Genomic DNA, 57,368 nt, shown 5'->3' with positions numbered 1-57,368 from the left:
CTGGTTCACCCCCGACCCGTCCGCCCTCGAACCGCCCTCGCGTCCGACGCCCGTCCCCGGCCCGGTCTGGGACCGGCCACCCCGCGGTGACGGACGGACGCCCCCCGACCCCCGGAGCGATGAACGATGAGCGACGACCTGACCGTCGACGGTGCGACGACCGACGGCCCACTGGCGGGCGGCCTCGAGCCCGGGGCCCGGTTCCGCTGCGACCAGTGTGGCAACGTGACGCGCTTCGACGTGATCGCGTCGGAGCGGACGCGGCGCTACCTGCACTTCGACCTCGGCGGCAGCTCGGCCGTGGACGAGGAGGAGGTCCTCGAGCGCACCGTCGAGTCGGTCACCTGCCGGTGGTGCGGGCGCGACGATGCGGTGCGGGTCGAGCCGGCACCGGCCGGAGCGGACCCGGTCGCCCCGGCGTGAACGATCGGCAGGGGCCGGATCCGGTTCCCGGTCAGCCGGCGCCGATCCCGCCACCTCGTCCCGCGGTCCTCGCGGCGCTGCCGAGCGACGCCTGGGCGTGGCTGCTCCCGCACGTCAGGGCCGCGCTCCACGACCTCGCCGACGCCGAGGTGACCGGCGCCGTCCGCCGTCTGCGCGCGGCACCGACCAGCCGGCTCGCCGGCGGCCGGGTGCGCCACGAGCTCGACGCGATGCTCACCGAGGGCGGATCGCTGTGGCAGCACGTCGTGGAGCGGGTGCGGGCCGCCGACCGGCCACCGGCTGCGGTGGCGGCGTTGCTCGACCCTCGCACGCTGAGCCCCGCACCGGTCACGGCCGCCGAAGCGACGTCCCCGGCCGATGGTCGTGACCAGCGGGAGGAGCGGTCGGCCGCACGGGCTCGCGAACGATCGCGTGCTCTGCGAACCGAGCGTGACGAGCTCCGCCGCCAGCTCGACGGCGCGACCGCCCGAGCATCCGCGGCGGAGAAGGAGCGTGGCTCGCTCGAGCGGGAGCTCGCCGTGGTGCGGGAGGAGCTCGCCCAGCTGCGCGCCGAGCTCGAGGACGCCGTCGCCGAACGCGACCGTGCGGTCGAGCGGGAGGGACGCAGACGCGAGTCCGAGCTGCGCGAGCTGACCGCGACCGTGTCGCAGCTGCGGCGAGACGAGGCCGAGCGGCTGGCCGCACGGCGGCGCCGGGAGGAAGCGGAGCAGCAGCAGGCTGAACGGGCCCGGCTCGCCGCGACCCGGGAGGTCGCCGAGCACCGCAGCAGCGGCACGACGCGGTTGGAGCCAGGTCGTCCCAGCCGCCTGCCGCAGGACGTCGCTCCCGGCACGACCGAAGCCGCCGAGCTGCTGCTCCACGCCGGCCGGCTGGTGCTGGTCGACGGGTACAACGTGACCAAGCAGCACCGTTCCGAGCTCGATCTCGAGGGGCAGCGCACGTGGTTGGTGCGGACGCTCGCGACCCTGGCTGCGCGACGTCGCGTGCGTCCGGTGGTCGTCTTCGACGGACAGCAGGCGGGCGCATCGCGCCCGCCGTCCGGGTCGCGCGAGGTGCGCGTGGTGTTCACCCCCGCGGGCGTCACGGCCGACGACGAGCTGGTCCTGGCCGTCGAAGCCACCGACGAGCCGGTCGTGGTCGTCACCGACGACCGTGAGCTGAGCGAGCGGCTCCGGACCAGCGGCGCGGACGTGGTCGGGACCCGCTCCTTCCTCGGGGTGACCCGGACCGCGTGAGCGCTGTCGGTCGCTGGCGTTGCTAGCGTGCGTCCGGGCCCGGGAGGGGAGCGCCCCTGGTCCCCAGCGTGGCGCGCTGACCGCGTCCTCCGGCAGGAACCGCCGTGATCGAGCTGCACCTCATCGGCTACACCGCGGACGGCGAGCGGCTGGTCCTCGATCTCGACCCCGACGGCGAGGGTCGGTACGCGGTGCCGATCGACCCCGATCTGCTGGCGACCATCGAGCAGCTCCGCGACGTCCGGGTGCACGAGGGGTTGCCCGTGGACCCGCGTCCCGAAGCCCGACCGAGCGACCCGGCGACGCCCCCCGAGCCCGAGCCTGGACCCGAGCCGGCCGCGGGCGATCCGCCGCCGGCCGCGGGCGATCCGCCGCCGGCATCGGTCGATCTGCCGCCGGCGGCATCGGTCGACCTGCCGCCGGCACCGGCTGAGCCGCCGCCGGCACCGGCTGAGCCGCCGCCGGTCCCACGCTGGTCGCAGCCGCCGCAGGTCAACGGTGATCGGCCCGCGGGCGGTCCCCGACCGGTCCCGGCGCCGCGACGTGTCTCGTCGTCCCGCCCGTCCGGCCGCCCGACGGCACGTGCCGGCCGAACGACGTCGTCCGGGCGTTCCGGAGCGCTCGACGACACCGGCGAGATCGAGCCGATCGTCGTGCCGGACGGACCGTCGCAGACCCCGGACGGACGTCACGAGCACCGCCCATCGTCCTCGGCCGTACCGCACGCGCAGCTCAGCCCCGCCGAGATCCAGGCCCAGCTGCGGTCGGGCCGATCGGTCCGCGCGGTGGCGACCGAGGCCGGCACGGACCGTGCGTGGATCGAGCGCTGGTTGCCACCGATCGTCGCCGAGCGCGAACGCATGCTGGCCGAGGCCCGCAGGCGCCGTCTCGACGTCCCGCGCGCCCGCGCCCTCGGTGGGGCCGTCGACCGCTCGCTGTCCGAGCGCGGGGTGACACCCGAGGAGGCCACGTGGTCGGCCTCGCGACGCGCTGACGGGCGTTGGCGGATCAGCGTCCGGTTCGACGACCGTGGTCGGGCGCGGACGGCGACGTGGGTGATGGACCCCGCCGAGGATCGGCTGCAGGCCGCATCCCCGCTGGCCGAGGAGCTCGCAGGACCGGGTCGGCGACCGGCGCAGCGGCGCCGGTGACCGCCGACGGAGGTGGTGCGCCAGCCAGCGCGGGTGTCGACGGTGTGCTGTCACCGCGCGAGGACACCGAACCGCCCGCGCAGGTCCGGATCTGGGCGGCGGTCGCGGTCGGCCTGGCGTTGGTCGGCGTGGCGGCGACGATCTGGCGGCCGGTCGCCCCGCGGCTGCCGTCGGAGCTGCCACCACAGGCGAGCTTCGACGCCGCGCTCCTGGCCACCATCGACCGCTACCGGACCCCCCGGGTGTGGCTGGCACCGGTCGTGACCGCGCTCGCGGTCCTGGTCCCGGCCGCCATCGCATCGTCGTCCGGCGCCGCGAGGTTGGCGACGTTCCTGACCGGCGACCGCACGCGTGCCGCATGGCGCGGCGGCGTCGTCGCCGCCTGCATCGCCGCCGTGACGTGGCTGGTCGCGTTGCCGATCGTCGCCTGGGTCGGCCTGGTGCACGAGGGGCGCTGGGGCTTCCGCACGAGCACCTCGCTCGGGTGGTTCCGCGATCAGGTCCTCGTCGCGGGCGGCCGGTGGCTGGCGGTCGGGATCGGCGTCGTGGCGCTGCTCGCGGCGCGGGACCGGTGGCCGCGGAGCTGGCCCTACCGCCTCACCCTGGCGGCGACCGTCGCCGCGCTGGTGCTGGTCGTGGTCCACCCGATCGTGCTACAGCCGCTGCTCCTGCGCACCGAGCCGCTGCCCGCAGGTCCGGCCCGGGACGCCATCGAGGACATCCTCGCGGGAGCTGGCCACGCAGCGACCCCGGTCCTCGTCGCCGACGCCAGCCGCCGCACGACGCGGGTCAACGCGATGGTCACCGGGCTCGGACCGACCGAGCGGGTCATCGTGTACGACACGCTGCTCGAGCTCCCCGCCGCGCAGGTCGCTGCGGTCGTGGCGCACGAGCTGGCCCACCGCGAGCACGCCGATGTCCTGCGGGGCACCGCCCTCACCGCCGTCGCGGCGCTCGTCGGGCTGCTGGCGCTCCGTGCGGTCGTCGACGCCCCCGCGTCACGGCGTCGCACGCGGGCCCGCTCCGCGGGCGACCCACGCCTCGTCCCGCTCATCGTCGCGGTGGCGGCGGTGCTCGAGCTCGTGGGTACGCCGGTCGGTGCGGCGGTGTCCCGCCGGGTCGAGGCCGCCGCCGACCACCGTGCCCTCGAGCTCGGCACCGACCCGGCTGAGCTGGTGCGGACCGTGCGGACCTTCGTGGTGCGTGACCTGGCCATCCCCGAGCCGGAGCGCCCGATCCAGCTGCTGTACGGCACCCACCCGTCGCCGTCACAGCGGCTGCGTGCCGCCGCCGCAGCTGCGGAAGCCCGGGGCACCTCGCTGCCGAGCATCGAGGACCTCCAGCGTGAGGAACGCACGCTCCGCCACCCGCTCGCCCCGATCCCGGACACCGGCACGGGAGGAGACCGATGAGGGTGCTGTGGGTGACCAACGATCTGCCGCCGCGCGCCGGCGGCATCGAGCAGTTCGTCGGCAACCTGCTCGACCGGGTCCACCCGAGCTCGACGCTCGTGATCGGCCCAGCTGGAGCGGGCGACGACGAGCAGCGCGCACACGATGCCGCCCAGCCCTACCGGACGGTCCGAGCACCCGGTGCCGTGCAGCCCACGCCCGCCATCCGCCGCCTCGTCCTGGACGCCGCCCGCGAGCACCGGGCCCAGGTCGTCGTGCTCGGCGCCTCCTGGCCGCTCGGTGAGCTCGCGCCGCGGATCGAGCGGGAGCTCCGGATCCCGGTGGTCGCCATCTCCCACGGGCTCGAAGCCGGGCTCGCGAGCGTCGGCCTCGGTCACCTCGTGCGCCGAGCGACGCGTGGTCTGGCGGCCCTGACCACCATCTCCGACTGGGCCGAGGATCGGCTGCTCCCGCACGTGCGCGCCGACCGGGTGGTGCGGATCCCCCCCGGCGTGGACGTCGACCGGTTCCGACCGGACGTCGACGGGACCGCTCTGCGTCGTGCGTGGGGGGTCCCGGACGACGCCCCGCTCGTCGGCTGTGTCAGCCGGCTCGTGCCCCGCAAGGGTCAGGATCGGTTGCTCGCGGTGTGGCCGGAGGTCCGCGCGCGCCACCCGATGGCGCACCTGGCGCTGGTCGGCGAGGGGCCGCTCGCCGACGACCTCGCTGGAGCGGCTGCAGCGCTCGGATCCGACGCCGGCGTCGTGCTCCCGGGGCGCGTCGCGTGGGACGACCTCCCGGCGGCGCACGCCGCGGCGGACGTGTTCGCGATGCCCTGCCGTACGCGGCTGCTCGGCACCGACGTGGAGGGGCTCGGCATCGTCTACCTCGAAGCACAGGCGGTCGGACGCCCCGCCATCGCGGGCCGCTCCGGCGGCGCGCCTGAGGCGGTGCAGGACGGTGTCACGGGCACGGTGGTCGACGGCCGCGACGACGGTGCGCTGGTCGCTGCGCTCGACCGGTGGCTCGCCGATCCGGACGGCCGAGCTCGTGCCGGTGCCGCCGGTCGGGCGTGGGTCGAGCAGGCGTGGGCGTGGGCGGCCATCGCCGACCGTTTCGCGACCTTGCTCGACGAGGTCGTCGCCGAGCACGCCGGCCGCCGCGTCAGCCCGCCGCGTCCGGGAGGGTGACGGTGACCGCCACCGGTAGGTGATCCGACGCCGTGGAGGTCCCGATGTACGGGTCGGTCGTCGTCAGATCCGATGTGACGAGGATGTGGTCGATCCGTCGCTCCGGCGCGTCGGCCGGGTACGTCGGGGCGCCTCCGGGGACGGCGTCCTCGAGGAAGCGCAGCGGTTCGAGGTCGGGTGTGTCGAACGCGGCGTTGAGGTCACCGAGCAGCGCGACCGGCCACCCGCGGCTGCGGAGACGGGCAACCTCGGCGGCGAGCGAGCGCGCCTGGAGCGCCCGGACCGTCCCGTCCGCTGCCACGTGGTGGAGGTGGGTCCCGACGAGGGCGAGCTCCCCGGCACCGGTGTCCGCCACGGCGCTCACGTAGGAGCGTTGCATCGCGGCACCCCCGCTCGGGAGCGCGACGGTCCGTACGTCCCGTAGCGGGAGCCGGCTGAGGATCGCGTTGCCCCAGACGTCGTCGGCTGCCGGCGCGAACGTGGCCTCCATCCCCGTCGCTTCCCGCAACAGACGGAGCAGGTCCTGGCCGCCCTCGAGCAGCCACCCGCGATCGACCTCGTTGAGGACGACCATGTCAGCGTCGGTGGCGGCGATCGTCTCGGCGAGGGCCACCACGTCGAACCGGCCACCGATGCTGTAGCCCATGTGGACGTTGTAGATCGCGAGCCGGACCGTGGCGTCGCTCGTGGTGGCGCGCGGCGGGGGAGGCGACGGGGGGCTGGTCGCCGCACCGATGGCGCCGACGAGGACGAGCGCCCCCGCAGCGGCGACCAGCCCCCGCAGCGGGACGTGACGGACGCGGTGCAGGGTGCGCCCGTCCCGGGCAGCCGCGATCGCGATGGAGCCGAGACCCACCGCGGCGGCGATCAGGAGCACCTGGTTGTCGAACGGGAGGGGCAGCTCGTACGCGGCGTAGTAGCCGAAACCGAGCAGCAGGAAGAGCAGGAGCGAGCCCGCCGCGGCCGATCCGCGCCGCCGTGGACCGGAATCGCCGGGGGTGGTGCCGGGGGCGCCGAGCACGAGCCCGATCGCGACCGGGAGCCCGAGCTGGGCGAGCGCCGACCCGAGTCCGATGGGCCGCACCGCGCCGACGGTGCACAGGACGACCAGGATGGCGCCGAGGGAGCCAGCGATCGGCGCTCCGAGCACCGGACCCACCGCCGCGGCGACGACGGCGCCAGCGGCAGCGAGCGCGAGCAGCAGCGTCGCCCCCCTGGGGCCGACACCGGCGGCGAGCTCGAGGCGGGAGGGGACGGCGACCAGGACCCCCGTGAGGACGATGGCTGGTCCGACCGCGAGCCACGGCCACGCCGCGCCGCGGGTCCAGACGGGGGACACCTCGCCGTCGGCATCGACCGGGCTCGGCCACCACAACGGGACCCGACGTGCCCGCTCGGCGACGAGGATGGTGCCGGCCGCGACGATCACGACGGCGAGCGCCGCGACGATCCCGTCCCGCCACAGCAGGTGGACGGTGCCGAAGCCGGTGTGCAGCACGGTCTCGATCCCGAAGCCGAGGATCACCCCGACCCGTGCGAGGTGGCCGCTCGGTCCGCCAGCCGCGAGCGCGACGAGGGCCACGCTGGCGCCGACGAAGCAGAGGCTGGCGAGGTAGAGCTGTGGCTGGCCGCCGTCGGTGAACTGCAGGGCCACCCGCGCGACCATCGCGACCACGACGCCACCGCGCCACAGGTCCCGGGTGTCGAGGTGTCGGGCGGTCAACGCGACGGCCATCGGGACCAGGAACCACGCGAACGCGAACAGACCGAGCTGCGTCGCCGGCGTCGAGCCGGCGTCGCCGTACACGTGCATGACCGAGGGCAACCACACCCGCAGGACGCTGACCAGGGCCACCGTGACCAGGGCGGCGCCGGCTACGAGCCAGCCGCGGTGCGCCCAACGAGCGGGACGACCGTCGTCCTGGCGGGTCTCTGGGCGCGAGCCGGTTGCGACGGACACGGGCGACCTCCGGGGCCGCGGACGGCCCGCGGCTGACCCCGTCCGTCCGGACGGTGTCCGCGGCGATGCTACGCGCCGCAGGCGTCACGGGGGGCAGTTCGCGCCGGCTAGGTTCCGCGGGAGGATCGACGAGACGGGAGAGGGCCGTGGCGGACGCGCTGGTCACCATCGAGGGAGCGGAGCCGTGGTCGGCGACCGGCTCGGGTGAGCACGCCCGGACCGGGGTGGTGGTGCTGCACGGGTTCACCGGCAACCCGAACTCCACCCGACCGCTCGGACAGCGTCTCGGTGCCGAGGGCTACCAGGTCGAGGTGCCCCGGCTGCCGGGGCACGGCACCGACGTCCGCGACCTCGGGCGCACCCGGTACGCCGACTGGGCGGCCGCCGCCGAGGAGGTCGTCGAACAGGTCGCGAGCAGGTCCGACCGGCTCGTGCTGATCGGGCTGTCGATGGGGGGCACGCTGACCCTCGACATCGCCAGCCGGCGCCAGGACCTGGTCGACGCGGCGGTCGTCATCAACCCCCAGATCCTCACACCCGAGCAGCTGCTGGCCAAGCTCGCGCCCCTGCTCCAGCACGTGCTGCCGTACGTGCCACGCGACGCGGCCGGGTTGCCGTCGGACGACATCGCTCGCCCGTCGGCGGATGAGCGGGCCTACGCGAAGGTGTCGGCCAAGGCGGCGCAGTCGTTGATCCGTGAGCTGCCGCGCGTGCGGTCGCAGCTGCCGCAGCTCACCCAGCCGCTGCTGGTCGCCTACTCGCCCCAGGACCACTCCGTGCCGCCGAAGAACGCCAAGGCCCTGCGTGAGCTGATCGGTTCCGAGGGGCAGGTCACCGAGCTCGAGCTGACCCGCTCCTACCACGTGGCCACCCTGGACTACGACGCGCCGCTCCTCGAGGCCGAGATCCTGCGCTTCATCGGTGAGGTGGCGGCGGGCGCGACGTCGTGAGCGTCGGCGTCGCGATCCACGTCGACGACGACGGGTTCGTCAGGGCGCCGGCACCGCTGGTCTACCGTCGGTTGACGCACGTGCTGGCCTGGCCGCAGTGGTGGCCCGGGGTGCGCGTCGAGCAGCGTCCCCCGGAGCTCGCCCCGGGGGCTCCCGCAGGCGCTGAGCCCGACGAGGTGGTGGCCCTCGAGCTCGCGGGCGCGCCGGGCCGGCGCGTCCGCCTGACCGCGCGGCTGCACGACTGGCGGCTCGACGCGGGGTTCGCGCTCGACCTGCGTGGTGACCTCGAGGGCCGCGCGGAGTTCTGGCTCGAACCCGGGTACGGCGGCACGGTGATCCACCACCTGGTCATCGCGACCAGCGCCCACCCGCGACCGCTCGAGGTGCACACCGACCACCGCCGTGCCCTCCGGCGCGGTCTGTGGGCGCTCAAGGACCTGCTCGAACTCGAGGTGCGCACCGGCGCTGGGCTGCTGCCGTGACGCTGCGGTGAGGTGTCCGACCTGCGGTGCGCGCAACGCCACCACGGCGGCGTGGTGCACCCAGTGCTACGCCGACCTGCGCCCACCTCCGCCCCCGTCGCCGCCACGGTCACCGGGCGAGGCGGCTCCGGGTGGATCCGCTCCGGCCGTCGACACGCCCGAGGCTGCGGCGCCGGGTGACGTCGGTGCGGACGACGACGTGGCGGGGGACGACGCCCCTGACGACGTCGCGACCGAGGGACCATCGACCGTCGAGGTCGAGGGGCTCGACGTCCGCACGGTGGACGGCGAGGTGGAGTGGCGCTGCCACACCTGCGAGGGCTGGTCCCCGCTGACCACGGACCGGTGCCTGATCTGCAGCAGCCCCCGCACGGGCTTCGGGGACCCGCCGCCCCGCCCCGATGTCGCTCCCGGCGATCGCGCGCGGTTGCTCGTCGCCAGCGTGCTGTTGCCGGGTCTCGGTCACCTGTTCGCACGGCGGTCCGGGACGGGTGTCGCGCGTGCGGTGCTGTACCTGAGCTGGCTCGCCGGTGGGGCCGCGCTCGGTCGAGCGGCCAGCGGCAGCGGTGCCAGCGTGCTGCCAGCCGTCCCACTGCTGCTCGGTGCCGGGGTGCTCTGGGCCGGCACGCTGGCGGACGCCACGACCCTCGGGTCGGGACGGGAGGTGCTCGGTCCTCGCGTGTTGGCCATCCTCACCGCGAGCGTGATCGGCGCGCTCGTCCTGGCCCTCGCGGCCACGGCGTCGACGTCGGCTCCGGCGGCGTAGCGGCTAGCCTCCGACGGTCCGGCCGCTGCCACCGGCACCCCGTCCACGGAGCCCCCTGCTGTCCCGCCACGCCGCTCCCCGCGTCCTCTTGTTCACCGGCAAGGGTGGCGTCGGCAAGACCTCCGTGGCTGCGGCGACGGCCATCCGCGCTGCGGCGCGTGGGGATCGCGTCCTCGTGACGTCGACCGACCCCGCGCACTCGCTCGCCGACGCGCTCGACCAACCGGTCGGCGACCACCCCACCCGGGTTCCCCTGCCGGACGGCGGCGACCTCGATGCGCAGCAGATCGACGCGCAGCAGCGTCTGGAGCGTCACTGGCGCGAGGTCCGCGACTACCTGGTCAGCTTGCTCGCCTGGGGCGGCGTCGGTGACGTCGAGGCCGAGGAGTTGGTCCTCCTGCCCGGGCTCGACGAGCTGTTCGCGCTGGTCGATCTTCGCGGTCAGGTCGACGGCGGACGCTACGACCTGATCGTCGTCGACTGCGCTCCGACGGCCGAGACGCTCCGTCTGCTGAGCTTGCCGGACGCCTTGCGGTGGTACGTCGATCGCGTCCTCGGTCCCGGCCGCCGTGTCGCCCGGGCGGTCCGGCCGCTCCAACGTGCACGTGGCGCCGCTGGCCTGCCCGTCCCCGAGGACGACGTCTTCGGCGCCGTCGAACGCGTCCACGCCGACCTCGCTGCGGTCCACGAGATGCTCCAGGACCCGGCCCGATCCTCGATCCGGCTGGTGGCCAACCCCGAGCGGCTGATCGTCGCCGAGACGCAGCGGACCGCCACCTCCCTGTCGCTGTTCGGCTACGCGGTCGACGCGCTGGTCGTCAACCGCATGCTCCCCGACGAGGTGACCGATCCCTACCTCGCCCGGTGGAAGCAGCGGCAGGCCGAACACCTGACGACGATCCGCGACGCGTTCGCGCCCACCCCGGTGCTGACCGCGCCGCTGTTCGAGGACGAGCTCGACGGCGTCGCCGGCCTCGCTGGCCTCGCTGACGCCCTGTACGGCGACATCGACGAGCGGGCCGTGCTCGGCGACGGTCGTCCCGTCACCGTGGTGGCCGACGGCGATGACCGCGTGCTGCGCCTCGCGCTGCCCTTCGCTGCTCGCGACGAGGTCGACCTGCACCGGCGCGGCACCGATCTGCACCTGTCGGTCGCGGGCGTCCGTCGGACGGTGGCGCTCCCGGCGGCGTTGCAGCGACGTGAGGTCGGCGCGGCTCGGTTCGTCGACGGGTACCTCGAGATCCGGTTCGTCACGGTCGACGACCGGCCCCTGGCGACCTCGGCAGGCACGACGTGAGCGCCGCCGAACGTCCCTGGTGGGCGAGCGAGGGCGACGCACCGGTCGACGACGTGGACCCGGTCGAGGCGCACCGTCGTGCCCGACGGCCGTCGTCCGAGCCGCCCGGGCCGGACGACGACGGCAGCTGGTGGGTACCGGCGTCCGAAGCCGTCACGCGGCTGGTACGGGATCTGACCGCGTCGGCGACCGCATCGCCCCCGCGCGGCCTGGCTGACGACCTCTTCGGAGGTGACGACCGCACGACCACGGACGATCCGGAACGTCCGCGCACGAGCGGTGGCGGTGGCGGCGACGGCCCCGACGGGCACACCGTCGACGCCTGCGGGATCTGTCCGATCTGCGTCGGCCTCCGAGCGCTCGGGGACGCCCGACCCGATCTCGTGGTGCACCTCGCCGAAGCCGCCCGACAGCTCGCGCTCGCCGTCCGCACGGTCGTCGACGCCGCCGCCGATGGGGACGAGGCTACGGCGGACCGATCGGGAGCCGCGTCCGGCCGCCGATCGCGTCGCGACGGGTTGCAGCACATCGACCTCGACGAGGACTGACGCGGGCCGGCGTGCCCTCGCCGGTCGCGCCCCCGTCCGCCCCCGTCCGACCCCGTCCGACCACGACGCGAGGAGCTCCCGTGACCGCCGCCGCGCTCGGTATCGACGTCGGAGGCACGAAGCTCGTCGCGGCGACGGTCGACGCCGACGGCCGGATCCTCGACCGGCGCCGGCAGGTGACGCCCGCCCGCGACGCGGACCAGCTCGTCGCCCGTCTGCAGGAGCTCATCGCCGAGCTCGCCGGAGGCGGGCTGCCGGTCGGGGTCGGAGTCGCCGGCATGGTCGACCCGCAGGGTCGCGTGCGGTACGGGCCGAACATCGGCGTGCGCGACCTTCCCCTCGCCGAGCTCCTCGCCGACGCCGCCGGTGGTGTCGTGGCCGTGGTCAACGACGCCAACGCCGCCACCCTCGGTGAGCAGCGTGCCGGTGCGGCGCGGGGACGCGACGAGGTCGTGATGTTCACCCTCGGGACGGGTGTCGGGGGAGGGGTCGTCTCGGGTGGGCAGCTGCGCCAGGGGGCGCACGGGTTCGGGGGTGAGCTCGGTCACGTCATCGTCGAGGAGGGCGGGCGACCGTGTCCGTGCGGGAACCGGGGCTGCATCGAGGCGTACGCGTCCGGTACGGCGATCGCGCTGGCGGCCCGCGATCGCCTCGTGGACCCCGATCGGCCCTCGACGCTGCGGGATGCCACGGACCTGACCGGCCGCGCGGTGACCGAGGCGGCGCAGGTCGGGGACGCGCTCGCGCAGAGCGTGCTCGTCGACGTCGGACGCTGGCTCGGCGTCGCCGCGGCCAGCGTCGTCAACGCCCTCGACCCGGAGGTGATCCTGATCGGCGGCGGCGCGGCGGAAGCGACCGCACCCTGGGTGCTGCCGGCCGCGGAACGGGCCCTCGGTGAGCGTGTGCTCGGCAGGAACCTGCGACCGCTGCCGCCGTTCGAGCTGGCCACGCTCGGCGACGATGCCGGGATGGTCGGGGCGGCGATGCTCGCCCTCGGCCGTGCCGACGACCCGACCGAGGAGTCCCGGTGAGCTTCCCGCGCCAGCACGCTCGCACCCGTCGGTTCACCCTCGGTGTGCCGCGGAGCTTCGTCATCGCGCCGGGTGGCGAACGGGTGCTGTTCCTGCGGGCCGCGGGACCGGAGGACCCGATCACCTCGCTGTGGGAGCTCGACCTCGGGACCGGCAGCGAACGTCGTGTGCTCGACGCGGCCGAGCTCGGTGCCGACGACGCGGACCTGTCCGCCGAGGAGCGAGCTCGCCGGGAACGGGCACGCGAGCTCGCCGGCGGCATCACCGCCTACGCGACGGACCGTGACGTCCAGCTCGTGGCCACCAGCGTCGGTGGTCGGCTCCACACCGTCGACCTGCGGACGGGTGCGGTCGTCGCCCACCCGACCGCGGGCCCGGCGTTCGATCCCCGGCTGTCCCCGGACGGCCGCCGCATCACCTACGTCAGCGACGACGCGCTGCACCTCGTCGAGCTGGTCGCGGGTCCGGGTTCGCCCGGTGTGACCCGCCCGCTCGTGGTCGAGAGCGGTGTCGCGTGGGGCCGGGCGGAGTTCATCGCTGCCGAGGAGATGGGCCGCGGTCGCGGCCACTGGTGGGGCGCGGACGGCGACCACATCGCCGTCTGCCGCGTCGATGAGTTCGACGTGGCCGCCTGGCACCTCGGCGACCCCGGCACGCCAGGCACCCCGCCACCGACCATCCGCTACCCGGCAGCCGGCACCGCTGACGCCGACGTCCGGCTCGCCGTGCTGTCGACCGAGGGCGGACGGCGCATCGACGTCGACTGGGACCGCGACCGGTTCCCCTACCTCGCACGGGTGTCGTGGGGCGACGGCCCGTTCACCCTCCAGGTGCAGTCCCGCGACCAGCGTTCGGCACGCGTGCTCACCGTCGATCCGGCCACGGGCCGCACGACCTGCGTCCGCGAGCTCGACGACGAGGCGTGGATCGAGCTGGTCCCTGGCAGCCCGACGTGGGCGGGCTCGCGGCTCGTGACCGTCGAGGACGTCGCGACGCACGGGGTCGACGGATCGCGCGCCCTGCTGCTGGACGGTGACGTGGTCAGCCCGCCGGGCCTCCAGGTCCGTTCGGTGGTCCACGCCGACGAGACCTCCGTGACGGTGACCGCGTCGGACGTCGATCCGACCCAGGTGCACGTGTGGCGCTGGACGTCCGACGGCACGTGGGACCCGGTCACCGAGCACGATCCGGGGGTGCACGCCGCCACCGCGTCGGCGTCGGTCCAGGTCACCAGCAGCGCGGGCTTGGACCGCCCCACGCTGCACGTGACGGTGTCGTGGTCCGTCGACGGCGGAGCGACGCAGCAGCACGAGCTCGCGTCGCTCGCGGCCGTCCCGTCCCTCACCCCGCGTGTCGAGCTGCTCGAGCTCGGACCCCGACGGCTCCGAGCCGCGCTGCTGCGCCCCAGCGGCGACGACGGCACCACGCCGTTGCCGGTCCTGCTCGACCCGTACGGCGGCCCCCACGCCCAGCGGGTGCTGCAGGCGGGCGGGGCGTTCCTGACCTCGCAGTGGTTCGCCGACCAGGGGTTCGCCGTCCTGGTCGTCGACGGCCGGGGCACGCCCGGGCGCGGCCCGGCCTTCGAGCGCGCGGTCCAGGGCGATCTGGCCACGCCCGTCCTCGACGACCAGCTCGATGCGCTCGCGGCCGCTGCCGAGCACGAACCGCGGCTCGACCTGTCCCGGGTGGCGGTGCGCGGGTGGAGCTTCGGCGGTTACCTCGCGGCCCTCGCGGTGCAGCGCCGACCGGACGCGATCCGGGCGGCGATCGCCGGGGCGCCGGTCACCGACTGGCACCTGTACGACACCCACTACACCGAGCGCTACCTCGGGCATCCTGACGCATCCCCCGAGGCCTACGAGGTGTCGTCGCTCGTGGACGCGGATGGACGGTTGCTCGGCGCGGTCGAGCCGGCCGTGGGCTCTCCGCCACCCGAGCTGCTGCTGATCCACGGCCTCGCGGACGACAACGTGGTCGCGGCACACGCCGTGCGGCTGTCGGCGGCGCTCCTGGCGGCCGGTCGACGCCACCGGTTCGTCCCGCTGTCCGGCGTCACGCACGTCGCCGGTCAGGAGGACGTCGCGGAGCGGCTGCTGCAGCTCCAGGCGGCGTTCCTCCACGAGGTGCTCGCGACCGGCGGTGGCTGACGGCGACGGGCGGACGGCGTCAGCCGCCGCGCTGCGCCTGCTTGCCGAGCAGCCACACGACCGCACCGATCGTGACCGCGAGCACGAACGTCGACGTCGGCGGACCGATGATGACCGCGAGGACGAACCCGGCGATCACCAACGCGGCGGGGCGACCGAACCGGCGCGCCTCCGAGGCCGTGCCCGCCCGCTGCGGCCGACGTTCCGAGCGCTGTGCTTTGGCCGCACGCTTCGGGCCACGGGTCCCCGCGGGGTCCTCGACGGCCCGCAGACGGCGGCCCTTGTTCGGGGAGGACGGCCGGGCGGCTTGCGCGATGGTGTCCATCTGCGCCACGAGGGTGGCGTGCGCCTGATCGCCCTCGTCGTCGGGGACGATCACGTGCACCCCGTCACGCGCGCGACGAGCCTCCGGGTGCAGCCCAGCGGTGTGCAGGACCTCGAGGAGGACGGTGGCCTGCTCCGCAGGCCAGGTGCCGAGATCGGCGGCCACGACGCTCCCTCCACGTTCCCCCGGCGGCCATCCGCCGGGGTCCCTTCGACCGGTGCGCCTCGTCGCTGCACGGGGCGGTACCGAGCCGTGCGGGCCACGGTTCCCACCGCACCCCGTCCGGTCCGACCACGCAGACGTGTCGACGCCCACGAGGCCGGGTGCGTAGGCTAACCCCGACGGACCGATCGTCGCCGCACGGGAGCGGGCGGACGGTCGGTCCGAGCGACGAGGAGCCGAGCGTGGCGGGACTGGCCGATGCACCGCGCATGTACCGCGCGTTGAAGAAGGTCCTGCCCCCGATCACCGACCGGTACTTCCCGGTCCGGGTCGAGGGTCTCGACAACGTGCCCGAGGTCGAGCCGGTCATCCTGGCGATCAACCACCTGTCGTTCATCGACTCCATCCTCGTGCCCATCGCCATCGAGCGACCGGTCTACTACCTCGGCAAGGCGGACTACTGGGATTCGTGGAAGACCCGGTGGTTCTTCGAGGGGACCGGGGTCGTGCCGGTGAGGCGCACCGGTGATGGCAGCGGCGATGCCGCGCTCGCGACCGGCGTCGAGATCCTCAACCGAGGTGACCTGCTCGGCATCTACCCCGAGGGGACCCGGAGTCCCGATGGTCGGCTGTACCGCGGCAAGACCGGACCGGTCCGGATGGCGCTCGAGGCCGGCGTGCGCATCGTGCCCGTCGCGGTCGAAGGGACCGACCGCGCCATGCCGACCGGCTCCTACCTGCCGAAGCGGCGCCCGATCACGATCCGCTACGGGCAGCCGCTCGACCTGTCGCGCTTCGCGGACCGCAGGGACGATCCGTTCGTGCTGCGCTCGGCCACCGACGAGCTGATGTTCGAGATCATGCTGCTGTCCGGCCAGGAGTACGTCGACGAGTACGCGTCGAAGGTCAAGTCGGGCTCGGTCAAGCTCGGTGAGGACGCCGACGGTGGCACGACGGTCGAGATCGACGGGGCCGAGAAGTCACGGTCGACGCGCCGCGCGGGCTGAGACGCTGGTCTAGGCGCGGTCTAGGCGTGGTCTAGGCGTCCGGCTGCAGGTCGACGCTGGCCGAGTTGATGCAGTAGCGCAGCCCTGTCGGCTGGTCCGGTGCGTCGTCGAAGACGTGCCCGAGGTGCCCCCCGCAGGCGGTGCAGACCACCTCGGTGCGGCGCATGCCGAGCGACTGGTCCTCGACCTCACCGACGGCGTCACCGTCGACGGGGGCGGAGAAGCTCGGCCAGCCGCAGTGCGCGTCGAACTTCGTCTCGGAGGAGAACAGCGGCGTCCCACACCCCGCGCAGCGGTAGGTGCCCTCGTCGGTGGCGTCCCAGTACGCGCCCGTGAAGGGCCGTTCGGTGCCCTTCTCCCGCAGGACCGCGTACTGCTCGGGGGAGAGGCGCTCACGCCACTGCTCGTCGGTGAGGGTCACGCGCTCTGGCACCTGCGGGCTCCTTCTCGCTCCGGTCCCGCGAGGGTACGGACCCGTCAGGGTGTCGCCGCCGTCAACGCTTCGAGGTGGTCGGCGACCGCCGGCGCGAGCACGACCTGGTGGCCGCGCAGCAGACAGCGAGCGAACTGCACCACCACCTGGGCAGGGTCGGGGTCCGGGTCGAACGTGACCGCCCGGCGAGCGACCAGGAGGCGCAGCGCATCCGCGCTCGGACCCTCGGGCCAGCCGACGGGCACGGGGTCCTCGAAGCGGGCCACACCGTCGGCGCCCCGGCCGTAGGGGTGGATCGTCCCATCGCAGCGAGGTTCGCCGGGTCCGTGCCCGTCGATCTCGAGGACGGTCAGGACCGTGTGGCGGAGGTCGACGTCCTCCACCACGGGCGGGACGGGGTCGTCGATCGACCACGCTCGTCCCGGGAGCGCCAGGACGAAGCGGTCGGCGCCGAGGGGCAGCAGCAGCGCCGCCAGCTCGACGAGCGGGCCGGTCAGCTCGTGCGGCGCGAACGGGCGGAGTCCGACGATGGCGAGCCCCTCGTCGCCCGCGTAGGCCGCCAGCGTCGGTGCCGGCGGGAGCCCGTCGTCGAGCGCTGCCGTGGCGAGCGCGAGCAAGCGCTCGGTCGCGGTGTCCCAGGTGGTCACGTGCGTCCCGTTCCGTCACACCGGACGACCGTCGCCCGCGTCCGGTGCACCGTGCCAGCCCGCCGGGGCACGGGCCCGCCGGGTCCGTCCGCGCCTGTGGACGACGCAGCCCGTCGCGCCGTCAGCCCTCGGTGACGTGGGCCCACCCGCGGCTGCGGTCGACCGCAGCCCGCCACCCGTCGAGCAACCGGCGCCGGGTGGCTTCGTCCATCGTGGGCGAGAACCGGGCGTCCTCCTGCCAGACCTGCGCGAGCTCGTCGGTCGAGGCCCACACCCCGCACCCGAGCCCGGCGAGGAACGCCGCGCCGAGCACGGTCGTCTCGGCGTTGCGCGGCCGCAGGACGTCGACGCCGAGGACGTCGGCTTGGAACCGGCACAGCAGGTCGTTGGCTGCAGCACCGCCGTCGACCCGCAGCTCCTGCAGGTCGTGCTTGGCCTCGCGCTCCATCAGCTCGGCCACGTCGACGGTCTGGTAGGCCATCGCCTCGAGGGCGGCGCGTGCGAGGTGGGCGCGGCCGGTCCCGCGGGTCAGACCGACGATGGTGCCCCGGGCGTACTGGTCCCAGTGGGGAGCCCCGAGGCCAGCGAACGCGGGGACGAGGTAGACTCCTTCGTTGCCGTCCGGCAGCTGCGCGGCGAGCTGCTCGGTCTCGGCCGCTTCGTCGATGATCCCGAGCCCGTCACGCAGCCACTGCACCGACGCGCCCGTGACGAAGATCGCGCCCTCGAGGACGTAGGTCGGTTCGCCGTCGATCTGCCAACCGACCGAGGTCAGGAGGCCGTGCTGGCTCTCGACCGCGTCGGCACCGGTGTTCAGCAGCAGGAACGACCCCGTGCCGTAGGTGTTCTTCGACGTGCCGGGTGACCAGCACCCCTGCCCGAACAGGGCCGCCTGCTGGTCGCCGGCGATCCCCGTGATGGGTGCCTCGATCCCGAGGAACTCGGATGGGTCGGTCGTCCCGAACGTTCCGGCCGAGTCCCGGACCTCGGGGAGCACCGCGGCGGGCACGTCGAGCAGCCGGCACATCGCGTCGGACCAGCCGCCCTCGCGGACGTCGTAGAGCATGGTCCGCGACGCGTTCGAGGGTTCGGTGACGTGCTCGCGCCCCCCGGTCATCCGTGCCACGAGCCAGGTGTCCATCGTGCCGAACGCGAGATCGCCCGCGTCCGCCCGGTCGCGGGCACCGTCCACCGCGTCGAGGGTCCAGGCGATCTTGGTCCCTGAGAAGTAGGCGTCGGCCACCAGACCCGTGCACCGGCGGATCGCGTCGGCGTGCCCGGCGGCCTTCAGCTGGTCGCACGTGGCGGAGGTCCGGCGGTCCTGCCAGACGATGGCGCGGTGCACCGGAGCCAGCGTCGAACGGTCCCACAGCACGGTGGTCTCGCGCTGGTTGGTGATCCCGATGGCCGTCACCTCGTCAGGCCGCGTGTCCGCGTCCTCGAGGGCCGCGCGGGTCGCTTCGAGCGTGGCCTGCCAGATCTCGTCGGCGTCGTGTTCGACCCACCCGGGACGGGGGAAGTGCTGCTCGAACTCGCGGTACCCGCTGCCGACGATGCCGCCGTCGCCGTCGATCAGGAACCCGCGCACGCCGGTCGTGCCCTCGTCGATGGCCAGGATGCGGACGGTCACGGCGAGCTCCGGCGGGTGGTGTCGGGGTGCGGTGAGGCTAGTCGTGGGTAGGGTGCCGCCGACCGCGTGACCGACAGCCAGAGGACGAGCCACCGATGGTCTGCCGCATCGGGATCCTGACCGGCGGCGGCGACTGTCCCGGCCTGAACGCCGCGATCCGCGCCATCGTGCGGCGCGCCGACCGGTCCCACTCGATCACCTACGGCTTCAAGTCGGGCTGGAAGGGTGTGCTCGAGGGGCAGGTCGAGCAGCTCACGGTGGCGTCGACCCGGGGGCTGCTCCACCGGGGCGGCACGATGCTCGGTACCTCCCGGGTCGACCCCTACCGGGAACCCGACGGGGTCGAGCGCATCCGCGACGCGCTCGAGGTCCACCGGCTCGACGGCCTGATCGTCATCGGCGGCGAGGGGACGCTGTCCGCGTCCCGGCACCTGTGGGAGGACGAGGAGATCCCGATCATCGGTATCCCGAAGACCATCGACAACGACGTCGGTGGGACCGACCTCACCATCGGGTTCCTGACCGCCGTCCGGACCGCGACCGAGGCGGTCGATCGGCTGCACTCGACCGCGGAGTCGCACAACCGTGTGATGGTGCTCGAGGTGATGGGGCGCCACGCGGGCTGGATCGCCACCTACGCCGGGATGGCCGGAGGGGCAGACGCGATCCTGGTCCCCGAGGTGCCGTTCGACATCGACGCCGTCGGTCGCCACCTCAAGCACCGTGCCGGGGTCGGGCGCGACTTCTCCATCGTGGTCGTCGCCGAAGGCGCGCTGCCGCAGCCTGGCACCATGGAGCTCGCCGAGCCGCCGAAGGACGAGTTCGGTCGGCCACGGCTCGGGGGTATCGGCCACACGATCGCCCACGAGATCGAGACCCGGACCGGGTTCCCGGCCCGGGTCACCATCCTCGGACACGTGCAGCGCGGCGGGTCGCCGACGCCGATGGATCGGGTCCTCGCGACCCAGATGGGCGTGCGCGCCGCGGAGCTGGCGATGGACGGTGCCTGGGGGACGATGACCGCGTACCGCAACTTCGGGGTCGTGCCGGTCTCGCTCGCGGAGGCCACCGAGCACCTCAAGATGGTCCCGGCCGACCTGTTCGCGGTCGCCGAGACGTTCTTCGGGTGATGGCCGGCCCGCCCCCGCTCCAGCTCGCCATCGACGTCGCGGTGGCGGCCGGGACGCTGCTCGCCGACTTCGCCGGCCGTCGCCGCGACGGTGCCGACATCGGTGTCGAGACCAAGTCGACGGCGACCGACCCCGTCAGCGAGGCGGACCGGGCGGCCGAACGGTTGATCGCCGAACGGCTGCTCACCGCTCGTCCGGACGATGGGCTCCTCGGCGAGGAGGGCCAAGCACCGCGTGCGGGCACCTCCGGCTACCGCTGGGTGGTCGACCCCCTCGACGGCACCGTGAACTTCCTCTACGACCGACCCGCCTGGTGCGTGTCGATCGCGTGCGAGGACGACCGCGGCTCGGTGGTGGGTGTGGTCCACGCACCGGTCCTCGGGGAGACCTGGGTCGCCGAACGTGGCGGTGGCGCACGCCGGCTGGAGGACGATCGCCCGCTGCAGGTCAGCTCGGTCTCCACCCTCGCGCAGGCCCTGGTGGCGACCGGGTTCGCCTACGACGCCGACGTGCGGGCCCAGCAGGGCACCGAGGGAGCGGACCTCGTGGCCCGCGTCCGCGACGTCCGCCGGGACGGCTCGGCTGCCCTCGACCTCGCCGGGGTCGCTGCGGGCCGGGTCGACGGCTACCTCGAGCACGGTCTGCAGCCCTGGGACCTGGCAGCGGGGTCGTTGCTGGTGACCGAAGCGGGCGGGTGCGTCACGCTGGTCGAACGGGAGCTCGCCGGGCAGGTGCTCGACGGGATCGTGGCCGGTGGGTCCGCGGTCCACGACCTGTTGCTCGACTGGGAGGTCGCGCGCCGATGACCGAACTCGTGGACCTGCGCAGCGACACCGTCACCCGTCCCACCGCCGGGATGCGTCGGGCGATGGCCGACGCCGAGGTGGGCGACGACGTCTACGGCGAGGACCCCACCGTCCGCGCCCTCGAGCGTGAGGTCGCCGACCGGTTCGGTCGTCAGGCCGCCGTCCTGACCCCGTCCGGCGTGATGGCGACCCAGATCCTGCTGCGGGCGCTCACCACCCCGGGCAGCGAGGTGGTGTGCGAGTCGGACGCCCACATCGTCGCCTACGAGGCGGGCGCCGCTGCCATCAACGCGCAGGTGCAGTTCCGCACCGTCGACGGCGACCGTGGCCGGCTCGACGCGGACACCGTCCGAGCCGCGCTCCGGCCGGCCGCCTTCCCTTACACCGAGGTGGCGGCGATCAGCGTCGAGGAGACCACCAACCGCGGGGGAGGGGCGATCCACGGGCTCGAACGGCTCCGCGCGCTGCGAGCGATCGCCGACGAGCGCGGGCTCGCTCTCCACGGTGACGGCGCTCGGCTGTGGCACGCGCTGGTGGCGACCGGGCAGGATCCGACCGAGGTCGGGCGCACCTTCACCGCGTTCAGCGTGTGCCTGTCGAAGGGGCTCGGCGCCCCGGTCGGTTCCCTCGCGATCGGGGACGCGGACACCATCGAGGTGGCGCGTGCCTGGCGCCGCCGGTTCGGTGGGGCGATGCGCCAGGCCGGGGTCCTCGCCGCGGCCGGCCGGTACGCGCTCGAACACCACCTCGACCGCCTGGCCGACGATCACGCCAACGCCCGCCACCTGGCCACCCGGCTCGCCGAGGCGGTACCGGACGCCGTGGACCTCGGCGAGGTCGAGACCAACCTGGTCTATGTCCGCACCGGCGGGCGTCCGGCCGGCGAGGTGATCGAGGTGCTCGCGGCACGGGGGATCCGGATCGGGGCGATGGGCCCGCACCTGCTGCGCGCGGTGACCCACCTCGACGTCGATCGTGACGGCATCGACCGCGCTGTCGACGCGCTGATCGCCGAACTCACCCCCTGATGAGTCAACGACGTGCATGTTGCGCGTGCGGCGGTTCCCCACCGGCCCGCGGACGACCTACCGCTTCCGCGGAAGCGCCTAGCGGGGATGGGCGCGTCCCCGGCCTACCGGGGTGCTCGTGTGGCGGGAGCGCTACGTGGGGACCCCGCAACCCCGCTCGGGTGCAACGCGGGGTGCTCGTGTGTCGCCGGCGCCACGTGAGGCCCCCGGAAGCAGCCATCTGGTGACAACGCCCTCATGGTTGTCTGGGGGTCGGGACGCAGGTCCGCGACCTAGCGTCTCGAGGGTCCCGGTGGGATGACTCGATAACGCCCTGTCGCCCGTCGAGGGCTGACTTGATAACGAGCTGCCGCCCGCCGGGACCCGGTCGCGGTCTGACTCAAGAGAGGCATGAGCACACGCTCGCATGAGGTCTGTCGACCGCGGCGTCCCGCCGAACAAGGAGGACGTCATGGGACGAACGGTGATCGGCGTCGACCCCCACAAGCGGTCCCATACCGCGGTGGTGCTCGACGAGGACGAGGAGATTGCCGCGCAGCTTCGCGTGGCCGCGGACCGCCGGCAGACGCAACGGCTGCTGCATTCAGCCCACGACCCCCGGACGCTCACCACGTCGCGGGGGTCACCTCGTTCACGGACGCGACAGCCTCGCCGGCCAGTCAACCGTCCGCAACTCTGCGTAGTGACAGCATCCGTGGCAGAAGCCCGCCCCTACAACGTCAGAGACCGTGGCGCCCTACACCAGGTCGTGGATGTGCCCGCCTCGCTCTCGCACCGCACCCGAAGGCTCTCGGGCAAGTCCGGTCGCAAGACCGACGAGCACGATGCTCGCTCGGTCGCGATCGCAGCCGCGAAACCGGCACGGTTGCGCCAGGTCGAGGTCGAGGACTTCTCGCACGCGCTCGGGCTGATCCTGGACCGTCGCTGGCACCTGGTCACGTTCCGACATCGCACCATCTGCAGGCTCCACGCGTTGCTCTCGGAGATGGTCCCCGGAGGAGCGCCGAAGCACCTCACGGCCATCAAAGCGGCCAAGATGCTGCGTTCGGTACGCCCCGCCACGATGGTCGAGCGAACGGCAGGAGGTCGCCAAGCAGCTGCTTGAGGACTGGCGCTGGTGCAACCGGCGCATCCCCACCGTCGAGGCGCGGCTCCACGAGGCGCTCGAAGCGCACGGCTCGACGCTGACCGCGATCTTCGGGATCGGTGACGTCGGGGCAGCCACGATCCTGGCGATCGTGGGTGACGTCGGCCGGTTCCGCTCCGCGGGGCACGTCGCCGCCTACAACGGCACCGCACCCATCGAGGCGTCCTCCGGAGACCTCAAGCGGCACCGGCTCAACCAGGGCGGCAACCGACGACTCAACGCCGCGATCCACGTCGCTGCGGTCACCCAGATCCGCCACGACACGGACGGTCGGGTCTTCTTCCGCCGCAAGCTCGCCGAGCGCAAGAGCGAGGCAGAAGCGATGCGGGCTCTCAAGCGGCAGCTCTCGAACGTGGTCTACCGCCGCCTGGTCGCTGACCAGCGTCGCCGTGAGGCGGCCCGGGGTGGACAGACGGGAACGAGACTCGCGTCCGCGTGACCGGCTCACATCCCAGCACCGGTTCTTGGTTCTCGTCACACCCCGGACCACCACCACGCTACATCCCCACAGCGGTCACGGAACCCGAGATCCGGACCGACCTCGGGCCACCTCCACCTGCCCGTGAAACGTCATCCATCCAGGTCCGGAACCCGCCCTTGACACGGAGAGGCGTCGGTCTACTCGGCCCCAGGCGTCTGCTCTTCGCCCAGTTCGTCCGGTGGCACACCTCTGGAGCCCTCGAGAGGCGCGTGGTCAGCATCGTCCCTGAGATCGACTCCCAGAGCCACGAGCACGCCGAGACTCACCACAGCGATCGCGGCCACTCCGAGCAGCATCCCGACGAGCAGCGTTACTCCTGTCCGTCGCGCTGTCCGCTGCGTCAACACGGCCCTCCCAGGAGCATCGAGATGCTCAGGCCGAGGGTTCGGTGCCGGGCCTGCCGCATCGGGCATGAATGGAACCCGGTGCGTGCACGCTCCGCTCGAAGTCTGCGTGGCGACGTTTCCATCCAGCGTCCTGCTGGTAGCGAACGCCCGGATCCGCCAGGCCGCTGCCGCGGTTCCGCCCCGGTCCGCGGACGACCTACCGCTTCCGCGGAAGCGCCCAGCGGGATGGGTGCGTCCCGGCTCAGCGGGGTGCTCGTGTGGCGGGAGCGCTACGTGGGGACCCCGCGACCCGGCTCAGGCTCACGCGGGGTGCTCGTGTGGCGGGAGCGCTACGTGGGGACCCCGCAACCCCGCTCGGGTGCAACGCGGGGTGCTCTGCGTCAGCACGGACCGTCGGCAGGTGGATCGACCGGGTCCCCGACGGTGACGTCACCGAGCAGTTGCGGCCCGGTGACCTGCACACGCCAGGTCGGCGACGCGGTTCGGGTCGCGAAGTTCCGGACACGGGTCTCCCGGCGACGAGGGGGCCATCCTGCCCACGCCCGGTACCCAGGAGTAGTGTCAGGGGTCACCTCGATGGGGGATCCGGGTGCTGTTGCTGCTCGTCGGGCTCGCCTTCGCCCTGCCGATCCTGTGGACCATCTCGGTCGGGGCGATCCGCGAGGCTCGCCGCGCCCGCGAGGTCGACCCGCGCGAGGGGTGCCAGGCGTGGGTCGCGGTCCGCGGTGTCGGTGGCCGGCTGTACCGCTGCGCCCAACCGGTCTTCATCGAGGGTGGCTCGCGGTGCCTGCGCCACCGCCAGGCGGAGCGCGATCCGGCGTCCGTCGACCCGGATGCCGACCTGATCGACCAGCCGCAGGCGGTCGGCCGCGCCACCGCGCTCGCACGGATCGGGGTCCCGCTCGCCGTGCTGGTCGCCACCGCTCTGGTCGGCACCGCCGTGTGGGCGCTGACGCGGATGTTCTGAACCGACGCCGGGGGCGGACGGCGTCGAACCCGCCCCGGACGTGGCACCGTGGAGGCCCGCACTCGAACCTTCGCCTCGGAGCACCTCGTGGACCTGCTCGTCACCGGCGCCACCGGCTACGTCGGGGGACGGCTCGTACCCCGGCTGCTCGCCGAGGGTCACACCGTCCGCTGCCTGGTCCGCGATCCGCGCCGGTTGACCGCGCCGTGGCGTGCCCAGGTCCAGGTGATCACCGGGGCCGTCGAGGACGAGGGCGCGGTCCTGCGGGCCGCCGATGGCGCCGACGCCGCGTACTACCTCGTCCACGCGATGGAGCACCGCGTGTCCGGGCTCCTCGGTCGCGAGGTCCGAGCTGCGGCGTCGTTCCGCGAGGGAGCGGTCGCGGGCGGTGTCCGGCGGATCGTCTACCTCGGTGGCCTCGTCGACGAGGCGGACCTCGCCCGGACCTCGGCGCACCTCTACGCCCGGCAGCAGGCCGGCCAGACGCTCCGCGACGGTCCCGTCCCGGTCACCGAGCTGCGGGCCGGCATCGTGATCGGTGCCGGCAGCTCGTCGTTCGCGCTCCTGCGGACCGCCGCGTCGACGCCGGTGACCATCAGCGCGCCGCTCACCCGCTCGTCGACGCAGCCGCTCGCGGAGGCCGACCTGCTCGATCTGCTCGTGGCCGTCGTCGACGACCCTCGTGCGGCGTGGCAGGTGCTGGACGTCGGTGGCCCCGACGTCCTCAGCTACGGCGAGCTCGTGGCACGGGTCCGTGCCGCGATGGGCTCCCGGCCCGCGGTCACGCTGCCGCACGTGCCGTACCTGCCGCCGGAGCTCGCGGCGACCGGCGCAGCGATCCTCAGCCGGCTCGACCCCACGCTGGTCCTGCCGCTGCTGCGGTCCGCCGAGGAGGACGCCGTCGTCCGCGACGCCCACGCGCGCGACCTGTACCCGGACCTCGCGCACACCTCGCTCGACGATGCCATCGCGGCGGCGCTGGCCCCGCAGCACGACGACCACGCGACCGTCGCCTGAGAGGTGGACGATCGCGCGGTCGACGTCAGGTCGATCGTCAGGCGGTGGCGGACCGGCCCCAGGCCCCGGCACGACGGGCGTGGTCGGCGGCGGCGACCTCACGGCCACCGGCGGCGGCGTAGGTCGCGACCGACTCGCGCAGCGCCAGCATGTCGTCCTTGATCAGCGCCTGCGGTCCGTCGCAGAGGGCCGCCTCGGGGCGGGGGTGGACGTCGACGATGATGCCGTCGGCGCCGACCGCGATGCCGGCCTTGATCAGCGGCATGACCAGCTCGCGCTTCCCACCGGAGTGGGATGGGTCGATGATCACCGGCAGGTGGGTCAGCGACTGCGCGACGGGGACGGCCGACACGTCGAGGGTGTTGCGGGTCATCGGCTCGTAGGTGCGGATGCCGCGCTCGCAGAGGACGATCTGGAGGTTGCCGGTGTGGGCGATGTACTCGGCCGCCATGATCCACTCGTCGATGGTGGCGGTCAGGCCGCGCTTGAGCAGCACCGGCTTGCCGGCCATCCCCACCTCCTTGAGGAGCTGGAAGTTCTGCATGTTGCGGGCACCGACCTGGAGCATGTCGGCCTTGGCGGCGACGGTGTCCACGTCCGCGGGGGTGACGACCTCGGTCACGAACGGCATCGACAGGTCGCGCGACACCGCGTGGAGGATGTCGAGCCCGGGCTCGCCGAGACCCTGGAACGCGTACGGCGACGTGCGTGGCTTGTACGCGCCGCCGCGCAGGATCGATGCACCGGCCTCCTTGGCCATGCGGCACCCGGCGTCGGTCTGTTCCTCGGTCTCCACCGCGCAGGGACCGGCGATGAGGGTCACCGTGTCCCGCCCGATGGGGACGTCGCCGACCCAGACCGTCGACGGTCTCGGGTGGGTCTCGGTCGACACCAGCTTGTAGGGCTTGCTGACCCGGATGACGTCCTCGACGCCGGGGAAGGCGTGGAGAGGGAGCTCGGCGAACTGCGCGAGGTCGCCGACCAGGCCGATGATGGTCTGGTTCCGACCGCGGGACACGAAGGCCTCGCCGCCGATGTCGGAGATGGCGTTGACGATCTTGTCGACGTCACCGTCGGTGGCGCCGGAGCGCATGACCACGACCATCGTGGTGTCCTCTCTCGTCACGGCTCGCTCCCCGGTCGCGCGCCGCGGCGGCGCGGGGTGGGTGTGGGTGCCTCCCACGGCGAGAGCCCCGGGAAGCGTCCCCCGGGGCTCGAACGTCTCGGTGTGTGGGCGGTTACGAGACGGGCGCGACCCCGGGGTGACCGAAGAACCGGTACCCCGCGGAACTCCAGGTGAAGGGCGCGCGCGTCATGCCGACGAGCCTACCACCGGCCTCGCGCGGTCGCCGCGCGCCACCGGGGCGCAGGGACCGGGGCGCAGGGACCGGGACACGTGCTGCGCTGCTGACGCCGGGAGGGGCGCGCGCACTACCCTCGGGCCCCGCCGCGCCCGAGGTGGCGTCTGGTCACCCAGCGACGTCCGGAGCCCCGCGTTGACCGAGCAGCCGAGGATCTGTCCCGCCTGCGCGGCCCCCAACCGTCCCACCCGCGAGCTGTGCGCCAGCTGCGGGGTCGGTCTCGACGACGGCGTCCTGCCGCCCCACGCGGACCGGCCCGAAGCGCCGGATCCGCCCGTGATCGACTCGTCGCCGCAGCGCGAGCACGGACGGTGGCTGATCCCGCTGCTCGCGGGGCTCGTCGGGATCGGGTTGCTCGTGCTCAGCCTGACGCTGGCGGGGCTCGGGCCCCTCGCTCCCGGACCGGACGTGCCGAGCGTCGAGTTCGACGCAACGTCTTACCGCGCCGAGGCGGAGCTGCTGACCCTGTCGGACATCGCGACCCGCACGACCGCGCCGGATGCCGATGCCGAGGCTGCTGCGGCCATCGCCGACGGCGACCTCACCACCGCCTGGCGGTCGTCCGGTGAGGTCCGTCCCGGGAGCGACCTCCTCGACACCATCGACCTCGTGCTCGCGGACCCCGCGTGGGTCGAGCGCATCGAGCTGCACAACGGCGATCACCTCGACCGCGAGGCCTACGACGGCTCGTCACCGCTCCGTCGCGTCCGGTTGACCTTCGACGGCGGGGTGGAGGTGTTCGCCGAGCTGCTCGACGTGGGGCTCCGCGCGCAGGCGGTGACCCTCCCCGAGCCGGTCCTGACCACGGTGGTCCGCATCGACGTGCTCGAACGTGTCGCCGGGCCGAACCCCCAGCTCGCGGTGTCGCAGATCGGGCTGGTCGGGTGGGGAGCGACGGCGGGGGACGCCGACGTCGCGGCGCGTCGCGCGTCGGCCGAGCCAGCGACCGGGCCGACCACCCCCGTGCCGTAGATCAGTCCTCGTAGGCGTACAGCAACACGCTGTCGCCCGGGAACCGCTCGGCGCCCGGGCCCGGATCCTGCTCGAACACCCGTCCCGGGTTGAAGAACGCGCCGACGCCACCACGGGTCTCGACCTCGACCACGAAGCCGAGCCCCTCGAGCGTGGCGACCGCCTCGGCCCGCAGCTGGCCGCGCACGTTCGGGACCTCGATCGGCGCCGGTCCGTCGGACAGCGTCACCTGCACCGTGCTGCCGCGCGCCACCTCGTCGCCCGCCGACGGGCTCTGACCGATGACCGTGCCCTCCGGAGCGGAGGAGTACTCGCGGCCCGCCACCTCGTCTTCGAGCCGCAGCCCGCGCAGCGCCTCCTGTGCCTCGGCGAGGGTGCTGCCGGACAGATCGGGGACCTCGCGCGGCGCCGGGCCAGCGCTGACCACCAGATCGACGGTCGAGGCCTCGTCCAGCACTTCGCCGACGGGGGGATCGGTCGTGACGATGGCACCCGACGCGACCTGCTCGTCGTGAGCTTCGCGGACCTCACCCACACGCAACCCGAGGTCGACCAACCGCTCCTCGGCCTCGTCCGGGGACGCCTCGGCGAGGTCCGGCACCGTGACCTGGCGCGGACCGGCGGACACCACGAGCGTGACGGTCCGTCCCTGGCGGATCTCGGCCGCGGTGGGCGGATCCTGGGAGAGCACGTGCCCGGCGGGGACCTCGAGGTCGAAGGGCCGATCGTCCTCGACGGCGACGGTGAACCCGTCCGCCTCGAGCGCATCGACCGCGCTGTCGAGCGGAGCGCCCACCACGGCGGGCACGGCGACGATCGGCGCGAGCACCCGGTCCCAGAGCAGGTACCCACCGAGCGCTGATGCGGCCAGCGCGCCCACGATCACCAGGAGCGCGACCAGCCAGCGGCGGCGTGGACGGTCCCCGCTGAGGGCTGCGTCGTCACCTTCGTCGTCACCTTCGTCGTCACCTTCGTCGTCCCCGTCGAGTTCGTCGTCCTCGCCGTCGGTCAGGTCGCCGAGCCACGCCACCGGTCCGTCCCCCGACCCGTCCTCGTCCGCAGCGCCGTCGTCGTCCGCGTCCCGGGCGCCGGGGGGGAGGGGTGGCGGCCACAGCTGGGCTCCATCCGCGTCCCAGGCGACCGACGGTGTCGAGGGTGGGGGCGGCAGGAGCGGTGCGCCGGAGATGGTCGTGTCGTGCGCCTCCGGGCCGAGCACGGCGGTGCCCCCGCGAGCGTCGAGGTCCACCGAGGTGTCGTCGGCGAAGAGCGCGGGCAGGGGAGCGCTGCTGGCCGGTGCGGCCGCGGTCAGCGCCGCACCGAAGGCCGCGGCGTCCGCGTAGCGCTGGTCGCGGTCCGGGTGCGTGGCGCGCCGGACCACCTCGTCGAGCGCGGCGGGCACCCCCCGTTCGACCACCGACGGTGCCGGCACACGCGACGAGGTGTGCTGCACCGCGGTGGCGAATGGGGTGTCGGCCTCGAACGGAGGTCGGCCGGTGAGCGCCTCGTACAGCACCACACCGAGCGCGTACACGTCGGCGCGGGGATCGAGGGGTTCGCCCCGGACCGCCTCGGGGGACAGGTAGTGCGGGCTGCCGACGAGCACGTCGGTGCCGAAGGTGGAGGTGGCGCTCGCGGCGGCGCGCGCCAGGCCGAAGTCGGTGACGCGGACGGTGCCGTCCAGACCGAGCAGCAGGTTCTCCGGCTTCACGTCCCGGTGCACGAGACCGGCGGCGTGCGCGGCGCCGAGGCCCGCGGCCGCCGGTCCGAGCACCGTGACGGCCTCCTCGGGGTGCAGCCGCCGTCGGTGACGTAGGACCGCGCGCAGCGAGGGTCCCTCGATCAGCTGCAGCACGAGGAACGGCCCGTCCTCGGTCTCGCCCCAGTCGTGGACCGCGACGACGTTCGGGTGGGACAGCGCGGCTGCAGCCCGGGCTTCACGGCGGAACCGGTCGAGGAACGCCGGGTCGGTGGCGAGGTGGGCGTGGAGCAGCTTGACGGCCACGTCGCGGTCGAGGACCTCGTCGCGGGCGCGGTGGACGGTCGCCATGCCCCCGCGGCCGAGCACGCCGCGCAACACGTAGCGACCACCGACGCGCATCGGCGTCGATGGTCCGGTCGCGGTGTGGGTGCCCACCGGCGTCTCCTTCACCTCACCGAGGGTAGGGGAGCACCGCGGATCGACCGTGGAGGCGGCGGTCCGCATCCAGGACGTACCGGTGCCGCCGTCGGTGGTCGATCACCCGGACTGCATCCGGTCCACCCGGTCGCGGAGGGTCTCGTAGAGGGTCCGCAGCTCCTCGAGCTCACCACGTACCTGCTCGGTGGAGCCGCGCACCTCGTCGAGGGTCGCGCGCAGGTCGGAGGCGGCGGCATCCGCGGCGTCGCGGGCTGCGGCGGCGGCCTCGTCGCTGCTCGCGGTGCTCTCGTCGAGCTCGGTGACGCGGTCCTCGAGCTCCGCGAGCGCCTCCTCGAGGTCGGCGAGCGGGTCATCGCCCGCCGCGGAGGCCGGCGGGATGAGGACGGCGACCGACTCCTCGAGCTCCTCGACCCGTCCCCGCAGGGCTCGTTCCTCGTCGAGGTGGGCGGCCTGTTCGGCACGGAGCTCCTCGAGTTCGTCGCGGAGCTCGCCCGTGCCGGAGCACGCTGCCGCGCCCACGGCCAGGACGACGGCCAGGGTGAGCGGGAGACGAACGGGACGGGAGCGCACGGCGGGGGAGGGTACGGGCCTGACCGTCGAGAGCGAGCAGGTGCCCCGGTACCGTCCGCGACCAGCGGTGGGTACCTGCGATGGAGCGGCGACGGTGAGCGACCAGGCTGAGGGCGGCGCGACCCTCGATGACGAGCTCGAACAGCTCGGGTTCCGGCTCGCCGGGGTCTCGCGGCGGGGCGGCCGGATGTGGGCGCTGGCCTACAACCGGTTCCTGCGTTTCGCGGTGCACGACCGCGATGACGACCGTCTGCTGCTGTCCTGGTCGTTCGCGTGGGGTGAGTACGTCGCCGCCCGGGGGTGGCAGCTCTCGGTCACCGACGAGACCACGGCCGAGCTCTACCCGGGCACCGACGTGGTCGTCCCAGCCGACGCGGCGGCCGTCCGAGGCGAGGTGCTGCGGATCGCGTCCACGCTGCGGCTCGACCTCGCCGCACCCGACCTGTAGCTGTCGTGGGGGTGGCGGTCCGATCACCGGCCCGTCGTTCGATCGCAGCTGACCGAGCGGTACCGTCCCCGGCGACCTCCGGAGGGTTCGGGGGTCGCCGACCCCGGGGAGCCACCACCGTGTCCGAGTCCGACGCTGTGCCGGAGCACGCGGTCGACGCCGCACCCGGCCGACCACCGGTCGTCGACTTCGCGCGGACGATCCGGCGCCTGCGGCGCTCCCTGTCGATCATCGCCGTCCTCGTGCTGCTCGGGTGGACGATCGTCGGTGCGCTCGGTGCGGGGTGGTCGGTGGCGCTGCTCGCCGAGCTCGCGGGGTTCGGGCTGTTCGCGGCGTTCGCCGTGGAGGTCGTGATCGTCGGCGGGTCAGCGGCCCGGGGGATGCTCGCCGCGGGCGAGCAGGGCGAACGGCTCGCGGGCTCCGACGTGTCGCTGCTCCCACCCCAGTTGGCCGGACGTCGCCGACCGCCCCCCCGCGATCTCGTTGAGGAGAAGTCGGCCCCGTGACCGCGATACCGGGCGTCGGGGTGACGGCGATCACCGAGGACCACGGGTTCGGCGTCCAGGCCCTGCTCGCGGAACCTGACCTCCTCGGACCTGCGAACCGCCGCACGCGGCTGGACCAACGGGCGTTCTCTACTGAAGGTCGAAGACCGTCTCGAGGGCGAGATCGACCCCCCACTGTTCCTCGGGCGTGAGGTGTCCGTGCTGGTCGCCGAGCCTGCTCACGTCGACGGCGCCGGTCTGCTCCACCAGCACGCGTGTGATGGTGCCGTCGATCTCGATCTCGGGTCGGAACGAGGCCCCTCGGGCGGCCGTCGAGGTCGGGGCGATGAGCACCGTCGACAACCGCATCAACGCGTCGGACTGCACGATGACGCCGTAGCGGACGCCGGACTGCTCGTGCCCCTGGCGACGTCCCAGGCGCAGCCGGAAGACGTCACCCCGGCGCACGAAGATCCTCCATCAGCGCCGCGACCTCGGCTGCCTCGGCACGATCGGCCTCGTCTGTGGCGAGTTCAGCTACCTCGTCGACGAGGCGCTGCCGGTCGCGTAGCCGCAGGGCAGCCGCGACCAGGCTACGTCGGACCGCCTCCGAGCGTGACAGACCGGTGGCCTCGAGCTCGGCGAGGGCGCGCCGTGCGTCCTCGTCGAGTCGTACGGAGATGAGATCGCTCATGCGACGAATGTATCACGGAACGTCAGACGACTCCGAGATGCCCTCGCAACCGATGCGCAGACGTGTTGGACGATCCGGGCGTATCTGCGCGGTGGCACGGCAGGGGTCCGTCGACGCTCTCGAGCAGCAGCGAGGTCACGCGTCGGGGTGGGGGACGTCGATGACATCGAGCTGCTCGATGGCAGCGAAATCGTCGGGGTTGCAGGTGTAGAGCGGGAGGTCGTTCACGACCGCCACCGCAGCGATCATGGCGTCGTAGGACCGCGCTGCAGGCTTCCGTCCGGCCCGGCGCAGCGAAGCCGCGACCTGGCCGAACGCGCGAGCCGCAGCCGCATCGAAGGGGAGCGGGTCGAAGTCGGCTTCAGCCTGTTGCAGGTGAGCCTGTCGCGCGGCGCGCTCTGACTCCGTGCGAGCGACGAGGGGACCGACCGACAGCTCTGCCAACGTGATGGTCGAGATGAGCGGCTCGCCGGGCAGCGCTGTGGCGTCCCGGAGCAACGGCAACAGGATCAGCGTGTTCGTGTCCAGCAGACCGCGTGACGGACGCTCCTGCGGTCTCGTCACAGCGACGGGTCCAGGAGCCCGTCGACATCCTCACGCAGCTGGCCAGGATCGAGACGAGGGAGCCGACGCCACCGTTCGAGCAGGACCTCGGCCTTCACGCTGGGTCGACCCACCGGGTGAAGCTCAGCGACCGGTTTGCCCGATCGGGTCACGGTGAGCCGTTCGCCGGCCGCGACACGATCGACCACCTCCCCGCCGTGGTTGCGGAGCTCGCGGATGCTGACCTCGGGTGCGCTCATGCACCCAACAGTATCACGCGTGATACGGCAGGCCCAAGGTTCGTTCAGGCGTCCGCGAACCACGCGATAACGCCTCATGTTGCCACGGTGGGGGCGTGGCTTCTTCCCAACGCAGATCACACGGGGGCCGACGCTGACGCGCAGTGCGTCGGTCAGAGGGCGGCCAGGCGGGACTCGAGGTCGTCCACGTCGAGGACGTTGTCCCAGCGCGCCTGGATGATCCCGTCGCCGTCGACGAGGAAGACCCACGGTTCGTTGCCGCCGGCCTCGGTCTGGATCCACTCGGCCGCGGCCTCGTTCAGCTCGGTCGCCTCGAAGTCCCGCCACACCTCGATGTGGACGAAATCGGCCACGTCCTCGTAGCGCTCGGCGACCGTGGCCAGCTCCGAGGTGAGCGGGCCACAGAACGTGCTGACGCAGTAGGTCGGTGTCGACAGGATGACCACGACCGGCATCCCCTCGTCCAGCGAGGCCGCGATGGTCGAGTCGTGGAGGAGCGCGTCGGGGACCTCGTCGTCCTCACCCTGGGCGCGCGAGTCGACGGCGACGGGTGGGACCTCGCCGGCCTCCACGTCCGCGATCGTGAGGTTCTCGCTGCGCGGTGCCTCGTCGCCGACGTCGTGGACCTCGGTCTCCGGGAGCACCTCGAAGGTGGCTTGGCCCTGGCGGGTGGTCCCGTCGTCGAGGTCGATCGAGACGCGCAGCCCGTACCAGCCGGGTTCGGGCAGGTCGACGGCGGCCTCGTAGACCCCGGTCCCGGGCTCCCCGACGAGCACGGTCGCACGCTCGGTGGGCTCGATCTCGGGCTCGAGGCCGAGCACCGGCAGGTACCGGGCGGTCACGTCGTCGACGAGCTCCGCCTCGCCGGCCGCTTCGTCCCCGAGGTAGCCGAGCTCGAAGGTCGCCTCGCCGAAGGCGAGCTGGACCGCGTCGCCGGTCAGGATCCCCGCGAGCAACCGCCGATCCTCACCGACCGCGATGTCGTAGCTGGCGATGAGGATCGCGAGCGGCTCGTCCGGTGCCGCCGCGTCCGTCGGCTCGTCGACGGGGTCGTCACCACCGGTCGCGCAGGCGGTCGCGATCAGCGCGAGCGCTGCGAGGGCAGCGGGGGCACGGCGGAGCGCGGGGCGACGCATCGGGACTCCGGTCGGGACGGGAACGGGGACGGTGTGCGGTGCGGAGCGGGACCGCGGAGGGTAGAGGACGCCGCCGCGGCGGTGGGCACGTTGCGGTGGGCTGGTCGGCGGGTCGGCCCCGGCTGTGGCAGCCTCGTGCCGTGGACCGCTCCCCGCTCCGGACCCTCGTGACCGCGCTGTGCGTGGCTGCCGTCGTCGTGTCCGGCTGCACCGGGAGTGATCTGCCACCCGACGTGCAGGCGGTCCGGGTCGCCGCCAGCGGTGACGCCGAGGGGCGGTTGCTGGCCCACGTGCTGGTGGCGTTGCTCGAGGCGGTGGAGGTCGAGGCCGAGGTGCGGCCGTACGCGGACGCGCGCGACGGACAGCAGGCGCTCGAGCTCGGGGCCGCCGATGTGCGGCCGGGCTACACCGGCGAGGCGTGGCTCGAGACCCTCGGACGGGCCGATCCGCCCGGCGACCCCCAGGCGAGCTTCGCACCGGTCCGCGCCGACGGTCAGCGCCGGGGCATCGTGTGGTTGCCGCCCCGCTTCGTCGAGGGGCCGGACGGACCACCGGCGAACGCGACCTTCGCGCTGGCCGTCGCGGGACCGCCCTCGCCGGACGCGGATCTCCGGACGGTGTCGCAGCTGGCAGCCCGGCTGTCCGAGCGTCCGGAGGCGAGCGTCTGCGTCGACCGCGAGTTCGGGTCCCGCAGCGACGGTCTACGCGCCGTGCTCGACGCCTACCTCGTCCGCGCCGACCAGCCCTTCCTCGCGGCGTCACCCGAGGAGGCGGTGCGTGGGGTCCTCGCCGGTGACTGCCTCGCTGGCCTGACCACCACGACCGACGGCGAGGCCGGGGCTGCCGGCCTGCAGGTGTTGGTCGACGACCTCGAGGTCTTCCCCGCGTTCGTGCCGGCCGTGCAGGTCCGCGAGGAGGTCCTCGAGGAACGACCGGAGATCGCGGCGGCGCTCGCGCCCTTCGGGGATGAGCTCACCACCGCGGCGTTGCGGTCCTGGAACGCGCTGGTGGTGACGGGCGAGCCCATCGAGCAGATCGCGCAGGCCGCGGCGGAGGACCTCCTGGCCCGGGCTGCGGCGCGCCGAGCAGCGGAGGCGGCCGAGGCGGCTGAGACCGAGGCCGTCGAGGACGGGGCGGGCTCCGAGGATGTCGCGGACGGCTGACCGACCGGGCGTGGGGACCTGTCTGCCGCGCGGTGGCCGGCCGAGCGAGGGGCTGCGCTGGCGAGGTGTCCCATCACCGTCGTACGTTGCCTACTCGAACACATGTTCGGTTCCCAGGTGACGAGAGAGGTGGTGAGGGAGGTGACGAAGCGGTACCGCGAGGACCTCGATGAGGTGGTGGTCGGCACGGCTGATGGAGACGAGGTCGACGCCGATCCGCGCGGTGCGGGGGCGCCGACGTCGTTCCGCTGGCGGGGACGTTCCTACGTCGTGCTGCAGGTGCTCGGACACTGGCGCGAGGACGAGGGCTGGTGGCGTCGTCCCGACGGCGCACCGGTCCAGATCGAACGCACCGACCTGTGGCGCGTGGAAGCGCAGAACGGCCGGCCGACGCGTGGGGTCTACGAGCTGGTGCGACGCGGCGAGCGTTGGCGCCTCGACCGTGTCTGGGACTGACCGGTGGCGAGCTCACGCGGGTGGTCACCTCAGGAGCACGCCGAGGGGCTCGAGGAACGCCACGTCGAGGTGCGGCGCGCGGCCGACGCTGCCGAGGCGCTGCACCGCGCCGAACGTGCCCGCCCCGGCGGACGGGACACGCCGCCGTTCGCACACCTGTCGGTGCGGTCGAGCTTCTCGATGCGCGACGGCGCGATCCGGCCGCGCGAGCTCGCGGCCGCCACGGCCGCAGCGGGGATGACCCACGTGGCGCTCACCGACCGCGACGGGCTGTACGGCGCGGTCCGGTTCGCGCAGGCCGCGGCCACGGAAGGGGTGATCCCGGTCTACGGGGCCGACCTCGCGCTCGCCCCCGACCTCGACCGGCCGGGGTGGGAGGTCACCAGGGGCGGGCGGTCCCGCACGGCTCCCGTCGCCAGGGGGCACGATCCGCGGGCAGCACGTCCCGGGCGCGGCCCCGCGTGGCTGGAGGACGACGCCCCGCGGGTGACCTTCCTCGCACGGGACGCCGACGGGTACGCCGACGTGTGCGGGCTGGTGACCGCCGCGCACGGCCACGCCCGCGGGGACCCGCACCTGGCCGCCGAGGCGCTCGGCGACGCGGACTCCGGTGCGGTGGTGGCGCTGCTCGGTCCCGACGCGCCGGTCGGTCGCCTGCTCGCCGCGGACCGGATCGACGCCGCCGAGGCCGAGCTGTCGCGCTGGCTCGACGTGTTCGGGCGGGAGGGGGTGGCGCTCGGCGTGCGTCAGCACCGCGTCGGTCCCGGCCGTCGTCCCGGACCTGGCGGGGTGGTCGAGCCGGGGGACGACGCGCGCATCCGCCGGACGCTCGCGCTCGCCGACCGGACCGGGGTGCGCGCCGTCGCGGTGAACGACGTGCGCTACCTCGTGCCCGAGGACGTGATCGTCGCCGACGTGCTCGCGTGCGTGCGCAAACAGGTCCCGCTCGGTCGCCGCCACCTCGGGCGGTCGACGGCCGAGGCGTGGCTGACGACCCCGGCACAGATGCACGCCCGGTTCGCCGAACGTCCGGACCTGCTGGTGAACGCGCACGAGCTGGCCACCTCCTGCGCGGTCGACCTCGGCGTCGGTGGGCTGCAGGTGCCGCGGCTGACGGGCCTGTCACCCGAGGCCGCGGCGGGGGAACTGCACCGCCGGTGCTGGGCCGGGGTCGCCGACCGTTACCCGCGGATCACCCCGCCGATCCGGGAACGGCTCGAACGCGAGCTCGACATGGTCGACCGGCTCGGTCTGCACGACCTGTTCCTCGCCGTCGCGGACGTCATGGCCGACGTGCGCGAACTCGGCGTGCTGGCCGCCTGTCGTGGGTCCGCCGCCGGGAGTCTGGTGTGCTTCGCCCTGCGTATCAGCGACGTCGACCCGGTCGCCAACGGCCTGGCGTTCGAGCGGTTCATGAACCCCTACCGCGACGAGCTGCCGGACATCGACGTGGACGTGGAATCGCACCGCCGCGAGGACGTCTACGACCTGGTCATGGCCCGCTTCGGTGAGCACCGGACCGCGTGTGTCGCGATGCTCGAGACCTTCCAGGCGCGGTCGGCGATCCGCGAGGTCGGCAAGGTGCTCGGCATGCCGGCTGTCGAGCTCGGTGCGATCGCCAAGGCGTTCAACCACGCGCGGGCCCGCGACGTCCGCCGCGCCGTCGAGCACCTGCCCGAGCTGAAGGGCAGCCGGTTCGACGCCGGCCAGCTCGACCTGTTGTTCGACCTCGTGGAACGCGTCGACGGGTTCCCCCGTCACCTCGCGCTCCACCCGTGCGGGATCCTGCTGGCCGACGACACGTTGACCCGGCGCACCCCGCTGGAACGGTCGGCCCACGCCCGGGCGGGAGGTGGGGGAGGTTTCGCCGTCAGTCAGTTCGACAAGGACGACGTTGCGGCGCTCGGGCTGCTCAAGCTCGACGTGCTCGGGGTGCGGATGCTGTCGGCGATGCGTCACTGTCTCGACCTGGTCAACGGCACCGGTGGCGACCGGGCGGGGACCACCGGGGGAGCGGAGGAGAGCTGGACCGCGTCGCGCGACCCCGATCCCTCGCTGCCCGGCCGCAGCGCTGACGGACGGCTCGACGTCGTGACGATCCCGAACGACGACCCCGCCACCTACGAACTGGTGCGCTCGACCCACTCGGTCGGGATCTTCCAGATCGAATCGCCGGGCCAACGCGAGCTGCTCGGCCGGCTCCAACCGGACCGGTTCGGCGACATCATCACCGAGATCTCGCTGTTCCGGCCGGGACCGGTGAAGGCCGACATGGTCAGCCCGTACGTGTCCCGTCGTCACGGCGAGGAGGCGTTCGCCCACGTCCACCCGGCGCTCGCGCCGGTGCTGGACGAGACCTACGGGGTGATCGTCTACCACGAGCAGGTGATGGGGGTCCTGTCGGCCCTGACGGGCTGTGATCTGGCCTACGCCGACCTGCTGCGCCGGCAGCTCTCGGACGAACGCAAACGGCCTGCGATGCGCGGGTGGTTCCTGTCCCGCGCGCAGGACCGCGGCGTGCCGCGCGATGCAGCCGAGGAGGTCTGGGACCAGATCGCTTCGTTCGCCTCGTTCGGGTTCTGCAAGGCCCACGCGGCGGCGTTCGCGGTGCCGACGGTGCGTTCGGCGTTCCTGAAGGCCCACGTGATGCCCGAGTTCCTCGCTGGGCTCCTCACCCACGATCCGGGGATGTACCCGCGGCGGATGATCCTCGACGAGGCCCGGTTGTTCGGCATCGCGGTGCTGCCGCCGGACGTCAACCGCTCGCACGCCCCGTACACCGTCGAGGTGGTGGACCGGGGGATGGCCGACCACCTCCTCGGCACCATCACAGCGGTGCGGGCGGCGCGTCGGGGCGAGGACCCACGACGGCACCTGCCGCCGGGCTGGCGGTGGGGCCAGCCCTCGACGGTCGTCGGCGGCGGTGCGGTGGTCGAGGACGAGGGGCCGGTACCGCCGTCCGGGTACGACGCGGGCGAGGCCGGTGGGGGCTACCGCCATGCGATCCGGGTGGGGCTCCAGGACGTCCGCGGGATCACCGACACCGAGGTGGACGCGCTGCTGGCAGGACGCCCGTTCACCTCGCTGCAGGACCTGCGGGCTCGCGGTGGCCTGTCGCGACCGACGGCGGAGGCCCTGGTCGAGGTCGGCGCGCTCGACCAGGTCGCCGGGCTCGGTCGCCGCGGTGGTCCCGCCTCGCGCGGGGTGTGCCGGCTGGCCGTCGAGGAGCTGTGGCGCGACCGCAGGGGTGGCCGTCGTCGCGCCGTCGCCGGCGCGTCGGCTGAACAGACGGCGCTCGACCTGCACGCCGATCACGAACCGGACCTGCCACCGGACGCCGATGCCGCCCGGGTCCGAGCCGAACTCGCCGCGACCGGTATGGACGTCTCCCGGCACGTGCTGAGCTTCTACGAGCCGTTGCTCGAGGTGCTCGGGGTCACCCGGTCCTGCGACCTGCCCCGTGCGCCGGTCCAGTCGACGGTGCGGGTCGCCGGGGTGAAGGTCGCGGTGCAGTCCCCGGCGCAGCGGTCCGGGCAGCGGGTGCTGTTCCTGTCGCTCGACGACCGGACCGGGCAGACCCAGACCACCTACTTCGAACGCAGTCTCGACGACTGCGCCTGGACGGTCCTGCACGCCTGGCTGCTGGTCGCCGAGGGGCGCGTGTCACGTCGTGGGCGGATGGGCGCGACCCTGACCGGCACGCGGGCGTGGGACCTGTCGCGGCTGTGGCGCGCCTGGCAGGAGGGGTGGCTGCCCGCCGCGCTCGAGGAGCGCGGCACGCCGGCGCCGCACGAGCGCACCGTCGCCAAGCCACGCGGGCTCGAGGCGTCTGAGTTCGGCCGCGGCAGCCGGTGAGCCGACCATCGGGCACCCTGCGCGGTCCAGTGGGCGAGGAGCAGCGGTGGCGAGGTGGCAGCGGATCGTCGCGAGCCTCGCCGTGCTCGTGGTCGTCGGACTCGCCGTCGGCCTCGTCGTCGCCCTCGCCGTCGACCGCCAGCGCACGGACCGCTTCCCGGGCCCGCTCCAGGTGGAGCTCGATGACAGCGACGACGCTGACCCGGGGGTGGCCGACGAGCCTGACGGCGACCGCGCCGCTGTGGAAGCGGACGGCGGGGTCGAGGCCGCGGTGACCGCCAGCACGACGGTCACGCAGGAGACGCTCTGGCTGTGCGGTCCCGGGGCGGACGACGACGCCTGCGTCGGTGACCTCGACGCGACCGTCGTGGCCGCGGACGGTACGCGGACCGTCGAGCCGTTCACGCCCGCGGACGACCCCGCGGTCGACTGCTTCTACCTCTACCCGACGGTCTCGCAGGTGGCCGCGAGCAACGCCCCGCTCGAGATCACCGCTGCCGAACGTGACGTCGCCCGCGCCCAGGCGGCCCGCTTCGGCGAGGTGTGTCGCGTCGTCGCACCGATCTACCGGCAGGTCACCGTCCAGGGCATCGTCACCGGCGCGTTCCGTGACCCGGCGGCCCGCGATCTCGCGTTCGGCGACGTGCTGTCGGCGTGGAACGACCACGTCGCCACCTCGGGCGATCGACCCTTCGTGTTGATCGGCCACTCCCAAGGTGCGCAGGACCTGACGCGGCTGCTCGCCGAACGGATCGAGGGCGACCCCGACCTGCGCCCACGCCTGGTCTCCGCGTTGCTGATCGGCGGGCAGGTCGAGGTGCCCGTGGATGAGGACGTCGGAGGTTCGTTCCTGACGGTGCCGGCCTGTCGTGCGGTCGACCAGACCGGTTGTGTGGTGGCCTACAACAGCTTCGCCGAGACGCCACCGGCGTTCGCGCTCTTCGGCCGCGGCGGGCACGGTGTCGAGGTGCTGTGCGTCAACCCGGCTGCACCCGGTGGCGGCGAGGCGCCGCTCACCCCCTACCTCCCCGTCGAGGGCGTCGCCGGGTTCGAGACGCCCTTCGCCACCGCGGAGGGGGCGGCCACCGCGGAGTGCCGCAGCGAGGGGAGCGCCAGCTGGCTGCAGGTCGACCTCGACCCGGTTCTCGCGATCGCGGCGTCGTCACGCGGCTCCGATCTCGGGCCCGCCTGGGGCCTGCACGTCGGCGACGTCAACCTCGCCCTCGGCGACCTCGTCGACCTCGTCCGCACGCAGACCGCCGCGCTGGCGCGCTGATCGACCGGCGATCCCGGCGCAGCGATCAGGTGCCGTCGCTCTCCTCGACCATCTCCTGGAGGCGTGTGACCAGGGCGCGGTCGCCGATGAACACCGGGGTGCGCTGGTGCACGTGATCGGGCTCGATGTCGAGCAGCCGACGGCGGCCGTCGGATCCGAGGCCGCCAGCCTGCTCGGCGAGGTAGGCCAACGGTGCGGCTTCGTACAGGAGCCGGAGCTTGCCCGCGGGCAACCCGGTCTCGGCCGGGTAGCCGAAGATCCCGCCGTGGAGCAGGTTGCGGTGGAAGTCGGCGACCGCGGAGCCGATGTAGCGCTGCGAGAGTCGAGGCGAGTCGGGGAGGTTGAGCCACTCCACGAACGACCCGACACCCTGGTCCCACAGCGGCGACGATGCGTGGTTGAAGCTGTAGTAGGCCGGGATCTCGGGGAACCGCATGTCGTCCCAGGTGAGCACGAACTCCCCGACCTCGGGGTCCAGCGTGAACGCGTGCACGCCGTCACCGGTGCTGTAGACCATCATGGTCGAGGTGCCGTAGAGGACGTAGCCCGCGGCCACGAGGTCACGCCCGGGACGTAGCCAGTCGCGGTCCTGTGGCTGGCTCGAGGCGTCGCCGACGCGCTCGAAGACGCCGAAGATCGTGCCGACGCTGACGTTGGAGTCGATGTTCGAGGAGCCGTCGAGAGGGTCGTGGACCACGACGTAGCGGCCGCCGTCGGGGACGATCGTCGGCTCCGGGCGCTCCTCGGAGACGATCGCGCAGACCCGACCACCGCGAGCGAGCATCGCCGTCATGACGTCGTCGGCGTAGACGTCGAGCTGCTTCTGCTCCTCGCCCTGGGGGTTGATGTCGCCGCTGGCGCCGAGCATCTCGGTCAGACCCGCACGGCGGGTGCGGTTGGCGATGAGCTTGCCGGCGAGCGCGATGTCGTCGAGCAGCGACGTGAGCACGCCGGTGGCCTCGGCCGGCTGGCGTGCGAGCAGGAAGCTCTCGATGGTGACCAGCTCGGCGACCGCCCTCGCGCCGACCGGTGGCGCGGGCGGATCAGGATCATGCAGGGCCATGGCCAGCCTCCCGTGCGCCGTGCGCCGACCCTAGCTCGACAGGTCTGCACCGCCGCGGGCTCACGCCCAGCCGAGCTCGTGGAGGCGGTGGTCGTCGATGCCGAGGTGGTGGCCGAACTCGTGCACGACGGTGATGTAGACCTCGTCGACGAGGTCCTCCTCGTCCTCGCACATCGCACAGAGGGGGACGCGGAAGATGCGGATCACGTCCGGCAGGCCGCCACCCCACTCGTCGCGCTCGGTGAGCGGCACACCCTCGTAGATGCCGAGGAGGTCCGGTTCGTCCTCGTGCTGGTCCTCGACGAGCACCGCGATGTTGTCGAACGACTCGTAGAGCTCCTCGGGGATCGCGTCCATCGCGTCACCGACGAGCTGTTCGAAGCGGGGGAGGGGGATGAGGTCCACGCGCGCAGCCTACGAGAGCCGGCTAGCGGTCACTGGCCCGTGCGGGCCGCCGGTCCTCGGAACGCGCTCGGCCTACCCTCGATCGTCCCGAGGTCGGAGGCGAGGTGACCGATCAGCGACCGCCACTGCGGGCCGTCGCCCTCCGGCGCCGCACGTTCGATGCCCGCCGCGAGGAACAGGCTCTGCGCGCGGGTCGCTGGACGCTGGTGCTCGTCACCGTGGTGCTCGTGGCGCTCGGATCGTTGGCGGCCCGCGACTGGTGGCTCGTCCGGGCCTACCTGACCGGACCGGAGCTCCGCCTGGCGCAGGTCTGTGCGGACAGCCCGTTCGCCGCCGGGCTCATCACCGCCGCAGGTGGGCGTTCGGCCGTCCGCGAGGACCCGGACGTGATCGCGCCCTACCTCGCCGACGTCGAGCGCCTCGACGCTGCCGCGCTGTCGATCCGGGACCACGCGTCCCTGGTCGGCGACGACGAACTCTCGGTCGCCGCGACGACGGTGTACGTCGGCCGGCCGCACCGCGCCCCGACGCAGACGGCGCTGGTCGAACGACGCTGCGCCGAACGCGTCCGCGCCGCGGGGATCGGCTGACGGTCAGCCGGGGAGCGTGCCGGGCCCGACGACGTCGTCGGCCGGCAGCCGTGGGTCCGGGTCGAACCGCAGCCCTCGCGGTCCCGCCGTCTCCTCCCGTTCGACGCGGACGGTCAGCGGCTCGTCGCCCCACCGGGCCTCGAACGCGTCGTCGCCGTCCTCGTCGATCCTCGCCCCGAGCGTCGCCCACAGCTGCGCCGACGCCTCGAGGTCCGGCGCGGTGAGGGTGGGTCCGAGCAGGGCTGGCGAGTCCGGGTCGACCGGTGGCAGGTCCATCCCGGCCAACCGTGCCCACCCCTCGTCGTCGTGCTGAGGACGGGCGATCTGCACGATCAGCCCTCCGACCTGCGACGGGCGCAGGAATCCCTCGTGCCACTCGTCGCGGGCGGTCGACACGTCGACCACGTCGTACCCAGCGGCCTCGACGGTCCGTACCGCATCGAGCAGGTCCGGCACCTTCAGGGTCACGTGGTGCACGCGCGGCCCGAAGCGGTCCAGGAACGCCGCCGCGAACCCGTCCTGGACCTCGGGTTCGAGCAGCTCGAGCTTGGCGAGGTTGGAGTACCGCAGCTGGCGTGTGCCGAACCCACCGCCGCTGAACCTCGGGCTCAGCCAGACGCCACCGAGCTGCTCCTGCCACCGGGCGCTGGCGGCCTCGAGGTCGTGGACCGCGATGGCGACGTGGTCCGGGCGAGCGTCGATCGGCACGGGAGCTCCGAGGTGGGGACGGTGACGGGACCTCAGATGTTAGGGAGCGTTCACAACGGGCGTCCAACCGGGGTGCGGTGGGACCGCCAGCTGCGCTCGCGCCGCTACCCTGACGAACGCACGTTCGCTGATCGGAGGACGGCTCGTGGAGGTCCGGGAACCGATCCTCCACGTCGACATGGACGCGTTCTTCGCGTCGGTCGAGCAGCGCGATGACCCGGACCTGCGCGGCAAGCCGGTCGTGGTCGGTGGTGCGGGTGGGCGCGGGGTCGTCGCGGCCGCCAGCTACGAGGCGCGCCGTTTCGGGATCCGGAGCGCCATGCCGATGGTCCAGGCCCGACGACGCTGTCCCGATCTGCTGATCGCCCCGCACCGGTTCGAGGCCTACCGGGACGCGTCCCGCGCGGTGATGGCCATCCTGCGCGACGTCACGCCCGCGGTCGAACCGCTCAGCCTCGATGAGGCCTTCCTCGACGTCCGGGGGGCGGTGCGGCTCTTCGGCGACCCCGAGACCATCGGGCACGGCATCCGTCGCCGGGTCCGCGACGAGCTCGAGCTGCCCATCTCGGTCGGCATCGGGCCGACCAAGTCGGTCGCCAAGCTCCTGTCGGCCCGGGCCAAGCCGGACGGGCTGCTGCGGTGGCCGGCGGACGAGGTCCAGGACCGGCTGCGGCCGCTACCGATCAGCGATCTGTGGGGAGCGGGCCCGAAGACCGTCGAGCGGTTGACCACCTACGGCTTCCGCACCATCGGCCAGCTCGCGGACACCGATCGGCGGACCCTGCAGCGCGTCGTCGGCGACGCCACCGGGGCGCACCTGCACGCGCTCGCTCGCGGTCACGATCCGCGGAGCGTCACCCCGCACGAGCCGGCTCGGTCCATCTCGGCCGAGCGCACCTTCGACCACGACCTCGACGATCCCGACGATCTGCAGCGTCACCTGCTCCGGCTCGTGGAGAAGGTGGCACGCCGGCTGCGGCAGGCGCGGGTGTCGGGGCGGACCGTCACCTTGAAGGTCCGGTTCGCCTCGTTCGAGACCGTCACCCGCTCGATCACGTTGTCCGAGCCGACGGATCGGACCCACGACGTGCTCGTCGCGGCCAGGGGGCTGCTCGATGGCCTCCGGCTCGAACGGGTCCGTGTGCGGCTGATCGGCGTCGGGGTGTCGAACCTCGGCGATGGGGACGCGTCGCGGCAGCTCACCCTCGACGCACCCGACGTCGCGGCCGCGGAGGTGCCGTGGGGCGACCGGCGTTGGGAGGACGTCGACCGCGTGGCCGACGCCGTCGCTGACCGGTTCGGCGACGTCGGGGTCAGCTTCGCGGTGCTGCTCGACGACGAGCACGAGGACCAGCCGTACGCCACCAAGCACGAGGTGCGCGAGACGGCGGACGGTCGCGACCAGCCGGGCGAGGGCTGAGTCGTCCTCGCGGAGCGCTTCCGCGGAAGCGGTGTGGCGTCTTCCGCGGAGGAAGCTCGGGCCGGCCGGGTCAGACGATCGGCAGGAAGGAGACGGTGTTGCTCTGGCGACGCCGGCCATCGAGGTGGGCCGCGAGCTCGTCGTAGATCGCGTCGCCGACCATCCGGCGGAGCTCGGTCTCCATGCTGCGGTAGACCGGGCGGGGGCTCACGAACGCGGTGTCGTCGTCGAGGCACCACCAGCCGAAGTCCGAGCCGCCCTCGCCCCAGTGGCCGCGCTCGTAGGCGGCGATCAGGTGGGTCTCGAGGGTCGTGCCGTCGTTGGCGGTGGTCTCCTCGATGGTGCGGTGCAGCGGGACCTGCCAGCAGACGGTCGGCTTCCAGTCGACGTAGTGCTCACCGCGGCGTTGCGCGACGTGGTGGAGCGCGCAGCCCTCGCCGGACGGCCACCCGCTGCGGTTGGCGAACAGGCACCCGCCATCGATCACCCGGGTCTTGACGTCGCCGTCCTCGTCGGTCTCCCAGATCCCGTCACGCAGCGCGGTGTCGTGGAACTGCATCGTGGTCGGATCGAGGTGTTCACGGACGGCCTCGTCGTAGAAGGAGGCATCGTCCTCGTCGTTGAGGTACGCGCCGTGGAGGCAGCACCCGATGGCGGGGTCCTGCTCGCCGGGGTGGATCCCCTCGCAGCCGGCCCCGTAGATGCAGGTGTAGTTCGACAGCAGGAACGACACGTCGAAGGTGTAGCGGCGGTGATCGTCGTCGGGGTCGTCGATCGACACCCACTCACGGGATGGCACGGGAGGAGCCCCTCGAGGTCGCTGGTGCGCGGCCCGGGGAGGCTAGCGGCGGGAGCCGTCGTCCCCGCGACGTCGACGGGTGAGCACGGCGGGCGCGCCGAGGGCCACGAGCGCGACTCCGGCGGCGACGGTGCTGAGCAGCTCGCCACCGGTCCGGGGGAGCGCATCGAGGACCGTCCGCCGCACCGACTCGCCGAGGACGGCGGTCCCACCGTCGGTCGTGCCGTCACCGCTGCCACCGGCCGCGCCGTCCGTGTCCGGGCCGCTGCCACCAGTGGGGGAGTCCCCGCCGGAGCCGTCGCCGCCGGTCGTTGGCACGTCGCGGTCGATGACCTCGTCGAGCACGTCGGTGTCCGGCTGGTTGACCGGCGGGGTGACGGCTCCGCCCGTGGTCCGCTGGTGGCAGACCAGGTGGCGACCGCCCCGCCGGACGTCGAACACGCCGACGCCGCCGTCGACGTCGCCCGTGGTGTCGATGCCGAGGTCCTCGCAGACGGCGGTCCGGTAGCCCTCGCCGGCGGGGAAGACCTGGTACCGAGCGCCGACGAGGACCGTCAGCACCTCGGTGTCGCGCAGCCCGCGCTGCTCACGGCCGGTGGGGTTGAAGTACCGGTGCTCGACCACGATCTCGACGAGCGTCGGCCCGGGACCGTTGCCGCCGTCCTCGCCGTGGATGAGGACGCGCACGCCGGTGATCGGCGCGATCCCGATGTCGAGCGGGGTGAGGTCGAACTCGGCCCGCTCGTCCTCGGCCGCCGCCCGGAGCGGCTGCTCGGGCAGGTCACCGTGGTCGGTGATCAGCTGGAGCCCGACCTCAGTGCCGTCCGGGCAACCCGGTACGGCGACCGACGCACCGGTGACCGTCATGGAGTCGTGGTCGGTGCTCCACGAGACATCGGCACGCTCGGCGCAGCCACTCGTCTGGGCATTCGCGATCCCTGGAACGAGGCTGAGTGCGAGCACCGCAGCAGCGGTGACAGAGAGGTACCTCATCCGGCGACCTCTCCGTCGAGCTCGTCATCCGCGTCCGTTGCGACGCCCGGCTGCGAGGAGGTGGAGTCGGCCGAGCCGATGCTCACCGATCCGACAGGCTCCTGGCCGGCGGGATCGTTGCCCGTCTGTCGTTGGAGACAGACGGAGTGCGTCGAACCTGTTGTGACGATGAACCCGGAGCCGCTCCCGGTCCGTGTCGCTCCAGGCGGGTCCTTGATGTCCTTGGAGCTGCGGCAGTCGACCTCGTCGTACCTGAGGCCGTCGTGAACTCCAGCCCATGCGGCGACGTCGTAGGTCCCGCCCACAGCGGTGATCAGCGGCTCCGAACCCTGGACGGTCCGGCCCTGGCCTCCGTTGTTGAACAGGTACCAGGTCACGACGACGGTGGTCTCGGGAGCGGGTAGGTCGGAGTCTCCGGGATCCCCGGTGTCGTCTGGCGGGACGTCCGGGCCCGCGGCGGTGAAGACCTGGAGGACGCCGCCGTCGACCACGAGCGACGCTGCGCTCGCGACGAGGAAGCCGGCGCCGAGCCCGACCGCGATCATCCCGCCGAACAGCGCGAACGTCGTGAGCTGCGCGACTCGGTCACGGGGAGCGGCGGGTGCTTCCTCGACGTTCTCGTCGGGCGAGCCATCGCCGGACGTGTCGTCATCATCGTCACGACGCTTCTCGCGACGGGTGAGGAGAGTGAGCGTGAGCCACCCGGCAGCGAGTCCGATCAGCACCGAAGGCTGGCGAAGGAGCGTTGCAGCGTTGCCACCCCACGGGATGCGGAGCACGGACGGACCCGTGCACGGCGTCGAAGGGGACGATCCAGCCGTCGGCCTGGGCCCGGTTGTCGCCCTGGGTGACGTATCCGTCGGTCGTCACCTCGGTGATGCGGTGGATCACCCGGTAGGTCACCCCGACAGGTGCGTCGTAGGTGACGACGTCACCGACGCCGTACGAAGGCGAGGGCCGAGCGACCACCAGATCACCACTGCGGTAGGTCGGTTCCATCGAGCGGCCCATCGACGATGATGAAGCTCGCGCCACCACCGAGCATCGCCGACGGGAGCGCGAAGTAGGCGAGCGACGCAAGGAACACGCAGAAGAGCGCCCTGTCCAGCCATCTCTTCACCGTGGCTCCGTGTTCCGTGTGGGAGGAAGCGAAACGGTCAGGGCGGGGATGGTCGCCCGCCCTGACCACCTCGAACTGATGGTTACGGCAGGATCGGGCTCACCCCGTCGGTCGGGTGCGGCGTCTGGATCTTGACCTGCACCGAACCGACGTCGACACCGCGGACGACGCGGGTGTTGTTGGCGTTGCGCACGTCGTCGTAGGTGCCGAAGGTTCCGCTGGCGAACTCGTACCGCATACCCGTGGCGGTGATCGCCGGGTTGTTGTTGTGCCAGATCCGGGCCCCAGCGTTGTTGAACACCTCGAGGAAGAGTTCCTCGCCGACGCAGGCCTGGGCGATCCCGCTGACGTCGACGTAGTTGAAGGCGGACTGCTCACCCTCGTACCCGCCGAAGTGGGTCTCGACGCCATCCGCGTCGCAGACCAGGCTGCCGTCGCTACCGACCTGCAGGTGGCCACCGTCAACGGTGAGCTGGGCGGCGGAGGCGGCGAAGGCGAAGACGACGACTGCGACACCTCCGGCTGCGAGGTACTTCTTGGCTCCTCGCTGGTTTGAGTGGGTGGGTGGTGTCGGCTCCAGGGGTTGTGACACCTGTGTAGTTACGGTTCGGCGATCTGCTGGCCGTGACGAAGAGGCGTGGGTGTGGAGAAGCTGGAGCTGTTTCAGGCGGCGTTGGGGATCGCGGAGCCGTGGCGGGTGGCCGAGGCGTCCTTCGATCCGGAGTCGGGGCGGCTGGACCTGCACCTGGACTTCGTCAGGGGGCCCGGTTCGCCTGTCCGGAGGACGACGAGGCGGCGTGCCCGGTGCACGACACCGAGACAAGACGTGGCGGCACCTGGACTTCTTCCAGCATCAGGCCTACTTGCACGCCCGGGTGCCACGGGTGCGGCAGGTGGCCCTGCCGTGGGCACGGCCGGGCAGCGGGTTCACGCTGCTGTTCGAGGCGTTGCTGGTCGAGTTCGCCCCGCACATGCCGGTGGCCGCGATCGCCCGGATGGTCGACGAGCCCGGAAGATGGCCTCGATCGCGTCATGGCAGCCACGGCCCGACCGAAACCCATAGGATCGCGGCTCGAACCGTGCTTCCCACTCGGGTTCCAGCGCGTTGACCACCTGTGCTTGACGCACGCGATCAACGATCACGGGGATACCGAGCGGGCGTTGCTGTCTCCCATCTGCCTTGGGGATGTACACCCGCTTGACGGGTAGAGCTGTCCACGTCGTGCCGTGGTGCACCTGGTCGGCCAGAGCGGCCTTCCCGGTAGCACTCACCACGACCGTTCCGTCGACACCCGCCGTCTTGCGGCCAGCATTGCGTTCGGTCACCCGCCGCACGCTCACCAGAGCGTTGGCGCGCGACCGAAGCATCAGCTTCTGCAAATTGCGGACCTTCTTGAGGTCCCCTGCCTGCGATGCCGTGAAGATGCGCTGCCGTAGACGCCGTACGTCAGCCTCGACCTTGGGCCAATCCACAGCCTCCCAGTCGAGTCCGTCGTCCTCCGGTCCGTTCACCGACACGGCCATACCGTGGCGGCGCCTAACTTGTCCTTCGGTTCCGGGTCCTTGGTCATCGTCGTCCTCACAGGCTCACCTGACCCGCGTCAGCACCCTTTGGGGTCCGGGCATCAGCCCGTATCCGGCCAGTTATCCGAAACGGCCGGCGGAGAGGCCGACCATCATGTCCCGGTTTCCTGTCGCCTTTCGGCGCACCGGCATTCGCTTCTCGGATCATCCGCTGCCCGCCGCGGGAGTTAGGCCTTCCTTGCGGTCGGCTTACCGGACACAACTCGCGTCCGGACCCCGACGGGATTACCACGTTCCACACGTGCGAGACTCGACCGGGGTGGGTGCCTCCTGTATCCCGAGGGCGGCGGTGCTCACCCGACCGGCAAGAAATCCCCGGCCGGCGCCTGCCGCTTCCCAGCGGCCAGCCCCTACACCACCCCTACACCCCGCCTACAGCATCCCATCTGGCGAGGTTCACGATAACGAGACATCAACGGAGGTTCACGCGATTCACCCGTCCGGTCTGCCCCTTGCCCGTAACCCCCGGATGGAACAGAGGTCCTTCGGCTTTCCCTCGAGCTTCGCACCCCGCCGTTACCAGCGACGCACGTCAAGGGTGGGGCCAGGCCATCGAGCACGGACCTGAAGCTACGCATCCGGCATAGGCCGGCCCTCCTGTCTGCGAGCCCGCTCGCTGCGTGCGACCTCGTGTCGCAACTTCTTCTTGGTGTCGACCGAGATCACCGGATCCCCGGCCGCCAAACAGTCGTTGACCTGCGAGGTCAGGTAGCGGAACTGGCCGTCGCGGTCCGGGTGCTGGCGGCCCTCGCGGGTCTTGGCGGCCGCCTGCAGGCTGTAGCCGGCCGCCCGCAGCAGCCGTCCCACGCTGACATGGCTGACCCGATGCCCCTGCGAACCGAGCACGTCAGCCAGCTCACGGGTGGACTTCGACGACCACCGCAGCGGCGACTCCGGATCCCCACGGGTAGCCGGATCCACCAGCGCCTCGAGCGCGTCGACCAGACCCGGATCGGTCTCGGTCAACGACTTGCGGCCCCCGCCCGGCCGCCGCGCCCGCCCCACCGCCAGCACCTCGCCCGGCGCCTCGAGTTCCTTGACCGCTTTGGACACCGTGGGCTCCGACACCCCCGCCGCCCGCGCCACCGCACCGATCCCGCCCCGACCGATCGTTCGCGCCTCCGCACCCAGGACCACCCGACGCTGCCGCTCGTCCAGGTGTGGCAACACCAGCGCCAACCTGTCCGCCAACGCGCTGTCGTCTCGGGCCATCCAGCGAGGCTAACCGCCCGCCCTCTACCCCAACGTTATTTCGTTCCGGACTCTGACCCCTCGCGTTGGTGTAGGTCTCGCCGTTGCCGGAGCTGACCTGCAGGGTGACGGTGCGCTGCCCGCCCTCGACGAGGTGGAGCAACTGCCGATCGAGATCGACCTCGACCAGATCGGCCGGGCCACCGACCAGCGCAGGTTCCGCCGAGCCATCCAGGAGCGCCGCAGTGGTCGCCGGCCCGACCACGTCGTCGACCGCCAGGCCGTTGACGCGTTGGAAGGCCATGACGGCGGCCGTCGTCTGCTGACCAGCGGTGCCGTCGGCGGCCCCGATGAGGAAGCCGTCGTCACGCAACTTGCGCTGAACCTCGGCGGTGGTGAGTGCAGGTTCGGGCTCGTCCTCGACCGCGTCGTCGGCGTCATCGCTTGGTCCCGCGCTGGCTTCGTCCGTCGGCTCCGCCGGCTCGATCGGCCCCGGTGCCTCCTCGACGTCGGTGTCGTCGGCCGCCACCGGGCCACCACCATCACCGACCGGTGTGCCGGTGCGGGCGAGACCCCAGGCCAACACGCCGGCCGCCGAGGCGACCAGGGTGAGTGCCAGGGCCAGGGTGAGCAGGAGCGTGCCGAGCGCGGCGCGCAGCCGGCGACGGCCGGTAGTCGGGCCGGCATCCCAGGTAGCGGTCGAGGCCATGCGTGACTCCACTCGTGCGTGCCTTCGCCCCGTCCGACGCACGTGCGGCCCGCCTGGTTGCCGACCCGTGTGCACCCGAGCGCGCAACGGGCGATCAGAAACTGCGTGCAACCTTCGGCCGCACTGCCGCATCGCGGCCGGGCCGATCCCGGACCGGCGGACCTCGTCACCTAGAGTGCCGCCGACCGGATCAGCCACGACCGCGGGAGACGCCATGGCCGCCACGTCCGAGGCCACACTGTTCGTTGGGCGCGAACACGGAGCGGGTGAGCGGCGGGTCGCCGCCACACCGGACTCCGTGCGCCGCCAGGTCGGACGTGGCATCAACGTGCTGATCGAGCACGGCGCCGGGCAGGCCGCCGGCTACGACGACCAGGCCTACGCCGAGGCCGGCGCCAAGCTGGTCGACGCGGCCGCCATCGGCGAGGCGCCCCTGGTCGCCCGGGTCGCCCCGCCGTCGCTCGAGGACGTCCGGGCGCTGAGCCCCGACACGGTCCTGCTGACGCTCCTGGCGCCGCACCGCAACCTCGAGGTGGTCACGGCCCTCTCGGAGCGGGGAATCAGCACGCTGGCGATGGACCTGGTGCCCCGCATCAGCCGCGCCCAGTCGATCGATGCCCTGTCCAGCCAGGCCAACATCAGCGGCTACCGCGCCGTGATCGAGGCTGCCTACGGGCTGGACAAGTACTTCCCGCTGTTCATGACGGCGGCTGGCACGATCCGCCCCGCGCGGGTGGTCGTGCTCGGCGCCGGCGTCGCCGGTCTGCAGGCGGTCGCGACCGCCAAGCGGCTCGGCGCTGTGGTGCACGTCTCCGACATCCGCGAGGCGGCCCGCGAGGAGGTCGCCTCCCTCGGTGGCACCTTCATCGAGGTTCCCGACGTCGAGGACGCGACCGGCGAGGGCGGCTACGCCAAGGAGGTCGGAGAGAACTTCCTCGAACGCCAACGGGCGGTGCTGACCGAGTTCCTGAGCCAGGCGCACGCGGCGATCACCACCGCGCAGATCCCCGGCCGTCCCGCGCCCGAGCTGATCACCCAACAGATGGTCGAGGCGATGCAGCCCGGGTCGGTAGTGATCGACCTCGCCGCCGCCGACGGCGGCAACTGCGCGCTGACACAAGCCGGCACCGTGGTCGAGCACAACGGGGTTCGCATCATCCCGGGCAACGACTTCCCGTCGAAGATGGCCGGCGAGGCGAGCGCCCTGTACGCCCGCAACATCGCCTCGTTCTGCGAGTTGCTGGTCGACGACGAAGACCACCTGCACCTGGATCTCGAGGACGAGATCGTCGCCGGTTCGCTGGTGACCCACGGCGGAACCGTGACCGCCCCAAGGATCGCCGAGATGCTCGGCGGGAAGGACGCGTGATGGGGCCCCTGCTGGTGAGCCTGTACATGTTCGTACTTGCGGCATTCCTCGGCTTCGAACTGATCAACAAGGTGCCACCGACACTGCACACTCCCCTGATGTCGGGCGCCAACGCGATGTCGGGCATCACCGTGGTCGGGGCGCTCACGCTGGTGACGGTGGCGAGCCTCTCGACGAGTGTCGTCTTCGGGGTGCTCGCGCTGATCCTGGCCACCATCAACGTCGTCGGCGGCTTCCTGGTCACCGACCGGATGTTGTCGACCTTCGGAGGTCGCCGGTGACCGCCACCGACCTGACCGCAGTCCTCGCGCTGGCTTCGATCGCCTTGTTCGTCTTCGGGCTCAAGCGCCTGTCACGGGTCCGCACGGCCCGAAGCGGCAACGCGCTGATGGCCGCCGGCATGCTGCTCGCGATCCTGCTGACCCTGCTCGAGATGGGGCTGGTCGACTACCGCTGGATCATCGTCGGCCTGGTCGTCGGCGGTGCGATCGGGTACGTGACCGTTGCGCGCGCGCAGGCGACCCAGATGCCCGAGATCGTGGCCAGGTTCAACGGCTTCGGTGGCGCGTCGTCCGCACTGGTGGCCCTGTCGCTGTTCTGGGCCGTCGTGGTCGAGACCCCCGACGACGCGACCGCCGCCGCGGTCCTCGGCGGTGCGTCCGCGGTCACGCTGGTGCTGTCGGTGCTCATCGGCGCGGTGACCCTCGCCGGCAGCGTCCTGGCCGAACTGAAGCTGCGCGGCACCATCGGCGGCACGCCGCGCATCCCGGCCCGCGGGCCGATGATGGGCCTGCTCGCGCTCGCCAGCCTGGCGTTCGGCGCCGTCGCGGTCTTCGCGATCGAGGATCCGGTCGTCTCCTCGCTGCTGATCATGGCGCTGGTCGTCGGCAGCATCCTGATGAGCGTCGCGCTGGTCGTGCCGATCGGCGGTGCCGACATGCCGGTCGTGATCAGCCTGCTCAACTCGCTGTCGGGCCTGGCGGCCGCGGCGACCGGGTTCGCGCTCGGCAACCAATTGCTGATCATCGCCGGCACCATCGTCGGTGCGGCCGGCCTGATCCTGACCCAGATCATGTGTGTGGCGATGAACCGATCGCTGGTCAACGTCCTGATCGGCGGGTTCAGCGGCGGCGCCCCCGACCACGGTGAGTACGGCCACGTGATCTCGGCCGATCCCGAGTCCGCGGCGATGGTCCTCGAGGCCGCCCAGTCGGTGATCATCGTGCCCGGCTACGGCCTGGCTGCGGCGCGGGCCCAGAACGCGGCATACGCACTCGCGCAGGCGCTGCAACGGCAGGGCGCCGAGGTGCGCTTCGCCATCCACCCGGTCGCCGGACGGATGCCCGGGCACATGAACGTGGTGCTCGCCGAGGCCGAGGTGCCCTACGAGTTGCTCCACGAGATGAGCGAGATCAACCAGGACTTCGCCGAGACCGACGTGGTGATCGTGGTCGGCGCCAACGACGTCGTCAACCCCGCCGCGCGCACCGAACCGGGCAGTCCGATCGCCGGCATGCCCATCCTCGACGTCGGCAATGCACGCCGGGTGTTCGTGATCAAGCGCAGCCTGTCGCCCGGCTACGCCGGCATCAAGAACCCGCTGTTCGAGCAGGAGAACACCGTCATGCTCTACGGCGACGCCAAGGAGATGCTCGACCAACTCGCGAACGAACTCACCGCCAACGCATGACGACCTCGCTCAGCTTGCGATTAAACCTCAGGCTGCCTTCTTGACGGCGGGGTGACGGGTCCGGTCCGGGGGCCGGTTCGGGTGCCTTTGGGTCGTCCTGGGCCGGGTTGGTCGGATTTCGGTGGTCTGGCTGGGGTGCCGATGGTTGCGACAAGTCGTCGAAATCCTCGTCGGACGCGGGCGGGGGTGAGTTTGTCGGGTTCGCGGGGTTTCTCCCAGGGCAGTCGGTGGTCGGTGACCAGGCCGCGGGCCAGCCGCAGCTGGGTGTAGGCCGCGGCGATCAGCCAGGTCCAGCGGTCGGCCTGTTCGGGGGTGCAGATCCGCGGCGTGGTCCAGCCGAGGGTGTTCTTGGCGAACCGGTAGGTGTGCTCGATGTCGAAGCGGCGCAGGTAGGCCCGCCAGCACAGGTCGAGGTCGGGGGTGCCGGCTCCGGACCACCACAGCCACAGGGTCTTCTTGGTGCGGGCGGTGGGCTTGGGTAGATGCTCGACCTCGACGCGGATCACGGTCCCGCGCACGATCGGGAGGGTGTCGTGGCCGACCCAGTGGCCACGACGACCGAGCTTGGGGTGCAGCCCGGACCAGGCCGCCACGGTGACGGTGCCGTAGCGGGCGTCGCTGGCGGTGAGGGTGTGGTCGGGGGCGGGCCAGGTGTCGGGGTCGTCTGCACAACCGAACCGGTCACCGTGGCGGCGTGGCCGGCCCACGGTGCCGTCGGGCTCGGGAGGGTCGGTGTAGAAGACTCGGTCGTCGCGGATGCGCACCAGCACCTGGGCACGGGTGCCGGCGAGGTCGTGGCCGAGCGCGATCGGGTCGTAGCCCGCGTCGAACACGAACATCGGCACGTCACCGTCCTCGGGCAGCAGCGACACCACGTCGCGGATCTGGGCGACGGTCGCGTCGGTGACATCGGCGCTGACCGGGATGCGGCGGGCGTCGATCGGGGCGGTCCCCGCACCCGGTCTCTCCTGAGAACAAGTGGACACCAGCTCCGAGTCCACCGCCCGTGGCTCGGTCGACATCATCGAAGCCGGTTAGGATCCGTGAGTTGGAGGTTGACGACATGGCGCTGTAGCCGGTCCCTGCGAGCGCGGCCACGAGTAGGCCGTCGTCATGCTCCGAACGACCCAACGTTCGCAGGTGGCCCACCATCCAGCGTTCCTTTCGGCTCTGCCTTGATGCGTTCGCCGCGTCAAGGTTGTCAGGGGGTGCGACAGCTGGTGCCGCCACTCACAAGAGATCGGAAGGGCGACGGATTCGGGAGACGTCGCCGTCCTCGTGAGCTATTCGTGAGTGCCATCCGGAACGTCCTCGTCAGAACAGACGAGGACCTCAACGATGTCCGACGCAGTCAGGCCAGCTCAGCCGTCTCCGACGCGCGCCGTGCGGCGCAGGGTGCCGATCGCCCGTCCCGGCGATGGCGACGCGGGCGGGCCATCACCAGCGCGGCCGACGGGACCGCCGTCGGCCCCGGCGCTTCGGTCGCCGCGGGAGCGCCTGGTTGGTCTGGGCGTCGGTGAGCAGACGGCTCGCGCGCTCGTCGGGCGGTATGGCTGTGAGCGGGTCATCGATGCGCTGGATGTGACGTGTGTCTGACTCAACGACACAGATCGGCGTTTGATTAGCCAACATCGTCGGGTCCGTGTGCTCGATCATGTTGCCGGTTGTTGCGGCGCCAGGCAAGGCGTCGTCGCCGGGCTTTTGCGAGTCCTCTGCGACGTGCCTGGCGGATCTTCTTGCCGCGGCCTTCGTGCTCGTCGTTGGGGCAGACGTAACCGATGCCCTGGTGCAGCCTGTTCTCTGGGGGTCGCGGACGCCGAGCTCGGCGCGCAGCACAGCCGGGTCCTCAATCGCGAGCAGGTGGGGATGTTCGACCTTGAGGTGGCCGAAGAAGCTCTCGATCCAGGCTTGATCGGTTGGGGTTCCGGGCCGGCCGAAGTGCTGCGCGATCGCGGCCAGCGCCATGAACTCCCGGGTCGAGCCTGAGGTCATCTGCGGACCGTTGTCGGACACCGCGAGGAGCACCGGGCGGGCGTCGTCATCGACGTCGATGCGGGCCAGCCCATCCTGGATGGCGGTGACCTTGTCGAGCAGACCCTCGGCTTCGAGCGCGTCGGTGAACACGATCTCGATCTGGGTGGAGGTCTCCTCGGACGAGACGATGTCGGCGATCCACTTGCGGGACACCAGATCCTCGATCACGGTCACCGCCATCCCGGCGGTCGGGAAGTGGGTGGTGTCGTAGATCCAGATGGAGTTGGGGACGTACTCGGCCCAGTCGGGAAACGGCTTGCGGACCGAGCGTCCCGGCCGTGGCGGGGGACGCAGAACCAGCCCCTGACCTGCAAGAACACGCCGAACCGACGACGGCGACACCCACACCCGCTTCAGATATGAGCCGCGGTGCGCGAGCTTGCGATGCGACCGGTCGGTCTCGCCCCACTCGTGGAACAGTGCGACGATCTGCTCGGCCTCATCGGCCAGCAGCCCGTGCGACGGGTTGCCGCCCGGCGTCTTGTCATCGAGTTCGTCGCGGTCTCGGCGGCCCATCCACCGCCACGCCCGACCTTCGTTGAGCTCCAGCAACCAGGCGCCACGCACGCTCCAGCCGCCCTCGACCGCACCGTCGATCAGGTTGAGCAGATCGAGTTT

Annotated in this window: 57 protein-coding genes and 4 pseudogenes (1 of these 61 running past the window's edge); 34 read left to right on the top strand and 27 right to left on the bottom strand. The window is 72.7% G+C overall.

The features are described 5' to 3' along the window. The 6 genes from WEB03_RS11975 to WEB03_RS11950 all read left to right on the top strand — a co-directional run. On the top strand, nt 1-130 hold the 3' end of the coding sequence (locus WEB03_RS11975; protein ID WP_368071180.1) for a DUF309 domain-containing protein. Its footprint begins 386 nt before the window's first position; the window shows 130 of its 516 coding nt (coding positions 387-516); its start codon lies beyond the left edge, outside the window; it ends in the stop codon at nt 128-130. Then, complete coding sequence (locus tag WEB03_RS11970) at nt 127-423, top strand: hypothetical protein (RefSeq protein WP_368071179.1); 297 nt, start codon at nt 127-129, stop codon at nt 421-423. The genes WEB03_RS11975 and WEB03_RS11970 overlap by 4 nt, the downstream gene beginning before the upstream one ends. After that, nucleotides 420-1,679 carry an NYN domain-containing protein gene (locus WEB03_RS11965; RefSeq protein WP_368071178.1) on the top strand — a complete coding sequence of 420 codons (1,260 nt, stop codon included), beginning with the start codon at nt 420-422 and terminating at the stop codon, nt 1,677-1,679. The genes WEB03_RS11970 and WEB03_RS11965 overlap by 4 nt, the downstream gene beginning before the upstream one ends. Before the next feature lie 104 nt (nt 1,680-1,783). Beyond that, nucleotides 1,784-2,830 carry a septation protein SepH gene (sepH, locus tag WEB03_RS11960; protein ID WP_368071177.1) on the top strand — a complete coding sequence of 349 codons (1,047 nt, stop codon included), beginning with the start codon at nt 1,784-1,786 and terminating at the stop codon, nt 2,828-2,830. Further along, nucleotides 2,827-4,242: a M48 family metalloprotease gene (locus tag WEB03_RS11955; protein ID WP_368071176.1), complete on the top strand. Its 1,416-nt coding sequence runs from the start codon at nt 2,827-2,829 to the stop codon at nt 4,240-4,242. Before sepH ends, WEB03_RS11955 begins: the two co-directional genes overlap by 4 nt. After that, the gene (locus WEB03_RS11950) at nt 4,239-5,411 is read left to right on the top strand and encodes a glycosyltransferase family 4 protein (RefSeq protein ID WP_368071175.1); all 1,173 of its coding nucleotides are present in this window, start codon (nt 4,239-4,241) and stop codon (nt 5,409-5,411) included. The genes WEB03_RS11955 and WEB03_RS11950 overlap by 4 nt, the downstream gene beginning before the upstream one ends. Here WEB03_RS11950 and WEB03_RS11945 read toward each other — a convergent pair. After that, nucleotides 5,386-7,371 (bottom strand): endonuclease/exonuclease/phosphatase family protein, encoded by a 1,986-nt coding sequence (locus WEB03_RS11945; RefSeq protein WP_368071174.1) that lies wholly within the window; start codon nt 7,369-7,371, stop codon nt 5,386-5,388. The genes WEB03_RS11950 and WEB03_RS11945 overlap by 26 nt on opposite strands. Before the next feature lie 146 nt (nt 7,372-7,517). Between WEB03_RS11945 and WEB03_RS11940 the strand changes: the two genes are divergently transcribed. The 7 genes from WEB03_RS11940 to WEB03_RS11910 all read left to right on the top strand — a co-directional run bounded on the left by WEB03_RS11940 (nt 7,518) and on the right by WEB03_RS11910 (nt 14,592). Continuing rightward, entirely contained in the window at nt 7,518-8,321 is an 804-nt protein-coding gene (locus WEB03_RS11940) for an alpha/beta hydrolase (protein ID WP_368071173.1), read from the top strand. Further along, nucleotides 8,318-8,803, top strand: coding sequence for a hypothetical protein (locus WEB03_RS11935; protein WP_368071172.1), 486 nt, complete (start codon nt 8,318-8,320; stop codon nt 8,801-8,803). Before WEB03_RS11940 ends, WEB03_RS11935 begins: the two co-directional genes overlap by 4 nt. A 7-nt stretch (nt 8,804-8,810) precedes the next feature. Next, nucleotides 8,811-9,569 carry a hypothetical protein gene (locus WEB03_RS11930; protein ID WP_368071171.1) on the top strand — a complete coding sequence of 253 codons (759 nt, stop codon included), beginning with the start codon at nt 8,811-8,813 and terminating at the stop codon, nt 9,567-9,569. An 88-nt stretch (nt 9,570-9,657) separates the two neighbouring features. Then, entirely contained in the window at nt 9,658-10,866 is a 1,209-nt protein-coding gene (locus WEB03_RS11925) for an ArsA family ATPase (RefSeq protein ID WP_368071170.1), read from the top strand. Continuing rightward, on the top strand, nt 10,863-11,414 hold the full coding sequence (locus tag WEB03_RS11920) for a hypothetical protein (RefSeq protein WP_368071169.1): 552 nt from the start codon (nt 10,863-10,865) through the stop codon (nt 11,412-11,414). Before WEB03_RS11925 ends, WEB03_RS11920 begins: the two co-directional genes overlap by 4 nt. Nucleotides 11,415-11,494: 80 nt before the next feature. Then, nucleotides 11,495-12,445: an ROK family protein gene (locus WEB03_RS11915; protein WP_368071168.1), complete on the top strand. Its 951-nt coding sequence runs from the start codon at nt 11,495-11,497 to the stop codon at nt 12,443-12,445. Next, complete coding sequence (locus tag WEB03_RS11910) at nt 12,442-14,592, top strand: prolyl oligopeptidase family serine peptidase (RefSeq protein WP_368071167.1); 2,151 nt, start codon at nt 12,442-12,444, stop codon at nt 14,590-14,592. The genes WEB03_RS11915 and WEB03_RS11910 overlap by 4 nt, the downstream gene beginning before the upstream one ends. 19 nt (nt 14,593-14,611) lie before the next feature. Here WEB03_RS11910 and WEB03_RS11905 read toward each other — a convergent pair whose 3' ends face one another. Then, entirely contained in the window at nt 14,612-15,082 is a 471-nt protein-coding gene (locus WEB03_RS11905; RefSeq protein WP_368071166.1) for a hypothetical protein, read from the bottom strand. A gap of 239 nt (nt 15,083-15,321) precedes the next feature. Here WEB03_RS11905 and WEB03_RS11900 point away from each other — a divergent pair, with 239 nt between their 5' ends. Next, nucleotides 15,322-16,086 carry a lysophospholipid acyltransferase family protein gene (locus WEB03_RS11900; RefSeq protein ID WP_368071165.1) on the top strand — a complete coding sequence of 255 codons (765 nt, stop codon included), beginning with the start codon at nt 15,322-15,324 and terminating at the stop codon, nt 16,084-16,086. A gap of 31 nt (nt 16,087-16,117) precedes the next feature. Here WEB03_RS11900 and msrB read toward each other — a convergent pair whose 3' ends face one another. The 3 genes from msrB to glpK form a co-directional block, all read right to left on the bottom strand. Then, a complete protein-coding gene (gene msrB / locus WEB03_RS11895; RefSeq protein ID WP_368071164.1) occupies nt 16,118-16,519 on the bottom strand; it encodes a peptide-methionine (R)-S-oxide reductase MsrB in 402 nt (133 codons plus the stop codon). Between the two features lie 44 nt (nt 16,520-16,563). Further along, nucleotides 16,564-17,166 (bottom strand): hypothetical protein, encoded by a 603-nt coding sequence (locus WEB03_RS11890; protein WP_368071163.1) that lies wholly within the window; start codon nt 17,164-17,166, stop codon nt 16,564-16,566. Nucleotides 17,167-17,287: 121 nt separating this feature from the next. Beyond that, nucleotides 17,288-18,796 carry a glycerol kinase GlpK gene (gene glpK / locus WEB03_RS11885; RefSeq protein WP_368071162.1) on the bottom strand — a complete coding sequence of 503 codons (1,509 nt, stop codon included), beginning with the start codon at nt 18,794-18,796 and terminating at the stop codon, nt 17,288-17,290. A gap of 95 nt (nt 18,797-18,891) precedes the next feature. Between glpK and WEB03_RS11880 the strand changes: the two genes are divergently transcribed. From WEB03_RS11880 to WEB03_RS11850, 7 genes are all read left to right on the top strand, one after another. After that, nucleotides 18,892-19,926 (top strand): 6-phosphofructokinase, encoded by a 1,035-nt coding sequence (locus tag WEB03_RS11880; protein WP_368071161.1) that lies wholly within the window; start codon nt 18,892-18,894, stop codon nt 19,924-19,926. Next, nucleotides 19,926-20,732, top strand: coding sequence for an inositol monophosphatase family protein (locus WEB03_RS11875; protein ID WP_368071160.1), 807 nt, complete (start codon nt 19,926-19,928; stop codon nt 20,730-20,732). Before WEB03_RS11880 ends, WEB03_RS11875 begins: the two co-directional genes overlap by 1 nt. Beyond that, nucleotides 20,729-21,760 carry a low specificity L-threonine aldolase gene (locus tag WEB03_RS11870; protein ID WP_368071159.1) on the top strand — a complete coding sequence of 344 codons (1,032 nt, stop codon included), beginning with the start codon at nt 20,729-20,731 and terminating at the stop codon, nt 21,758-21,760. Before WEB03_RS11875 ends, WEB03_RS11870 begins: the two co-directional genes overlap by 4 nt. Nucleotides 21,761-22,166: 406 nt before the next feature. Then, a complete protein-coding gene (locus tag WEB03_RS11865) occupies nt 22,167-22,865 on the top strand; it encodes a transposase (RefSeq protein ID WP_368071158.1) in 699 nt (232 codons plus the stop codon). Next, nucleotides 22,858-23,346 (top strand): transposase, encoded by a 489-nt coding sequence (locus tag WEB03_RS11860; RefSeq protein WP_368071194.1) that lies wholly within the window; start codon nt 22,858-22,860, stop codon nt 23,344-23,346. Before WEB03_RS11865 ends, WEB03_RS11860 begins: the two co-directional genes overlap by 8 nt. 978 nt (nt 23,347-24,324) lie before the next feature. After that, nucleotides 24,325-24,702, top strand: coding sequence for a hypothetical protein (locus WEB03_RS11855; protein WP_368071157.1), 378 nt, complete (start codon nt 24,325-24,327; stop codon nt 24,700-24,702). Between the two features lie 87 nt (nt 24,703-24,789). Next, entirely contained in the window at nt 24,790-25,719 is a 930-nt protein-coding gene (locus tag WEB03_RS11850; RefSeq protein WP_368071156.1) for an NmrA family NAD(P)-binding protein, read from the top strand. A gap of 37 nt (nt 25,720-25,756) precedes the next feature. Here the strand turns inward: WEB03_RS11850 and aroF are convergent, their stop codons facing one another. Further along, a complete protein-coding gene (gene aroF, locus WEB03_RS11845; protein WP_368071193.1) occupies nt 25,757-26,824 on the bottom strand; it encodes a 3-deoxy-7-phosphoheptulonate synthase in 1,068 nt (355 codons plus the stop codon). Between the two features lie 391 nt (nt 26,825-27,215). On the opposite strand from aroF, the gene WEB03_RS11840 reads away from it, so the two are divergent. Continuing rightward, the gene (locus WEB03_RS11840; RefSeq protein ID WP_368071155.1) at nt 27,216-28,052 is read left to right on the top strand and encodes a hypothetical protein; all 837 of its coding nucleotides are present in this window, start codon (nt 27,216-27,218) and stop codon (nt 28,050-28,052) included. 1 nt (nt 28,053) lies between these two features. Here the strand turns inward: WEB03_RS11840 and WEB03_RS11835 are convergent, their stop codons facing one another. Together WEB03_RS11835 and WEB03_RS11830 are read right to left on the bottom strand one after the other, a co-directional pair. Further along, the gene (locus WEB03_RS11835; RefSeq protein ID WP_368071154.1) at nt 28,054-30,186 is read right to left on the bottom strand and encodes a PASTA domain-containing protein; all 2,133 of its coding nucleotides are present in this window, start codon (nt 30,184-30,186) and stop codon (nt 28,054-28,056) included. A gap of 102 nt (nt 30,187-30,288) precedes the next feature. Further along, on the bottom strand, nt 30,289-30,759 hold the full coding sequence (locus WEB03_RS11830) for a hypothetical protein (RefSeq protein WP_368071153.1): 471 nt from the start codon (nt 30,757-30,759) through the stop codon (nt 30,289-30,291). Between the two features lie 94 nt (nt 30,760-30,853). Between WEB03_RS11830 and WEB03_RS11825 the strand changes: the two genes are divergently transcribed. Together WEB03_RS11825 and WEB03_RS11820 are read left to right on the top strand one after the other, a co-directional pair. Continuing rightward, the gene (locus tag WEB03_RS11825) at nt 30,854-31,207 is read left to right on the top strand and encodes a hypothetical protein (RefSeq protein WP_368071152.1); all 354 of its coding nucleotides are present in this window, start codon (nt 30,854-30,856) and stop codon (nt 31,205-31,207) included. A 119-nt stretch (nt 31,208-31,326) separates the two neighbouring features. After that, on the top strand, nt 31,327-31,713 hold the full coding sequence (locus tag WEB03_RS11820) for a hypothetical protein (RefSeq protein ID WP_368071151.1): 387 nt from the start codon (nt 31,327-31,329) through the stop codon (nt 31,711-31,713). A gap of 129 nt (nt 31,714-31,842) precedes the next feature. Here the strand turns inward: WEB03_RS11820 and WEB03_RS11815 are convergent, their stop codons facing one another. The 5 genes from WEB03_RS11815 to WEB03_RS11795 form a co-directional block, all read right to left on the bottom strand. Next, nucleotides 31,843-32,160 carry a type II toxin-antitoxin system PemK/MazF family toxin gene (locus tag WEB03_RS11815; protein WP_368071150.1) on the bottom strand — a complete coding sequence of 106 codons (318 nt, stop codon included), beginning with the start codon at nt 32,158-32,160 and terminating at the stop codon, nt 31,843-31,845. Then, complete coding sequence (locus WEB03_RS11810) at nt 32,147-32,386, bottom strand: hypothetical protein (protein ID WP_368071149.1); 240 nt, start codon at nt 32,384-32,386, stop codon at nt 32,147-32,149. Before WEB03_RS11810 ends, WEB03_RS11815 begins: the two co-directional genes overlap by 14 nt. 135 nt (nt 32,387-32,521) lie before the next feature. Then, the gene (locus WEB03_RS11805; protein WP_368071148.1) at nt 32,522-32,950 is read right to left on the bottom strand and encodes a type II toxin-antitoxin system VapC family toxin; all 429 of its coding nucleotides are present in this window, start codon (nt 32,948-32,950) and stop codon (nt 32,522-32,524) included. Beyond that, complete coding sequence (locus WEB03_RS11800) at nt 32,947-33,189, bottom strand: type II toxin-antitoxin system Phd/YefM family antitoxin (protein ID WP_368071147.1); 243 nt, start codon at nt 33,187-33,189, stop codon at nt 32,947-32,949. The genes WEB03_RS11805 and WEB03_RS11800 overlap by 4 nt, the downstream gene beginning before the upstream one ends. A 152-nt stretch (nt 33,190-33,341) precedes the next feature. Further along, nucleotides 33,342-34,325: a hypothetical protein gene (locus WEB03_RS11795; protein ID WP_368071146.1), complete on the bottom strand. Its 984-nt coding sequence runs from the start codon at nt 34,323-34,325 to the stop codon at nt 33,342-33,344. A 140-nt stretch (nt 34,326-34,465) separates the two neighbouring features. Between WEB03_RS11795 and WEB03_RS11790 the strand changes: the two genes are divergently transcribed. From WEB03_RS11790 to WEB03_RS11775, 4 genes are all read left to right on the top strand, one after another. Then, nucleotides 34,466-35,488 (top strand): glycine betaine ABC transporter substrate-binding protein, encoded by a 1,023-nt coding sequence (locus tag WEB03_RS11790; protein WP_368071145.1) that lies wholly within the window; start codon nt 34,466-34,468, stop codon nt 35,486-35,488. Nucleotides 35,489-35,620: 132 nt separating this feature from the next. After that, nucleotides 35,621-35,944: a DUF6504 family protein gene (locus WEB03_RS11785; protein ID WP_368071144.1), complete on the top strand. Its 324-nt coding sequence runs from the start codon at nt 35,621-35,623 to the stop codon at nt 35,942-35,944. A 3-nt stretch (nt 35,945-35,947) separates the two neighbouring features. Continuing rightward, complete coding sequence (locus WEB03_RS11780) at nt 35,948-39,799, top strand: DNA polymerase III subunit alpha (RefSeq protein WP_368071143.1); 3,852 nt, start codon at nt 35,948-35,950, stop codon at nt 39,797-39,799. Between the two features lie 46 nt (nt 39,800-39,845). After that, on the top strand, nt 39,846-41,075 hold the full coding sequence (locus tag WEB03_RS11775; protein ID WP_368071142.1) for a DUF3089 domain-containing protein: 1,230 nt from the start codon (nt 39,846-39,848) through the stop codon (nt 41,073-41,075). A 25-nt stretch (nt 41,076-41,100) separates the two neighbouring features. On the opposite strand, the gene fbp is transcribed toward WEB03_RS11775, so the two are convergent. Next, the gene (fbp, locus tag WEB03_RS11770) at nt 41,101-42,138 is read right to left on the bottom strand and encodes a class 1 fructose-bisphosphatase (protein WP_368071141.1); all 1,038 of its coding nucleotides are present in this window, start codon (nt 42,136-42,138) and stop codon (nt 41,101-41,103) included. Nucleotides 42,139-42,198: 60 nt separating this feature from the next. Next, nucleotides 42,199-42,495: a metallopeptidase family protein gene (locus WEB03_RS11765; RefSeq protein WP_368071192.1), complete on the bottom strand. Its 297-nt coding sequence runs from the start codon at nt 42,493-42,495 to the stop codon at nt 42,199-42,201. 152 nt (nt 42,496-42,647) lie between these two features. Here WEB03_RS11765 and WEB03_RS11760 point away from each other — a divergent pair, with 152 nt between their 5' ends. Continuing rightward, entirely contained in the window at nt 42,648-43,133 is a 486-nt protein-coding gene (locus WEB03_RS11760; protein ID WP_368071140.1) for a hypothetical protein, read from the top strand. 3 nt (nt 43,134-43,136) lie between these two features. Here the strand turns inward: WEB03_RS11760 and WEB03_RS11755 are convergent, their stop codons facing one another. Further along, nucleotides 43,137-43,841, bottom strand: a complete 705-nt coding sequence (locus tag WEB03_RS11755; RefSeq protein WP_368071139.1) for a VOC family protein — start codon at nt 43,839-43,841, stop codon at nt 43,137-43,139. A gap of 145 nt (nt 43,842-43,986) precedes the next feature. On the opposite strand from WEB03_RS11755, the gene WEB03_RS11750 reads away from it, so the two are divergent. Further along, nucleotides 43,987-45,261, top strand: a complete 1,275-nt coding sequence (locus WEB03_RS11750) for a DNA polymerase IV (protein WP_368071138.1) — start codon at nt 43,987-43,989, stop codon at nt 45,259-45,261. A 70-nt stretch (nt 45,262-45,331) separates the two neighbouring features. Here WEB03_RS11750 and WEB03_RS11745 read toward each other — a convergent pair whose 3' ends face one another. The 6 genes from WEB03_RS11745 to WEB03_RS11720 all read right to left on the bottom strand — a co-directional run bounded on the left by WEB03_RS11745 (nt 45,332) and on the right by WEB03_RS11720 (nt 48,765). Continuing rightward, complete coding sequence (locus WEB03_RS11745) at nt 45,332-46,060, bottom strand: hypothetical protein (protein ID WP_368071137.1); 729 nt, start codon at nt 46,058-46,060, stop codon at nt 45,332-45,334. Nucleotides 46,061-46,102: 42 nt separating this feature from the next. Further along, nucleotides 46,103-47,053, bottom strand: a complete 951-nt coding sequence (locus tag WEB03_RS11740) for a hypothetical protein (RefSeq protein ID WP_368071136.1) — start codon at nt 47,051-47,053, stop codon at nt 46,103-46,105. After that, the gene (locus WEB03_RS11735; RefSeq protein ID WP_368071135.1) at nt 47,050-47,778 is read right to left on the bottom strand and encodes a hypothetical protein; all 729 of its coding nucleotides are present in this window, start codon (nt 47,776-47,778) and stop codon (nt 47,050-47,052) included. The genes WEB03_RS11740 and WEB03_RS11735 overlap by 4 nt, the downstream gene beginning before the upstream one ends. After that, complete coding sequence (locus tag WEB03_RS11730; RefSeq protein ID WP_368071134.1) at nt 47,711-48,052, bottom strand: hypothetical protein; 342 nt, start codon at nt 48,050-48,052, stop codon at nt 47,711-47,713. The genes WEB03_RS11735 and WEB03_RS11730 overlap by 68 nt, the downstream gene beginning before the upstream one ends. After that, a complete protein-coding gene (locus tag WEB03_RS11725; RefSeq protein ID WP_368071133.1) occupies nt 48,027-48,173 on the bottom strand; it encodes a hypothetical protein in 147 nt (48 codons plus the stop codon). The genes WEB03_RS11730 and WEB03_RS11725 overlap by 26 nt, the downstream gene beginning before the upstream one ends. Before the next feature lie 82 nt (nt 48,174-48,255). Next, entirely contained in the window at nt 48,256-48,765 is a 510-nt protein-coding gene (locus tag WEB03_RS11720) for a hypothetical protein (RefSeq protein ID WP_368071132.1), read from the bottom strand. Nucleotides 48,766-48,816: 51 nt separating this feature from the next. Here WEB03_RS11720 and WEB03_RS11715 point away from each other — a divergent pair. Further along, a pseudogene (locus tag WEB03_RS11715) lies at nt 48,817-49,129 on the top strand (transposase family protein); the annotation flags it as partial. 55 nt (nt 49,130-49,184) lie between these two features. On the opposite strand, the pseudogene WEB03_RS11710 reads toward WEB03_RS11715, so the two are convergent. The 3 pseudogenes from WEB03_RS11710 to WEB03_RS11700 all read right to left on the bottom strand — a co-directional run. Next, nucleotides 49,185-49,697: pseudogene (locus WEB03_RS11710) on the bottom strand (reverse transcriptase N-terminal domain-containing protein); the annotation flags it as partial. A 699-nt stretch (nt 49,698-50,396) separates the two neighbouring features. Next, nucleotides 50,397-50,969: pseudogene (locus WEB03_RS11705) on the bottom strand (ISAzo13 family transposase); the annotation flags it as partial. Between the two features lie 274 nt (nt 50,970-51,243). After that, nucleotides 51,244-51,657, bottom strand: a pseudogene (locus tag WEB03_RS11700) (peptidoglycan-binding protein); the annotation flags it as partial. Between the two features lie 214 nt (nt 51,658-51,871). On the opposite strand from WEB03_RS11700, the gene WEB03_RS11695 reads away from it, so the two are divergent. From WEB03_RS11695 to WEB03_RS11685, 3 genes are read left to right on the top strand one after another with little or no spacing between them, the layout of a single operon-like run. Continuing rightward, the gene (locus WEB03_RS11695; protein WP_368071131.1) at nt 51,872-53,026 is read left to right on the top strand and encodes a Re/Si-specific NAD(P)(+) transhydrogenase subunit alpha; all 1,155 of its coding nucleotides are present in this window, start codon (nt 51,872-51,874) and stop codon (nt 53,024-53,026) included. Next, the gene (locus WEB03_RS11690) at nt 53,023-53,307 is read left to right on the top strand and encodes an NAD(P) transhydrogenase subunit alpha (RefSeq protein WP_368071130.1); all 285 of its coding nucleotides are present in this window, start codon (nt 53,023-53,025) and stop codon (nt 53,305-53,307) included. The genes WEB03_RS11695 and WEB03_RS11690 overlap by 4 nt, the downstream gene beginning before the upstream one ends. After that, nucleotides 53,304-54,716: an NAD(P)(+) transhydrogenase (Re/Si-specific) subunit beta gene (locus WEB03_RS11685; protein WP_368071129.1), complete on the top strand. Its 1,413-nt coding sequence runs from the start codon at nt 53,304-53,306 to the stop codon at nt 54,714-54,716. The genes WEB03_RS11690 and WEB03_RS11685 overlap by 4 nt, the downstream gene beginning before the upstream one ends. 20 nt (nt 54,717-54,736) lie before the next feature. On the opposite strand, the gene WEB03_RS11680 is transcribed toward WEB03_RS11685, so the two are convergent. Both WEB03_RS11680 and WEB03_RS11675 read right to left on the bottom strand, forming a co-directional pair. Then, the gene (locus tag WEB03_RS11680; protein ID WP_368071128.1) at nt 54,737-55,717 is read right to left on the bottom strand and encodes a transposase; all 981 of its coding nucleotides are present in this window, start codon (nt 55,715-55,717) and stop codon (nt 54,737-54,739) included. 436 nt (nt 55,718-56,153) lie between these two features. Next, nucleotides 56,154-57,368 (bottom strand): DDE-type integrase/transposase/recombinase (locus tag WEB03_RS11675; RefSeq protein WP_368071127.1); only part of this gene is annotated, 1,215 nt, incomplete at its 5' end.

The organism is Nitriliruptor sp., assembly GCF_040882075.1.
GTDB lineage: Bacteria > Actinomycetota > Nitriliruptoria > Nitriliruptorales > Nitriliruptoraceae > Nitriliruptor.
Note: the sequence above shows the minus strand (reverse complement) of the source record. Positions and strands in the feature narration are given on the sequence as shown.

Coding starts and splice junctions, on each gene's coding strand:
- fbp (WP_368071141.1), bottom strand. CDS start 42,138: ATGGCCCTGCATGATCCTGATCCGCCCGCGCCACCGGTCGGCGCGAGG.
- WEB03_RS11740 (WP_368071136.1), bottom strand. CDS start 47,053: ATGAGGTACCTCTCTGTCACCGCTGCTGCGGTGCTCGCACTCAGCCTC.
- WEB03_RS11765 (WP_368071192.1), bottom strand. CDS start 42,495: ATGGACGCGATCCCCGAGGAGCTCTACGAGTCGTTCGACAACATCGCG.
- WEB03_RS11730 (WP_368071134.1), bottom strand. CDS start 48,052: ATGGAACCGACCTACCGCAGTGGTGATCTGGTGGTCGCTCGGCCCTCG.
- WEB03_RS11950 (WP_368071175.1), top strand. CDS start 4,239: ATGAGGGTGCTGTGGGTGACCAACGATCTGCCGCCGCGCGCCGGCGGC.
- WEB03_RS11880 (WP_368071161.1), top strand. CDS start 18,892: ATGGTCTGCCGCATCGGGATCCTGACCGGCGGCGGCGACTGTCCCGGC.
- WEB03_RS11870 (WP_368071159.1), top strand. CDS start 20,729: ATGACCGAACTCGTGGACCTGCGCAGCGACACCGTCACCCGTCCCACC.
- WEB03_RS11970 (WP_368071179.1), top strand. CDS start 127: ATGAGCGACGACCTGACCGTCGACGGTGCGACGACCGACGGCCCACTG.
- WEB03_RS11875 (WP_368071160.1), top strand. CDS start 19,926: ATGGCCGGCCCGCCCCCGCTCCAGCTCGCCATCGACGTCGCGGTGGCG.
- WEB03_RS11695 (WP_368071131.1), top strand. CDS start 51,872: ATGGCCGCCACGTCCGAGGCCACACTGTTCGTTGGGCGCGAACACGGA.
- WEB03_RS11800 (WP_368071147.1), bottom strand. CDS start 33,189: ATGAGCGCACCCGAGGTCAGCATCCGCGAGCTCCGCAACCACGGCGGG.
- WEB03_RS11810 (WP_368071149.1), bottom strand. CDS start 32,386: ATGAGCGATCTCATCTCCGTACGACTCGACGAGGACGCACGGCGCGCC.
- aroF (WP_368071193.1), bottom strand. CDS start 26,824: ATGGTCGTGGTCATGCGCTCCGGCGCCACCGACGGTGACGTCGACAAG.
- WEB03_RS11865 (WP_368071158.1), top strand. CDS start 22,167: ATGAGGTCTGTCGACCGCGGCGTCCCGCCGAACAAGGAGGACGTCATG.
- WEB03_RS11795 (WP_368071146.1), bottom strand. CDS start 34,325: ATGCGTCGCCCCGCGCTCCGCCGTGCCCCCGCTGCCCTCGCAGCGCTC.